Here is a 45,070-nt window from a genome sequence, read left to right as displayed (position 1 = left end):
CAGCGACTCGTTTCCGTGCACGGTCTGTGGATCGGAAGTGACGAAGGATCTCGGAGGGCGATGTCCGAACTGCGGCGCAGCGTATCACTCGCAGTGTCTGAAAAACATCGGGAACGTAAAAAAGAAGAATCGGCTCATCAGGGGCGACAAGATCAAAATCAAATGTCCGAACTGCGGGAAGGTCGGGAAGTGGTGACCTGACTGCTCTCGACGCGATCCGAAGCGGGAGAGGACAGTCGATCGACACTCACAGAACGACAGGAGAGCCACCGGAGCGGTCGAACGCGGGACCCGATCACGCTTCGGGCGCCGTCAACCCCCGAGCAAGCGCGACGATCGCGAGTTCCCTGACTTCTTCGTAGTACCCCTCCCGGTAGGCGTCTAATTCATCTCTGTGTACCGCGAGATAGCCGATCGTCCCCATCACACCGAGAACGGTCTCCGGCTCGTACTCCGAAAACCGCCCGTCGCTTCGCTCCTGGAGTGATTCGACGATCGGCACGTAGTCGGCCAGTTGTTCGGTTCCCAGTTCCTCGAGGAGCTCGGGGGAGATGCTGTTGAGAAGTTCCTCGCGGTACTGGATCAACGGATTCGTTTCGGCGAATTCAGCGTACAGCCGAAATAACTGTTCGAGCCCACCCCGTGGATCAGTGAGCCCTTCCAGTTCGCGTTCGACCTCTTCGAGGAACTCGTCGCTTTCCCGCTGGACGACCTCTACGTACAGTTCGGCTTTCGAGTCGAAAAAGAGGTAAAACGAACTCTTCGCGATCCCGACCGGCTCCGTGACGTCTTTCACGTTGGTCTTGTGGGGGCCATACACCCGGAGCAGTTCCCGACCGGTCTCGACGAGGCGGTCCTCGATCCGTGTCCGCTCCTCGTCGCTGAACCCGTGCATGCGGTTTCCTCGGTCCGTGACTTCAAAAACGAACCGGTTATGAGTCAAATCTCCGTGGGATTTCGAGTCAAATGTCCCGACGGACGAAGATGCCGACCGCGAGAAGTACCAGAAGAAGAAACGCGGAGAGCAGGATTGCGGCGTCGAGGAACGCGTACTCCTCGCGGACGAGGATCGCTGTCTCGTCGTAATACCGGCTCGGGGTGAAGTAGCCGACCCACTCGTAATCCGAGGCCATGTTGGAGGTGCCCTCGATCAACCAGAGAACGAACACGAGCCCGAGCGCCGTGGATTGAGCGGTGCGTTTGCGGTCGATAACGACCGACAGCAGGATCCCGATCCCGGCACACACCAGCAGGTACGGGACGCTGAGCAGGTGAACCATCGCGATCGCAACGCCGTCGATCGGTTCCTCGATGAGACGCGACCCGACGTAGACGATGACCGGAACGACGGTGTTCAACACGACCAGCGGGACCCAGAAGGCGGCGATCTTCTGGACCAGCACCGATTCCCGGGAGACCGGGTTCGCAAGCGTGAGGTCCATCTTGCGGTCCTCGATGTCCCCCGCGATCATCCCGGCACCGACGTACGCGAAGTAGATCCCGAGCAGGATCACCCAAAAGAAGGAGTACACCTCCGCGGCGATGAACCCCTCGATCGTGTGGATCGCCTCGATCCCGAACAGGTCGAACATCGCCTCCGGGAACGCCTCGAAGAGCTCTTCCGCCTCCTCGCCACCCAGTTCGGGAAACATCGAGAAGTACAGAACCGAAAGCAGCGCGAACACGACGACCAGCACGACGGAACTCCGCTGGAGCCGCCTGGACTCGGAACGAAGGATGGCCGTCACGTCGAAATCCCCCCAGATACGTCAGAAAATCCCCCGGGCACGTCAGATGTCCCTCCGCGTGAAGATCACTGTGGCGACGCCGAGCAGGGCCAGAAACGCCACGAGGAGAACCGCGGCGTCGAAGAACGCGTACTCGGCGTGGAGAAGAATCGCCGACGGGTCGTAGTATCGGCTCGGCGTGAAGTCGCCCACCCACTCGTAGTCCGGTTGCATGAGCGAGATCCCGTCCACCAGCCAGAGCATGAAAACCAACCCCAGCGCGGTGACCTGTGCCCGCCCGACCCGATCGAAGACGACCGAGAAGACCACCCCGATCCCGGCACACACCAGCAGATACGGGACGCTGAGCAGATGGACGAGTCCGACGTCGGAAAGCGCAAGCGGCTCTCCGATCAGCCGCGATCCGACGAACATCACGGCCAGCAGGCCGGCGTTCAGCGCGACCAGTGGAACCCACAGCGCGGCGACCTTCTGGACCAGTACAGACTCCCGAGACACCGGGTTCGCGAGTGTGAGGTCCATCTTCCGGGACCGAATGTCCCCGGCGACCAGACCGCCGCCGACGTACGCGAAGTAGACCCCGCCGAACAGGATCCAGACGAACGGATAGACGTAGCCTCCGGCGAACCCCTCGATTGTGTGCATCTCCTCGAACCCGAGCATGACGAGTATGTACTCCGGATACACCTCCTCGATCAGCTCCGCCTCCTCTTTCATCGCCGGAAAGATCGCGAGCATGAACGCGGTTAGCATCGCGAACACGCCGGTCAGGATGAGCGATCCCCGACGAAGCTTTCGGGACTCGTCGAGAACGATGGCCGTCATAGCAGTTCCGAGGTCGAGTCGTCCCCGTTTGAGCCCTCACCGATCGAGTCGTCCCCGTTTGAGCCCTCACCGATCGAGTCGTCCCCGTTTGGAGCCCCCTCGGCCGAATCGCCGGGGGACGCCTCGTCCGTGTAATAGTGTTTGAAAATCGTATCCAGCTGCGGATCCCCGATGTTGGCGTCCTCGATCTCGAACCCCACGAGATGTTCCAGAAGCGCTTGCGGCTCACCCGTGTAGGTGAAATGCACCGATCGGTCGACCACGTCGACATCGATCATCCGGTCGGTGACGAACGCGTCCTCGTCGACGGGTTCGGCGAAGTGTACTCGGACCTCCTTGCCGCTCCGTTGGAGCAGGGCGTCGATGTCCTCGAGCGCGACGATCTCCCCGTTCCGAATGATGCCGACGCGATCACAGACGCGCTGGACCTCGCTGAGAATGTGCGAGGAGACGAACAGCGTCTTTCCGGCCTGACGCTCCTCCTCCATGAAGAGATGCAGCCGATCCTGCTTGAGCGGATCCAGCCCGGAGGTCGGCTCGTCCATGATCACCAGTTCCGGATCGTGCATGAACGCCTGAACGATGCCCAGCATCCGGCGGTTCCCCGCCGAATAGGTCTCGACCGGCTGGTCCAGCGGCGGGTGAAAAAGCTCCAGCAGCTCACCCCGACGTTCGTCCCCGCGCATCCGGGCGAAGTAATCGAGCACCTGTCGACCGGTGAGTTGCTCGTCGAACCCGAGCGTGTCGGGAAGATAGCCCAGTTCCGATTTCACCTCGGTCAGCGCGTTCCGGTTCCGAATGTCCGCGCCGAGAATCTCCGCGGTCCCGGATGTCGGAGAAATGAGTCCGAGCAGCATCCGGATCGTCGTCGTCTTGCCCGCGCCGTTGGGGCCGAGATAGCCGAAGATCTCCCCGGGTTCGATGTCGAAGGAGACGCCGTCGTTCGCGAGGACGTCCCCGTAACGTTTGGTGAGGTCGGTCACGCGGATGGCAGGCTGACTCACGGGGGTCACCTCCGGTAAAGCCACACGAACGCCGCGACGACGAGGATCATCACGGCGATGAATGCGATGATCTCTATCGCGAGCACCGGCTCGTCCGGGTCCTCGGTCACCGAGACGGAGACGGTGAGTGGTCTCACAGTCTGCGTTTCGTCGTCGGGGTCGAGATATTCGACGTCGATGACGGCAGGGTACTGGCTGGGAGGCGCATCGCCGTCGACTTCGAGATCGAACGCGACCCGGTCGGTCTCCCCGGGCGCAAGGGAGGGGACGATCGTGGTCGTAAAGTCGCTCTCGAGGGGGTCCTCGACGGCGAGGCGAAGCCGGACGTCGCGTATCTCGACGTCCCGCTGGTTTGTCACCTCGAGAGCGAGCGCTCCTTCCCCGCCGGCGACGAACGTCGGGTCGAGGGCCGTCACCGAAACCGCGTCCCGGCGCTCGGCGACGGGGACGCGCACTGGGTCAATCACCGACCGGTCGTGACCCGCTGCGGTGCGGTAGGTGGTCGTCACGTCGATCCGCTGTGGCGTGGCGTCGGTCCCCGCCGGCACCACCGCCCGGAACCGGAATTCGGCCGCCTCGTCGACCTCGAGATCGCCGACTGCGTAGCTCCGACTCCGCGGCTCGACGGTACCCTCACCGAGCGTCACCGTCACGCCCTCGACTGCGACGGGGCCGTCGTTCCGGACAGTGCCGACGATTTCGCCGGTTTCACCGATCCGTAGCGTCGACTCCTCGAGACGCACGTCGAACTCCTGCTCGTCGATCGGGACGCTCACCGGCTCGGTCGCCACCCGGTCACGGTCCCCGTCGGTCCGGTAGGTCGTCGACAGATCGATCCGCTGTGGGGCGGTGTCGGCGGCCTCCGGAACCGCGACCCGCAGACGGAAGGTGGCCGATTCGTCGACGGCCAGATCGCCGACTGCGTACGGACCCCCCTGTACCTCCAGCGACCCTTCCGCGGGCGCGATCGAGACGCCCTCGACCGGCAGCGGGCCGTCGTTTCGCACCGTTCCCGTGATCGTCCCCACCTCGCCGACCCGCAGGGTCGACTCCTCGATCTCGAACGCGAAGCCCTGTGGATCAAGCGGGGTGAAGCCGACCGAGAGACCGTCCTCGACCCCACGGATCCCGTCGGGATCAGTGAACTGAACCGACCCGTCGAGCGAGTAGTTCCGGACCGTGGTTCCCTCGCGAACGACGACGTCGTATTCGAGGACCGTCGATTCTCCCGCTTCGAGTCGGTCGACACGCGCGGTGTCGCGTTGCGCCTCGCCGAATCCAACGTTCGGACTGGTCGACTCGAGGGCGACTGCGAGTTCGCTTGCGGGCTCCTCGCCCGTGTTTTCGACCTCGACTGCGACTGTTCCGGTTCCCCCGATCTGGACGTTGCTTTCGATCCCGTGAAGCTGGAACCGGGGTCGATCCTCGACCCTGACGTCGATCGTCCGGGTCACCCGCCGCGTTCGCTCCTGAATGACGCCGCTTCCGGGATCCGACTGGGCCACGTACGAGTAGCGCAGCCGGACGTCGAGCGAGTACGTGCCCGGTTCGACGCCCTCCGGGACGCGCACCGCAATGGGGACCGAGCGTACGTCGCCGTCCCGGAGCGATCCGATCGACTGCCGTTCGGTTTCGACCGCAAACGGCGTCCCGCCGTCCCGGACTTCGATCTGGACGCTACGGGCCGTGGTCACTTCGTCCCGCTGTGCGCCGGGACCCCACCGCTGGGTCCCGTCGTTGGCGACCTGGACGTCGAGTTGGGTGGTCTCGCCCGGCTCGAGGGTCGGGTTCGGGGCAAACACGGAAAGCGCCGGTTCGCCGCTCACGTACTGTCCCTGTGCCTGGACCGCGCTTATCCCCGCCAGCGATCCGACCACGACGACCGCCACGAGCGCCAAAACCGTCCGACTGCGCATCTACGGCCACCTCGAAACGGCAGACGTCGCCCAGCCACAGGCAGAACACTGGCCGCGTTGCCGCCGAGCGTGGAGCACCATATCCGACTCTTGAATTGATAACTAGATATCTTTTCTGGTCATGCAGGCGGCTCCGTCGCGAGTATCAAAACAGGTCACGAGTTCGTCCCGCCGAAGGATTATTGCCCGTCGTTTCCGAACCCGAACCATGTCCCGTCGTAACAACCGGATCCCGGTCGAATGTGGCTGCACCCGTTGTATGTACAACCAGAGCAGAACGTGCAACTTCCAGGGCCGACTCCAGATTAACGGCAACGGCGAGTGTGCGAGCAAAGACGAGCGACCAGGGGGCGGCGGTCCCGGACCGTTCGGTGACGACTGACTCCCGACGCCAACGTTGATTAGTCGGGGTTCCCACCGTCAGGTATGCCGCCGACCGAGGAGATCAAGTGCACAAATGTGGACTGCTTTCTGGACATGTGGGAGAACCACTACACCTACGACGTTCCCGAGGACCACTCGGTTGCCGACATGTCGTGTCCGGTGTGTGGCGGGACCGACTGCCTCGAACGGATCGAACTGTAGGGGCAGTCGGAGAGTGTTGATCCCGCTCGAGACACCCCTGTTCCCGGGGTAGCTCAGTTCCCGAGGCACCTCCGTTTCACCCGGGGCGCTACGGGCCAATCCTGTCGAGGATTATAAATGCGCTGCGACCCTTGTTTCGGACGTATGCAGCCTCCCGAAACCGGAGTCGGTTCCGTCCACGACACGATCGGTTCGCGTCGGCCGTTCTCGCCGTCCAACCACAATGGCTCCCCGAGGTGGATGCCGTGAATCGGCTCACCGAACTGGGTAGCTCGGCGGTCCGCACCGTGCTGGAACGGGTCGGCCGCGGTATCGGCCGATATCAGGAACGGCGTCCGCTCGAACACGACCTGCTGGAATCGGAAGAAGAGTACCTGATCGTCTTCGACGCCCCGGGCGTCGCAAAGGAGGACGTCCAGGTCCAGTTCATCGACGACACGGTCGAGGTCCGCCTCGAACGGTTTCGCCCGTTCCACGAGGGGTTCGAAATGCGGTTCCCGGGCCGCGGGCTGACCCTCACCGGCAGCGCGACGCTTCCCGAGGACGCCGACATCACCCCCGCCGGCGCGACGGCGACGCTCACTGACGCGGGCACGCTGAAGGTTCGGATCCGCAAGGATCCACGAATGACCGCTGTCGACGTCGAAGACGAAGTGGAATCGACCGACCAGTGATGATGATTATTCTCGGCCGTACTCGGTCGATCGGCCCACTCGGCCCGCGGATCGACCGGTAAATCGCTACAATAATCATTATGGGGCCGGGACTCCGTCGCGGCTCCGGGTGGAGCCGACACCGAGCCGAGTGTCGGATTCGACGACAGCCGGGACTTATATTCTCCCCGCGTTAGCAGGCGAGTATGCAGCATCGATTGAGTCACGGAGACAGCTCCAATCGTACCGAGAGTGGAACTCGAGGTGGGGACCGATCCTGGAGGGGTCGACGGTGACACAGCTCGTGACGTTCGGTGAGACCATGCTCCGGCTCTCGCCGCCGAAAGGCGAGCGCCTCGAAACCGCAGACCAGTTCGACGCCGGGATCGGCGGTGCCGAGAGCAACGTCGCCGTCGCGGCGGCCCAGCTTGGCGTCGACGCGGTGTGGCTCTCGAAGCTTCCCGACTCCCCGCTCGGTCGGCGGGTCGCCCGCGAACTCCGTGGTCACGGGGTACGGACAGGCGTCACCTGGGACGATACCGAGGGAAGTCGGCTGGGGACGTACTACCTCGAGTACGGCGGGGCTCCCCGCGGGACGAACGTCGTCTACGACCGGGCGGACGCGGCGATCACTACAGTATCGCCCGGTGAGCTGCCCGTTGAGGCGATTCAGGGGGCGTCGGTGTTTCACACCACCGGGATCACGCCCGCGCTCTCGGCGTCGACCGCCGAGACCACACGCGCGCTGCTGGAGACGGCCGTCGAGGCCGGTACGACCTGCAGTTTCGACGTGAACTATCGGTCGAAGCTGTGGTCCCCGGAGGAGGCGCGGGAGACCTACGAATCCCTGTTCGAGCACGTCGACGTGCTGTTCGCCCCCGAACGGGACGCCACGCGGGTGTTCGGATACGAGGGGAACGCCGTCGAGATCGCCCACGGGATCGGCACCGACTACGACTTCGAGACGGTCGTGCTCACCCGCGGGGAAGCCGGATCGCTCGCCCTCCACGGCGGCGAACTCCACCAGCAGGGGACGCTGCCGGCCGACACTGTCGACGCGATCGGTACCGGCGACGCGTTCGTCGGGGGATTTCTCTCCAGGCGGATTCACGGCGGCGACGTCGACGAGTGTCTCGCGTACGGCGCTGGGGCGGCAGCGTTAAAGCGGACGGTCTCGGGCGACGTCGCGGTGCTCACCCATCGCGAACTCGTCGACGTTCTCGGCGACGAACGGGGCGACATCTCCCGGTGAAAGGACCGCTTCGAACTCGACACGGCACAGGTGTGCGCGACCGACGTCCACCCTCCACGTCGCTTTTTAAATAGCGGTCGTAAGATCGCCACATGAGTGAACGTTCCAGGAACGCGGACGAACGCGAAAACCGTCCCCACGTCGTCGTGATCGGGGCGTACGGGAGCGCCGGGGTCGCCGTGGCCGAGGGGTTGGCTCCCCACGTCGGCCGGGAGATCGGTCGGCTCACGCTCGTCGACGACGGCGAGCCCGGTGGTGGGCTGTGTATTCTCCGGGGGTGTATGCCGTCGAAGGAGGTGCTTTCGGCGGCCCAGCACCGGTATCAGGCGCGGTCAGACGAACGCCTCGACGAGGAGCCGCCGGGGATGGATCTCGCGTCGGTCGTCGACCGGAAGGACGGCCACGTCGCCGCGTTCGCACGCCACCGCCGGAAGGCAGTCCGGGACCTCGCCGACAACGACGGGGTCGAGTTCCGTCGGGGAACCGCTGCCTTCCTCGACGATCGGACGATCCTGATCGACGACACGGACGGAGAATCTGGACACGCCGGCGGAGACGAGGGACACGGCGGAGACGAGTCGGTGATCGACGCCGACTACGTCGTGATCGCCACCGGCTCCGTGCTGAACCGACCGGATCTTGCAGGCCTCGAGGCGGTCGATCCGGCCCGGTTGTACACCAGTGGTGACGTGCTCGACGCGACTGACCTCCCCGAGTCGGGAGTCGTGATGGGGTTCGGCTACGTCGGGCTGGAGCTGGTCCCGTATCTCGCGGAGGCGGGCGTCGACCTCACCGTCGTCGAGCACGACGCCCGACCCCTGGACGAGGCTGATCCGGCGTTCGGGGACGCCTTGCTCTCACTGTATCGCGAGGAGTTCGGCGTCCGAATCGTCACCGACGCCGCAGAGGACCGGATCGACCAGGTCGAGGGGGGTGTCCGGCTCGGGCTGGACACCGGCGAGACGGTCGAGGCGGAGGCGGCGTTCCTGTTTACCGGTCGGCGGCCGAACCTGGACGCTCTGGGGCTTGGTAACACGACATTGACCCCCGAGAACGGCTGGATCGACGCCACGATGCGGCCACCCGGCACCGAGCACACCTTCGTCGTCGGCGACGCAAACGCACGGGAGCCGATCCTCCACGTCGCCAAAGAGCAGGGGTACCACACCGCAGAGAACATCCTCGCACACGTCCGCGAGGAGCCGCTCGCACCGTATCGCAACGTCCACCATCACGTTGTGTTCTCGGGTGCAGGCGTCTACCCGTTCGCCCGCGTGGGACACACCGAGGAAAGCGCACGAGACGCTGGCTACGAGATCGCAGTCGCGACCCGACGGGCCGCTGACGACGGCGTGTTCGAAACGAAAGACGTTCCAGGCGGCCTGGCGCGGCTCGTTGTCGACGCCGACGACGGGACAGTGCTTGGCTACCAGGGGCTCCACTACCACGCGGACGTGATGGCGAAGACGATGCAGGTCGTCGTCGAACTCGGGCTGGACGTCCGCGAACTCCCCGACCGGGCGTACCATCCGACGACGCCGGAGATTCTCGACGGGTTGTTCCGGGAGACAGCAGCCGAGTTGCGGTCCTGAGGAGTGCTTTAAAACTGAAGTCGAACTGGAAACCGCGTATCCGAACCGGGAGCCGCTTCGCCGAACCGGAAACCGCTTATCCGAATCGGGAGCGCAACTCCGCGCGGAGGTCGTCGACGTCCAGCCCCTTCATCGCGAACAGCACGAGCAGGTGATAGACGAAGTCGGCGCTCTCGTGGGCCAGTTCGTCGACGTCGTCGTCTTTGGCCGCGAGCAGGATCTCGGTCGCCTCTTCGCCGAGTTTCTCCAGGACGGCGTTTTCCCCCTTCTCGTGGGTGAAAAGCGACGCCGTGTACGACCCCTCCGGCAGCTCACGCTGTCTGTCCTCGATCGTTTCAAAGAGGTCGTCGAGGACAGCCTCGAGCTCCACGTCCGGTTCGGGTTCCGTCCCGGCCGGTTCGGATTCCGCCTCGTCCGTTTCGCCTCCGTCACTGTCCGGGGCTGTCATTCGGCAGCCACCCCCTCGCGATCGTCTTCGGGATTGTCGCCGTCGACGGCGAGGTGGGCGTCGAAGAACGCGAGCCGGTGGATCCGGACGTCCTCGGTGAGCTCCGGGTGGAAAGCAGTCGCCAGGATCGGTCCCTCTCGAACGGCGACTGCGTGGTTCCCCCAGGTCGAAAGCGTTTCGACGCCGTCGCCGACCTCGTCGACGACCGGTGCCCGGATGAACACGCCGGGGAACGGATCCTCGAGTCCGGTGACGTCGATCGGCGCCCGGAAGCTGTCCGCCTGTCTGCCGAAGGCGTTCCGGTCGACGGTGGCGTCGAGGAGATCGAGTGTGGACACGCGGTCGTCCTTCGCGTCCCGGGAGAGCACGATCAGCCCGGCGCAGGTCGCGAGCACCGGCTTGTCCGCCGTGACGTGTGCCCGGATCTCCGGGGCGATCCCCTCGTCGTGGACCAGCCGCGAGATCGTCGTCGATTCGCCGCCCGGTATCGCCAGCAGATCACAGTCGGGAACGATCCCGGACTGACGGATCGACACAGTCTCGACGTCGACGCCGTGGGCCTGTCCGGCCCGGCGGATCGCCGCCGCGTGCTCGCTTACGTCGCCCTGGACCGCGATGACGCCCGCTTTCATGGCTATCCGTGGGCGAGGCGGGCACAAAAGCGACGCGTTCGCGGGGCGTTCTGAAACGGACTGGTGTGGATCGGGGGGTCAGTCGTTGGTCCGCTCCTCGTTGGTGTGTCCGGTTTATAAGCGCCCGAGGCGGGATTGTGAACCTCGCCGAGACGGTCCTGCTCGCTTCGCTGCGCGGGCTGCGACTCGTCTGGTTCAAATCCCTTTGAGACGGGTATTTCGGCGGACGGCTCACTCGTCGCTTCGCTCCTCGTTCGCTGTGTCCGCCGAAAAGTACGCCCGAGGCGGGATTTGAACCCGCGTCACGACCGTGACAGGGTCGTATGATGGGCCACTACACCACCCGGGCTTGCCGCATTACTCCGTATCCGGTGGGAATAAATAAGGCTTGTTATCTCGGTTGTCCACAGCCGAGAATCGACGGACGTACCGCCGACGAACAGATCCCACAGCCGACACGTTCGCTGCCCTTCTCAATCCAAGTCGCCCCACGACTCGTAGAGGTCGTGATCGAACCCGAACCGATCGAGTACGCGACCTGCGACGTGGTCGACGACGTCGTCGATCCCGTCAGGCTCGTAATAAAAGCCCAGCACCGGCGGCACGACGTCGACACCCATGCCCGCGAGGTCGGTCAGGTTCCGCAGGTGAATCTCGCTCAGCGGGGTCTCCCGGGGGACGACCACGAGCGTCCGTCGCTCCTTGAGACAGACGCCGGCAGTCCGGGTGATGAGCGAATCGGCCCGCCCCGAGGCGATCGCGGCGACGGTGTTCATCGACGCCGGCACGATCGCCATCCCCCGGAACGCCACCGATCCCGAGGCCACTGCGGCGGCGATCTCGTCTTCGTCGTACGTCGCCGTCGACAGCTCCGCGAACCGCTCGAGGGCGGCGTCGGGATCGGCGACCTCGTGGCGGGCGGTCTTTCGGGCCGCCTCGGAGACGACCGTGACCAGCTCCGTCCGGGCCGCGAGCGCCTCCGCGGTCCGGAGCGCGATCGGGATCCCCGACGCGCCGGTCACCCCGAGCACGACCCTGGGCTGGCCGTCGTCCCCCGTGTTCCCATTCTGTCTGTCGGGCACTCGGTCGGTCACGGTTCCTCCCCGACGTCGCCGTCGACGAGCACCCGTTCTGCGTCGGCGTCGACGACGACGCGCTCGCCGTCGGGAAGCGACGACAGCGGCGCCGAAAGCGAGTCCATACACGGGATCTCACCGAGGATCGCGCCCGTCGCCACGATCGTCTCGGTCTCCTCGTTGAGGATCGCCGCCGGGGCGACGCCGTTCTTCGCGAGCCCGTAGAGCACGTACGACCCGACGGTCGATCCCTTTCCGCGGGGGAAGACGAGCACTTTGCCGGCCACGTTGTGCCCCTCGAGTTCGTGTCCCTCCTCGATGAACTCCCCGGTGTCCAGGTCGACCGCGCCGTAGAAGCTCACCGGCTCCGACGACCGGATCACCTCGCCCTCGCCGCGGCCGTCGGTGATCGCGCGACCCTCGATCGGCGCTTGCGTCATTCGACCACCTCCTCGAGCAGCGCGCGCTTGTCCTCGAAGACCACCTGCTGGTTGCAGAAGCCGGGAAGGTAGTTCGCGGCCTTCGCCGAGTCGGTGGCGCTGGTCTCGTAGCCGAGTTCCTCGATCGGGGAGACGACGTTGCAGGTGTCGGCAAGCACCATCCCGCCGGCGGCCTCGATCGTCTCGGTGTGACCGTTGCGGTCGGCCCACGTCTTGACGGCACCGCTCGTGCACACCCACAGGTCGCTGGTGAGTGTCTTCCCCTCGACGGTGGCGGCGATCTCCTCGATCTCCTCCATCGAGGCGTGCGGACAGCCGAAGACGACCAGTTCGGGGTTCTCGCCGGTCGTGAGTTCATCGTACTCCGCCTGGAGGTCCGACGGCTCGAACGTGAGGGTCTCGACCGCTTCGGACGCGGGGGGTGTCTCGTCTGTCGTCACCCCCTCGACGTAGTACAGCGCGACGGCCCCGGAGGCGGCCATCGCGGCGCCCAGGGATTTCAACTCGTCCGTCCTGCCGTGGTCGATTCCCGTGAAGTACGGGATGTCGTCCTCGACGATCCGGCCGGCCCACGAGCCGAGCGCGGCGAAGTCCGACTGGGAGTCGATCTCGGCGTCGACTTCGATCAGGTAGTCGGGCCGGCGGTTCTCCTCGAGGTGGAGGCCGTGTTTCGGCGTCCGGCCGGTGATCGCTGCCGCCAGCGCCGACGGCCCCCCCTCGCGGTTCGTCCGCGCGCCGACTACGGAGTTGACGAACGACACCGCCGACGACTCCGCCCACGCGACGTGCTCGCCGCGACGGGGCAGGTTCCCCGCCAGGTACGGCGTGCAGGTGAACGACAGCGTGATCCCCATCTCGCGCAGCGCGTCCTGGATGCGCTCCTGTTTCTCGGCGAACTCCTCGCTGACGCCCATCTCGCGCCACTGCTGCATGTCCATGCCGGCGGGGTTGGCGAACGTCGGCACCGACACCTCGGCACCCTCCGCGGCGAACCCTTCCAGGAACTCCACCCCCGGGTCGCCGATCGACTTATAAGAGATGCCGGACGCCTGTGCCGAACCGATCTCGACCATCTCCTCGGCGCCGTACACGTCTCCCAGCGTCACCAGCAGCTCCATCGCCTTTCGCTCGCCGGGAGTGTCCGATTCGAGCAGTTCCTCTTCCTCGCGTGTGAGATGCATGTTATGTCTCCTCCTGTGGGTTCGGTTGCGTTCGGCCTCGATTCGACGACAGTCGACTACCGATACTCCTCGAGGGTGACGTCATCGGCGCCGGGGACGGTCGCCTCCAGGAACGCCTCCCGGTCCCGATCGCGGGGCATCGTCGCGTCGACGATCCACTTGCTCGTCACGCCGCGGTCGTAGTCCTGCGAGGGATCGAGCGAAGACCCCTTCGCCCCCTCGATGGTGACGATGTCCTCGTCGGGTTGCATCCGGGTCGCGGTGGCCCACTCGACGGCGTCCGGATCGGCGGGGTCGACGTCCGGATCCACGAGTGTCACCTTCTTCATCGACGGGTGGGCCGCAAGCGCCGCCATCCCGGCGTTCTTCGGATCCCCCGCGGCCCGCGGCTCCAGCTGGACGACGCCGTGGAGCCACGAACAGCCGCCGGGGGTGAGCACCACGTTCTGTACCGTGGGGACGGTGTTCTCGACGATCCGGTAGATCCGGGGCTCCTGGGGGATCCCCATCAGGTGCGCGTGCTCCCGCTTGCCGGGGACGATCACCCGCGCCAGCGGATCCGGCCGCGTCCACAGTTCGTTGACTTCGACGACCGGCTGCTGTCGGACCTTGTCCCAGGTGCGCGAGAGGTCGACGAACGGCCCTTCCTCGGCCAGCTCGTCCGTGATCGTCGCGAACATGACGACCTCGGCTTCGCTGGGGATCTGCAACCCCTTCACTTCCGTCGTCGCCAGCTCCCCGCCGTGGAGCCGGTTGGCGAGCTTCAGTTCGCTCATGTCCGGCGAAAACGACGTCGCGGCGGCGATCTCGACGGCCGGATGGACGCCCACGACGATCGCGACATCGAGTTCTTCCCCCGATCGGGTGTAGATGTCGTGGAGGTGGCGCTCGACCATCCGCATCACGAGCCGGTTGCCCTCCTCGACCATCATCCGATGGAACGAGAGGTTGTGGACGCCGGTGTCGGGGTCCTTCGCGATCACGATCGTCGAGGCGAAGTACTGCCGCTCGTGTTCGTCGTAGTAGATCGGCACCGGCAACTCCTCGGCGATCGCGGGCTCGTCGGCGACGTGCTCGAACGCCGGCGGTTCCGTCCGGGATAGCGGCGTCGGATCGTCCATCGCCGAACTCACCTCGTCGATGATCGCCGACGGCTCGACGCCCAGCGCCGATCCGATCAGCGACCGGGTGGACACCAGGTTGGCGACCGCGCGCACGTTCGGATGACCGGCCACGTCCTCGAAGACGATCGGACGCGTCTCCTCGCGCGTCGAAAGCGCCGGGAGTTCGAACCGGGGATCGACCGGCTCGGTGAGCACGGTTGGCTCCGTCCCCTCCAGAAAGCTCCTGAGACCCATACCCCGGGTCGAACGCGCGGCCTTATTATACCGGCTGGTTCGTCCGCGACCCCCGGCGTGCCCTCGCAGGCGAGGAGTTACATGAAGTCGGCAATTCCCGACTGTTTGTTGGTGTCGTCCTCGAATATCGACTCCAGCGACTGGTCGAGGATCTCCAGCCGCTGTTTGGTGTACTCCCGGCAGTCGAACCGGTCGGCCACCTCGATGGCGGTGTCCATGTACTTGTTCACCGACCCCTCGTGAACCGTGAGGTTGACGGTGCCGCCGCAGTTGCGACACTCGCCGGACAAGGGCATCCTGCGGTACTTCGTCTCGCAGTCGAGACACCGGGTCTCCTGGCGGGCGAACGCCCGGAGGTTGCCGATCAAGTCCGGCAGGAAGTGATACTCGATCACTCGTTCGGCGACGTCGGTCTCGTCGACCGCCCGGAGCTTCCGGGCCAGCTCCAACTGGGCGTCCATCTTGTCCATCATCGACCCCAGCGTCTTGTACGCCGAAAGATCCGGTCCCATCGCGATGTCGGTGGTGTCGTGGGTGTGGTCGAACCCGCGATACTCGTCGTCCGTGCCGAGGGTGTCCTCCCCGAGCTGGATCAGTTCCTCCACCTCCCCGGGATCGGCCATCCGACGGGTCGCCTCGTAAAACTCCAGGGGGTACTCCCGAACGATGTCCATGTTGTGCGCCTCGTCGTCGATCTCGGAGGGGTCGATCCGGGAGGACATCACCAGGGGTGCGTCCATAGAATTGTGTGCGTACAGCCAGTTCGCAGTAAAGATCGGTTCTCCACCGACCTGGAGGTCATAGAGGTATCCTTCGTAATCGACGCGATCGATGTCTGTAATCCGAAGATACGACAGATCGCCGTCGATCAACGGGCGGATCTCAGTCAATTTATCGGCGGCGGCCGAGGGAAGTTCCCGACCGTCGAGTTCAGTTACGATCTCCTCGAGCTTCTCTAACGATATGTTCTCGCGGCGTTTCAGGTACTTCGGAATCAGCTGTTTGACCCCCGTGAGATCCATCTCGCGGATCTCCATCAACGCATCGGGAACCGTCACGACGAGACTTTTCGGCTGATACATCTCCTCATCGTCGAGAATCTTCCTCAGTGGGTTGTCGGCGGCCCCACCCGAGACAGAGACGGTGTAAATCGGCTGGCGCGATTCGTCTCGTTCCTTTCGAGAAATGTTGGCGACGATCCCGAGTCGATGCAGGAGGAAAACGATTCCGTCCTTGAGATCCTCACTGGTCGTATGGAAGCCGATTGTCGTGTGGTTATCGTTGCTCGTCTCGCTTCCGTCACCGGCAATGAATCCACGGAGGAACGCTTTGACGACCGACTTCTCGCTTCGAAGGATCGGGTCGGGAACGACCTTCTCGCTCGAATTGTATGAGTCTTTGTCCGCGAATCCGAGATCGAAGAGCACCTCTCTGAATACCGCAGGGAATGCGACTTCGTAGGCCTTGTTCGACCATCGAACAGTCGGACCAGTTCCGAGGCTGTCCTCGGTCGTCCGCTCAACGCGGCGCACGAGTTCTTCCTCGCCGTTGTGGATCGTCGGACGAGTACTGGAGAGGGATCCCTCCGCGGCGAACATCCCGAGTAGCCAGGCGAAGTCTTCGTCGAGAGTAATGTACCGCTGAATCCCCTCCGAAGATCCCTTCAGTCCGATTTTCGGGTTCCAGTCGTCCCGCCACTTCCCCGACGTCGTTTCGATTTCCGCTAGCGTTTCGAGGGACACCTTCTTTTTTGATAGCCGGTAGGAAAGTCCGCCGTCAAATGCGGCTCTCGTTTCGCTGCCGTGATCGGCGTTCTCCCACACCCGGCGGAGATACTCTTCGACCCGATCGTCGATAAATACGTACGGATCTGGAACACACTCTGCAACATCGATGACAGAACCTGTCGGATCGATATCGAGAGACTGCGGGGCGACAATCAGGTCACCCGCTCCGAGGTTCTCGCCGGCAACCTCCTCGATACCGTCGTCGTAACGAAAGAGACTGTGATTTGGAGTAATTTCGAGAGACCGTCCGAACTGCGTTTCGACCCGTAGCAGTTCGTCGTCTTCGTCCGCACGATACCGGATTGCCTTCTCGATCGGCTTGAGGCTGGCTTCGTGATTCGCATCGAACGCGTACGTCTGCCATCCTTCTTCCACACAGGTTCGTTTCCTGAACTTCCCGTCAACCTCGACGGGAGCGTCGAGTGCGTGCCAGAGTTCGTCGAAAGTGAGGTACTGAACTCGATCGTCGGGATCGACTGCAACGAGTCGAGCATCTTCCGCGACGCTCCCGCCCCGTTTATCCGGCAAATACTGTCTGCTGAAGTTCAACAGCCCGTCCATGAGCAGCATTACGCAATCCTCGTCGCCATCGCACTGCTTGGCCGCGATTCCGTCGGCGACGACGGTGTGAGTCTCCTCGACCGTGAGGTTGTACGTGTATTCGACGTCGCTTTCGACGACGTCGATGGCCACGATTTGATCGGCGTCGACAGCCAGGACTTCGTCGTGTTCGACGTCGCCGGACTCGGAGACGAGGGCATCGACACCCCCACTCGCCGTCGCTCCGCCGACGGGTGCCGTTCCCTCGTCCATCGTCGCTGCAGGCACCTCGTCGCCGACCGCGAGTTCGCTCGCGCTAACGTGACTCGGAGTGCCGTCCTCGAGCCGGAGCATCGTGTGATCGGGGGTAACCCGGATCTCGTTCCCGCCGGAGGTTCGAATCCACAGGAGGTGGTCCTGGCTCGGATGTTTCGAAACCGCCGAGACGGGCTTGGGCGTCGGGGTCCCGACTGCGTCGACGGATCGCACCCGAAGCTCGCCGTCGGTTCCGTCCAGCTCTCGCGTCAGCGTCCCGAAGTTGTCCTCATCGAGGTCTTCCTCACCGGAATCCCGAAGCCGTTCTTCCACCAAGTCCCGAATCGATGTGGTTCGCCAGCCGTCGCCGTCGTCGAACGTGATCTGAGTCTCCGGATGGAAGCAGTTCCGTCGCTTCGCCGCGTGAAAGTACGGGTGCGCGTAGCCGACCGCCGCCGACGTGAAGCCGACGACGCGCCCCACCGTCGCCGCACTCGTGTGGGGGGCCATGCCGAACACCAGCTCGCCGACCAGGTCCTCCCGATCCTCGAGCTCGTAGAAGGGCGGCAGGTCGTAGAAGTCCTCCAGCAGTTCGTCGACGAAGTCGGCGGTGTTCATCATGTGCTCGGCGGCGCCGTCCGAGAGGACGATGTCCTGCACCTTCAGCTCGACCAGCTGGTCGTCGTGGCGCAGCGGCTCCCCGTCGATGTCGGCGTGATACCCCAGTTCGCGGAACTGGTCGGCGGTGACGTCCAGTTCGGCCGGCCGAACGGCCGTCACCGGGAGGTCGGTCATGTCGTATCGGACCGTGCCGTCCTTGAACGACGAGACGCCGTGTTTCGCCCGGAGGATCCCCTTCTCGATCGGTTCGGGGACCTTGTGCTCCGAGGAGAGCCCCTTGACGCCTTTCAGGACGTCGAAGGCCGCCTCGCGCTCTGCGACCGACTCCATCGCCGCGTGGAACCGCTCGTTGAGGTCGATCTCCCGGCGCGTCGCCGCCGTCACGTCCCACTCGCACCGGGGACAGACCACCCGCCCCGACTCGTCGGGTTCACACTCGGTTCCACACTCGCCGCACTCGTAGTACAGTTCGGTGTGGACCTCGCAGTCGGGACATCGGTTGTGGTAGGTGTGGTCGCCGCAGCCGGGACAGACGCGGTCGTTGATGTCGACGTCGAGCATTCCTCGCCGTCCCCGGTCGTCCAGCGTCTTGGCGGCCTTGGCGATGTCGCGCTGGCTCCCACCGGCCTCCGTGATCGGGAACAGCGCGTGGACCGCCGGCGAGAGCTCCCGCGACTCGGATTTTTCCGGACGGCCCATCCGGTTTCCGATCCGGGTTGGGGCGCGCTCCCGGATCTCGAAGGGGGCGACCGCGTTGACGGCCTCGACGGCGTTGTCGCCGCCGGCGTACTCGCGAGCCGACGACAGTGCCGCCGACTCCCAGGTCCGCTGCAGGTCGTCGTCGATCCCCAGCGAGCGAGCGAGGGGTCGCCAGGTGGGAATCTCGAGCGTCTCGTCCGTCTGTGTGTGTTCGACGAGCAACAGTTCGAGCGCCCGTCGCGTCGTCTCCGTGCGTTCGATGACGAGTGAAGCCACCTCGGCAGCCGGACCGATTTCCGAGGGTTTTCGATCGATCACACCGCCGTCCGCGACGCCCGCGTCGGAGGAGTGATCAGCTGTCGAGTCGACGACTTCCCCGTCGGCCACGGCCTCCGCGAGCGCCTCGAACGTCTCGACGTCGACGTCGTGCCACAGGTAGGTGTACGTCGGGTGGAGCGGACAGTCGTACTCGCGGGCCCACGAGAGCGCCTCCTCGACGGTCGGATCCGCGAGATCGACGTGGGGATCGTCCCGGAGCGCCTGGACGTCCGCGCCGGCGGCGTCGAACTCCTGAACCCACCACTCGACCGTGTACGACGCGGGCGCCAGCGGGTGGTTGTTCTCGACGAACTCACCGTAATTGACGAGATACTCCCCTGCGTCGATGATCTCCTCGACGCCGTTGTGCACTTCCAGTGCTTCCTCGGGGTCGTCGATCCGCCGGACGTCGCCGTTTGCCAGCCGGACGGTCGGCCCTTCGATGCTGTCGACCGGCACGATGCCGTGTGCCTTGCCGGGGCGTTCGGTCTTGATCTGGGTGCCGGCCGCGAGGAAGTCATCGACGATGTGCATCGTCGCCGGATGGATCCCACCGGTCGCGAAGCCGTGGTTACGGGCGCGACCGTAGCGGAGTCGGAAGCCGCCCGGCTCCGACGGATGGGAAAACACCGGCCGCCCGGCGATCAGGTCACGGAGGAACTTCTCGGAAGGCTCGGGTCGCGGCGGGCCGGGAGTGCCGTCGCCGCCCGAAGAACGTTCGTCGGCGGCGTCCCCCGTTTCATCCGAATCCTCGTCGTTCGACCCTTCGCCTTCGACGTCAGCCTCGCCCGGTCCAGTATCTTCGCTGGATCCGTCACCGGCAGCGTTTTCCTCGCCGATCGTGCCGTCGATGAGGTCCTGGAGCCACGGCCAGTCGACCTCCTCGAGCTCGCGGGTGTATCGCTGGATCTTCGGCGCCTTGAGGGCGATCCCCTCCGCGAGCACGAGACACATCCCGCCGCGGGCCGAGTTGGTGTCGACGCGGTCGAGATCCCGGAAGCCGGAGACCTCCTCGTCGCCGGTGGCTTCCCCGTCGAGCATGATCGGCAGGTGCTCGGCGATGAACTTCGTCTCCTTGTCTTTCGGGGAGTACTGGAGACCGGTCTCCTTGTCGTAGAGGGAGACCTCCTCCGCGTAGCGCTCGATCTCGTCGCTTCGGGCGTGATACTCCTCGATGTCCAGAAGCGACCGGGCGTAGTCGGCCACAAGCACCGACAGCGCCTGGGCGGTCCCCCCCGCCGATCGTATTGGACCGGCGTAGTAGACGTTGATGAACTCGGTCCCGTCGTCGTTTTGCAACAGTTCGACCCGATCGATCCCCTCGATGGGCGCGGCGACGACTCCTTCGGTGAGCAGCGCTACCGCGGTCCGAACCGCCCCCTCGACCTTCCCTGCGCGGGAGTCGAACTCCCCCACGGAGCCCTCGACGAAGTCGGTCACCAGCTCGAGGGCAGCCTCCTCGCGTGACATCTCGCCCTCGAGTTCGCGGACGCGTTCGGCGACGCCGTCGATCCCGAGGATGTTCTCGACCCGGTCGGCCATGTCGCGTGCGACCGGGATCTCGATCTCCGGTTCGGGGTCGCGTCCCTGCGCTTTCGCGGCCTCTGCGCGGTCGAACGCCTCCTCGAGTCGCGATTCGATCCGCTCGAAGTAGCGTTCGTCGTCCGGTCTCACGGTTGCAGAGCTCCCCGGACCCGCGTTACAGCCACAGATCGAGGTCGGTCACGTCGTCGTGGGAGCGCTCGAGCGGCTCCTCGAACGCCCGCATGTGGACCTCGCCGGCGAAGACGGTCGCGGAGTTGAGATGCCCCGCGAGGGTCTGTCCGCTCGGGCGAGACAACACAGCGTGGGTGTGTGCGAACACCTCGTCCTCGAGCAGCGCGATGTTTCCCACGCAGGCGGCGACCTCCAGCGGCTCCTCGAACGTCACCGGCTGGTACTCCTTGGTCTCCTGGTCGTAAAACCAGATCTCGGCGTCCTGGACCGCCCCCATCGCGTTGAACCAGGCCGACTCGATCCCCTCCTCGCGCGCCAGCGATTCGATCTCCTCGCGCCAGTCTGCCCCGGTGTCGAGCCGTGCGAGGAACTCCCGCGTCGGCGTGACTTCCCGATAGTTCATGTCCGATGAGACGACCCTCGCCGACAAAAAGGTTGAGTCCCCGGTCCCGTCCCCGCCGGAACGGCCGCCAGCGGTGACCGAACAGCTCGCACAGCGGGCGTATCGTGGTGTGTCGGTAGCGTTTTCACCGGCGTTCCCGAACCTGATGTGTATGAGTCAAACCGGATACTCGCCGGTGACCGAACAGCTCGCGGAGCCGGAGTCGGCACGCGAGGAGGGTCGCCGAAAGATGGAGTGGGCGCTACAGCACATGCCGATCCTGGAAGCGCTCCGCGAGGAGTTTCGGGCGGAGAAACCGCTCGAAGGAGAGCGAGTGGCGATGGCGATGCACGTCGAGGCGAAGACGGCCAACCTCGTCGAGCTGCTTGCCGACGGCGGCGCCGAGGTGGCGATCACCGGCTGTAACCCGCTTTCGACCCACGACGACGTGAGCGCGGCGCTCGACGCCCACGAGAAGATCACCTCCTATGCGGTTCGGGGCGTCGGCGACGAGGAGTATTACGAGGCGATCGAGGCCACCATCGGCCACGATCCGACGATCACCGTCGACGACGGCGGCGACCTCGTGTTCGCGATCCACGAGGACTACCCCGAACTCATCGACACCATCGTCGGCGGCTGCGAGGAGACGACTACCGGCGTCCACCGGCTGCGGTCGATGGCCGAGGACGGCGCGCTGGAGTATCCCGTCTTCGCGGTGAACGACACGCCGATGAAGCGGCTGTTCGACAACGTCCACGGGACCGGAGAGTCCTCCCTCGCGACGATCGCGATGACGACAAACCTCTCGTTTGCGGGCAAAGACGTCGTCGTCGCCGGCTTCGGCTACTGCGGGAAGGGCGTCGCCAAGAAGGCAGCCGGACAGAACGCGGACGTCATCGTCGCAGAAGTCGACTCCCGGAAGGCACTGGAGGCGCACATGGAGGGGTACGACGTGATGCCGATGGCCGAGGCCGCCGAGGTGGGCGACGTCTTCATCACGACGACGGGCAACCGCGACGTGATCGTCGAGGAGCACTTCCGGAAGATGCAAGACGGCGTCCTGCTGGCGAACGCGGGTCACTTCGACGTCGAAATCGACCTGGAGGCGCTCGACGACCTCGCGGTCGACCGCTACGAGGCCCGAGAGGGCGTCGAAGCGTACGAACTCGAGGACGGTCGGCGGCTGAACGTGCTGGCGGAAGGGCGACTCGTCAACCTCGCGGCACCGATCGCGCTGGGCCACCCCGTCGAGGTGATGGATCAGTCGTTCGGCGTCCAGGCCGTCTGCGTGCGCGAACTCGCCGGCCACGGCGACGACTACGAGCCGCGCGTCCACGATGTCCCCGACGAACTCGACCGCGAGATCGCCGAGATCAAGCTCGAGGCGGAGGGCGTCGAATTCGACTCCCTGTCGGCCGAACAGGAGGAGTACCTCTCCTCGTGGCAGCACGGAACGTAAGATAATAAGGATTAACAGGAATAGGCGCCTCTGTTAATACATGACGGTAGTGAGCGTCTCGATGCCCGAAGAGTTGCTCGAGCGGATCGACGAGTTCGCCGAGGATCACGGCTACACGGGGCGAAGCGAGGTCGTCCGGGAGGCCTCCCGGAACCTGCTCGACGAGTTCGAGGACAGCCGGCTGGAGGGCCGCGAGTTGATGGCAGTCGTGACGGTGCTTTTCAACTACGAGACGACGGCCGTCGAAGAGCGGATGATGCACCTCCGCCACGAACACGAGGAACTGGTCGCCTCGAACTTCCACAGCCACGTCGGGAACCACTACTGCATGGAACTGTTCGTGCTCGAGGGCGACCTCGAGGAGATTTCCACGTTCGTGGGCAAGATCCGGGCGACACAGGACACACTCACGATCGATTACAGCGTGATGCCGGTCGACGACTTCGAAACCATCCACGCGTAGCAGCAGTTCACCGAGTTGAAAACGTCCTACGACAGCGGAGAGGCGCCGCTCGTCTGTCAGTTCCGGCCCGCAGAAACCACGGACCGCTTCTTTCGATCGCCGATACCGGGCTAGAACGTCGGGAAAACCGAGTTACAGCCGCTGCAGGTTTTTCGCGCGCGGGCCTTTGTCGGCCTGCTCGATGTCGAATTCGACTTCCTGCCCCTCTTCGAGATCCGGGCCGCCAACGTCTTCCATGTGGAAGAACACGTCGTCGTCCGCGTCCTCAGTCGAGATGAAACCGTAGCCGCCTGTGTCGTTGAAGAAATCAACAGTACCAGTTGCCATTGCCTGTTGTGAAAGGGGCAGGGGAGGCATAAGGGTTGTGAGAGAACTGTTGACTTGACTCGCGGGAAACGGCGATGGGTTGAGGAAAACAATCCGTCATCGTTCGGCGCTGGGTCCGGAGTTCCGGGTGGTAGGCAACGCATACCTTTTCCCTTTGAGCGTCCACATATCCCCGGAGAGACACAACTATGTCGAGCAAACAGAACACGTCGAACGAACAGGGCGAGGGAACGCAGGACGAACACGACTCCGACATCGTCGAAGGGGCCGGCGAGACGGAAGCTGGCTCGGGGACCGGCCTCGAGCCGAACGTCGCCGGGGCGTTGAGCTATCTCCTCGGGCCGATCACGGGCATCCTCTTTTATCTCGTGGAGGACGACGACGAGTTCGTCCGATTCCACGGCGCCCAGAGCACGATCGTCTTCGGCGGACTGTTCGTCCTCAGCATCGGCATGACGGTGCTTTTGGGGGTGCTGGCTGCGATCCCGGTCGTCGGCTGGATCGCCGGCGCGGTGCTCGGTATCGCGAGCATACTTCTGGCGCCGGTCGCGTTCGTCGCCTGGCTGTTCCTGATGTACAAGGCATACCAGGGGTCGGAGTACGCGGTTCCGATCGCGGGAACGTACGCCCGGAAGTACGCGCCAGCGAAATAGTCCCAGGCGACGCCGAGCAACTAGCTGCAGGAGAAATAGCCGCATAGACGACCGTACCGTTTTTGTTCCGGCCGCTGAACGATCGAACGATGAGTGACGCGTCACTGTCGGTGGGCGCGGTTCGGGGTGACGCCGTGTGGGTCGCCGTCGCCTTCGCCGGCAGGGAGTTCGATCACGCCGCAGTCTTCCCCGAGATCGGCGACCTGTGGCTCCGTTATGAGGAGGCCGATCGGATCCTCCTCGACGTGCCGATCGGTCTGGTCGACGAGGGGGATCCCCGCCGCCGGTGTGACGTCCTCGCGGAACGCGTCCTGGAACGCGACGAAGACGGCGGCGAATCGAGAGGAAACTCCGACCGGTCGGTCGTTTCCCCGGTACGCGAGGCGACCCGAAAGCGTCGGTACTCGACCGCCGCGAAAGTTCACGAGCGAAAGACGGGCGAACAACTACCGGAGATGTCCTTCGAGCAGGTCCCCGCGATCGCTGCAGTCGACGAACTCGTCGGGGAGCTCCCGGAGGCGAGAGCGACGATACTCGAATCGCGGCCGGCGGTCTGTTTTCGTGCCATCGGCGGGGAGCCGCTGCAGTACGATCGGGAGACTGCAGGAGGGTACGCCGAACGGATGCGCAGACTGGCGGCGTTCGACCGGGACGGGGCGCCGACGGTGCAGGCGGCCGCGGAGGCGACCGCGGGCCAGGAGGTGCGGATCGAAGAGGTGCTCGACGCCGTGGTTCTGGGGTACACCGCCCGACCGTCCCCGGTCCCGCTCCGGTCGCTGCCGGAAGACCCGCCGACCGACGAGCGTGGGCTCCCGATGCGGATCGTCTACCGGGCCGAAGAACCGCTCGTCGCCGAGTGACCGTCGAGGACGTACTGCGGCGCACACAACAGCGTCACACCGACGGCGGCGTGTCGCTTTCGCCAAGCGGCGACGGCAGGCGGAGGTCCTCGAAATCCTCGAGTTTCTGGACGTTCGTCACGAGCTTCACCGTGTCCGTCACCGGAACCCCGACACAGGTGAGTCGGGCGTTCATCACGTTCACCTGGTCGTCTGTGAGCACGTGGTTTCCGGGCATTGCGACATCGCCCTCCTTTACGAGCACCGCACAGTTCGCACAGGCGCCGCCGCGACAGGCGTACGGCCACGACAGCCCGCGGTTCTCGGCGGCCTCGAGGATCGTCTCGCCGGGTTCGACCAGGATGCGGCCGTACTCCGCGGAGTTGAGCCGGTACTCCGCGGAGGCTTTCTCGAACAGGTCGTCGTCCTCGACCGACCAGCCGTTGGCCTCGATCGCCTCGTAGTCGAGGTAGGTCACCCGTGCTGGCGTCTGTCGAACGACCGGCGCGGATCCCCGCTGGCTGTATCGCGCGATGACCGCCGCCGCGTCCGGGATCGGCTCCCCTTCGAGGTTCCGGAACCAGTCGCGCACCGTCCGCGGCGACAGGCCGTACGTGTCGGCGAGTTCCTCGACGTCGACGCCCTCGGTCCGGGCGACTGCGGTGACGATCGACTCCTCGTTTGCGGTGTCGATCCAGTCGGCGAGCTCTCCGGAGTCGAGCCCGTACAGGTCGGCCAGTTCGCCGACGTCTCGTCCTTCCTCGGCGTTCGCCAGCGCCACCATCAGGAACTGTGCCGACTCCTTTTCGGAAACGTGTTCGAGCCACTCCCGGAGATCCTCGACGGGCACTCCATCCAGTTCGGTCATACTCCCTGTTGTGTGACCCGTCTCATAAAACGAGCGGCGTGATCCGGGGTCGTCTCAAGCGCAACGGGATCCCCACGACCGGGGCGAGGGGCGACCACCGGGAGCCTCTCGGAAAGCGAACGGTGAAGCCGTGAGCGAAGCGAGCGGGGGTAAGTCGTGCCCGTGACCGAACGAAGTGAGGGAACCTGTGTGACGGGAACACGCCGCTCCGGATAACAACTTTGAGGACAGGGTGGCCCGAATCACGGGTGATGGCTACGCAGGACGTCTCGCGTCGGAAGGCCTGGCTCATCGCCGCGCGGCCACAGACGCTACCGGCGGCGCTCGCGCCGGTCGTCGTCGGGGTGGGGGTCGCCCTTCACGACGGCGTATTCGCGGCGCTGCCGGCAGTTGCCGCGCTGGTCGGGGCTTCGCTCATCCAGATCGGCACCAACTTCGCCAACGACTACTACGACGCCGTCCAGGGGGCCGACACCGAGCAGCGCGAGGGGTTCACGCGGGTGACCGCCGGCGGGTTGATCGACCCCCCGTCCGTAAAACGGGCGATGTGGCTCACGTTCGCCGCCGCGGTGCTCGTGGGCACGTACCTGGTGTCCGTCGGTGGGGTGCCGATCCTCGTCGTCGGCCTGCTGTCGATCGCCACCGGAATCGCCTACACCGGCGGCCCGTATCCGCTCGGTTATCACGGGCTCGGCGACCTGTTCGTGTTCGTCTTCTTCGGGGTGGTCGCGGTGGTTGGAACCTACTACGTCCAGGCGGCGGCGCTGCTTTCGGGCACGTTTCCGCTCTGGCTCCCGCCGGGGACCGTCACCGTCCCGGCAGTGGTGGCCAGCCTTCCGATCGCGGCCCTCTCGACGAACATTCTCGTTGTGAACAACGTCCGCGACCGCGAGGAGGACGCCGAGACCGGAAAGCGGACGCTCGCGGTGCGGTTCGGCTACCGGTTTTCCCGCGTTCAGTTCCTCTCGATGCTCGCGCTGGCGTACGCGGTCCCGTTCTGGTTCCTGCTCCAGGGATGGTCTGTCGTGGTTCTGGCACCGCTCGTGACGCTGCCGTACGCCGGACGTATCGCACAGACCGTACGGGAGGAAACGTCTGGCGACGCGCTCAACCCCGCGCTCGAATCGGCAGGCAAGCTGCTGGCCGCGTTCGCGATCCTGTTTGCGGCCGGGCTCGCGGTCGGGTGATCCGGATGCGAATTCGTCCCTTTTCAGTGCCGCTCGACTCGCCGCTTTCGACCGCGCGTGGGGAGATCTCACGGCGGCGAGGGTTTCTCGTGGGGACCGACGCCGACGGCGACACGACGGACGGGGAGCCGGTGGTCCACGGAATAGGGGAGGCGACACCGCTCTCGGGATGGACCGAGCCGTACGACCGCTGTCGCGAGGAACTCGAGTCGGCCGTCGACACGTGCGGGAACGAGACGGGCAACGTCGAAACTCCCGGGACGCCGGCGGCCCGCCACGGCATCGCGCTGGCGCGGCTCGACCGGGACGCCCGGAGGGCAGACGTGTCCCTCGCCGAAGAGCTCTCGGGCCGCTACGGAACCGGCGCCGCTGCGGCCGACACGGTTCCAGTCAACGCTACCGTCGGCGACGGATCGCCGGCGGAGTCGGCCGAACGCTGCCGCGAGGCTGTCGAGGCCGGCTTCGGCTGCCTCAAGATAAAGGTCGGAAAACGGGCGCTCGCGGCGGATCTCGACCGGCTGCGTGCCGTCCGGGACGCTGTCGGGGAGGCAGTGACGCTCCGGGCAGACGCCAACGGCGCATGGGATCGGAAAACCGCCGATCGGGCGCTCGACGAACTCGGCGCGATCGGCGTCGACTACGTCGAACAGCCGCTTCCAGCCGACGATCTCGAGGGACACGCTCGACTCCGCGGTCGGGGGGTCGACGTCGCACTCGACGAGTCGCTTGCGACCGGGGGAAACGGCGATACGCGAGCCATCGACCGGGTCCGGACCGCAGTCGAGGTGGGGGCGGCCGACGTCGTCGTGTTGAAGCCGATGGCGCTCGGTGGGCCGGATCGGACACTCGAGGCAGCGTCGACGGCCAAAGAGGCCGGCGTCGAGCCCGTGATCACGACCACGATCGACGCCGTCGTCGCCCGGACTGCCGCCGTCCACGTCGCCGCGGCGATTCCCGAAATCCCCCCATGTGGGCTCGCGACCGGAGGGATGCTCGCGGACGATCTCGCGCCTGATCCCGCGCCCGTCGACGGCGGGCGGATCCGGGTGCCACACGGGCCGGGGATCGCAGGCGGGGCGTTCGACGGGCTCTGCGACGACACGAACGGCGGGTAGTTTTACCTGCGAGTCGGGTGTACCCGCGAGCATGGCGCGCAACTCGGAGATCGACGAGCTGGTACCGCCGGATCGGACGCTACTGGGCCCCGGGCCGAGCGACGCCCACCCACGGGTGTTGAAGGCGATGGCCACCCCGTTCGTCGGCTACCTCGACGACTACTACGTCGAGGTGATGAACGACGTCCAGGAACTGCTCCGGATGCTGTTTCGGACCGACAACGAGTGTACGTTCGCGGTCAGCGGCACCGGCTCGGCGGCCATGGAGACGGCGTTCGCGAACCTCGTCGAACCGGGTGAGACCGTTCTCGTGCCGTCGAACGGCTACTTCGGCGACCGCATGGGCCAGATCGCCGAGCGCGCGGGGGGCGAGGTGGTCACCGTCGACGCGCCCTGGGGCGAACCGCTCGATCCGGACGACGTGGCCGCGGCGTTCGACCGCCACGACCCGACGGTGTTCGGGTTCGTGCACGGCGAGACGAGCACCGGAGCGCGACAGACGGCGATCCCCGAACTCACGCAGATCGCCCACGACCACGACGCGTACGTGATCGCGGACACGGTCGCGTCGCTGGGCGGGGTCGAGTTCCGGACCGACGAGTGGGACGTCGACGTGGTGTATTCGGGGTCCCAGAAGTGTCTCTCGGCGCCGCCGGGATCGAGCCCGATCACGTTCAACGACCGTGCAGTCGAGAAGGTCGAGTCGCGGGAGGAGCCCGTGCGGTCGTGGTATCTCGACCTGGAAGGCGTCTGGGAGTACTGGGGCGAGGAACGGAACTACCACCACACCGGACCGACGGCGACGACGTACGCGCTCCGCGAGGCGCTCCGGATGGTCGACGAGGAGGGGCTCGATGACCGCTGGGCGCGTCACCGGCGTGTCGCCGGCGCGCTCAAGGCCGGCGTCGAGGCGATGGGACTGCCCCTGAACGTGGACGACGACCACTGGCTGCCGACGCTCAACCCCGTACAGGTGCCCGACGGCGTCGACGACGGCCGGGTGATCGATCGCCTGATGGACGAACACGGGATCGAAATCGTCGGGGGGCTCGGCGCGCTGTCGGGCGATATCTTCCGCGTGGGATGTATGGGCAACTCCGCACGACCGGAGAACGTCACCCACTTCGTTGCCGCGTTCGGGTCGATTCTCGAAGCCGAGGGGGCCGACGTCGATCCCGACGCCGGCGCCGTCGCGACGGCCCGCGCGCTCGAGGAGTGATCGCGGTTAGCGACCCTCCCGCTCGAGAACCCGTTCTTCGGCCCGGCGGAACTCCTCGCGGGTGTTGAGGTTCTCGAAGGCGGCCCTCGTCGTGTACTCCAGCGCGTGCTCCTCCTCGACGACGACGTAGTTCAGATCGAACAGGGGTTCGATGATCTTCCGGTCGCCCCGGTCGAGCGCGACCTGGCAGGCCTCGGCCATCGGTGCGGCGCGATAGACGGCGTGTGTCGTCTGGAACCACTGGTCGTCGAGTCGAGGGACGGCCGCGTCGTAGCCGTCGACGCGATCGAACAGGTACTCGACGAAGCCGGGATCGACGAACGGCATGTCGCAGGCGACGACGAACGCCGGTGCGTCCGGCCCCGCGATCGACTCGATCCCGCGGAGCCCGGTCATGATGCCGGCCATCGGCCCCCGGTCGGGTTCGGGATCGACGGCGAACGTGACGCGGCGGGGATACCCCGCCATCGCCTCGCGGATCGCCGGGACCTGCTCCGTTCGGCAGTTCACCACGACCGCCTCCACGACGTCGGCGATCCGGTCGGCGACGCGGCGGATCATCGGCGTCCCGGCAAGTTCGGCGACGGCCTTGTCCTGGCTGCCGAATCGGGTCGATCTCCCCCCGGCGACGATGACCGCCGACTTCATGCGACGCGGTTCGGGACGGAGCGACTTAGGCGCTTGTTCCCGAAGCTGGCAATCCGGCCCGGGAGCCTGACGCTTTTGCGGCTCCCCGCGCAAACGATCCCATGGCAGAACCCGATCTCGACCGGTTTACCTCGAGGCGTTCGACCGCCTACGGACGACGCGGCGCCGTCGCGACCAGCCAGCCGCTGGCTGCGGAGGCGGGCATTCGGACTCTCCGGGAGGGGGGCAACGCGTTCGACGCCGCCGTCGCGACCGCGGCGGCGCTCAACGTCGTCGAACCGACCTCGACCGGCCTCGGCGGCGACGTGTTCGCGCTGTACCGAACCGCCGACGGCGAGGTGGGCGCAATGCGCGCCTGTGGCGGTGCCCCAGCGGGCGCGACGATCGAGCGCGTCAAAGCGGCGCTGGCCGAGGCGGAGCCCGCGGCCGACACCGACTACCCGTGGGCGCCCGAAACCGACGATCCCGACGACGTCGAGATGCCGATGCACGGCCCCCACACGGTGACGGTCCCCGGGACCGCCAGAGGGTGGGAGGCGACGGCCCGGGAACTGGGGACGAAACCGCTCTCGGAGCTGCTCGAACCGGCGATCGAGTACGCGATCGAGGGGTATCCGGTCTCGGAGGTGATCGCCGACTCCTGGAGCCACGCCGACGCGCTCTTCCGGACGGACAACGCCAGGGAGGCGTACCTGGTCGACGACAGAGCACCCGAGACGGGCGAGGTAGTGACGCTCCCGAAACTCGGGCGATCGATGCAAAAAATCGCCGAGGAGGGCGCAGACGTCGTCTACGAGGGCGAAATCGGCGAGGCGATCGCACGGGAGGTGCAGTCGCGTGGGGGGTTCCTGACCGTCGAGGACCTCGCGGGCTTCGAAGTGGAGTGGCCCGAGCCGGTCTCGACGACGTACAACGGCGCCGAGGTGTACGAACTGCCGCCGAACAACCAGGGACTGATCGCGCTGGAGGCGCTCAACGTCGCCGCCGAGCTGGGTGCCGGCGACCACCCGCTCGACTCGCCGGAGCGGGTTCACTACTTCGCGGAGGCGATGAAGCGCGCGTTCCACGACGGCCACCGGTACATCACTGATCCCGACTACGAGGACCACCCGCCGCTGGGGTCGCAGTCGTGGGCGAAAAAGCGGGCCGACACGGTGGGCGAGGAGGCGAGCGACGACGTCACTTTCGGCGTGCCCGAAGCGAACGCCGAGGACGCCGACACCGTGCTGCTCACCGTCGCCGACGAGGCGGGCAACGTCGTCTCGTACATCAACTCCCGCTTTGCGGGGTTCGGCTCCGGGCTCGTGGCCGGCGACACCGGCATCGCCTTACAGAACCGCGGTGCGTCGTTCTCGCTCGATCCCGACCACCCGAACCGGCTGGAGCCGGGGAAACGCCCGTTCCACACCCTGATTCCGGCGGTCGCGCGGCTGGGGCCGGACGACTGGCTCGGCTTCGGCGTGATGGGCGGGTACATGCAGCCACAGGGGCACGTCCAGGTACTGTCGAACCTCGTCGACTACGACCTGCCGCTGCAGGCGGCGCTGGACCGACCGCGGTGGCGCTACCGGGAGTCGGGTGAGCTCGCGGTCGAACCGCACTTCGACTCGGACGTGGCGGCAAAGCTCGTCCGGCGGGGCCACGACGTCCGGCTCCTCCAGCCGCTGCTGTTCGGCGGGGCACAGGCGGTCCGAAACGACGACGGGGTGTTGTCTGCGGCGACCGAGCCGCGAAAGGACGGCAACGCGCAGGTGTTTTGATCCGACTCACAGGTCGTCGAGGGTCGTCCGCTTCGACTCGCCGACGAACTCCGCGAAGTCAGTTCCTTCCGCGAGTGCGGTTTCCTTTTTGACCCGATAGCTTCCGGCGTCGGTGGTGTAGAGATCCCCTGGATGGAAGAAGTACCAGTCTTCGCGGTCGAACCGGACGCCGATCCGGGGTTTGGCGCCGAAGTTCCGCGCGAAGTACACCAGCGCCTCGACCTCCTCCCCGGTGAGATAGATCGGATCGCCGGCGCTGGACTTCGCCTCGATGGCGTAGAATTCCTCGCCGTTGCCGGCGAGCACGTCCGGGAGTTCCCGGTCGGTCGCGCTGCCGCTCGCCGGCGCGCGCATTACGGCGAATCCCGCCTCGTCGAGCGCGTTGACGAGTTCGCGCTCCCGTCTATCTCCCTTCCGGTTTGCGGACATCGAAGGGAGATTGTTTCACGGAACTAAAAAGGTCGCCGAGTCGCCGCGTGAGGGGGTGGGTCGCGTTCGAGCGTGAGGGGGTAGGTCGCGTTCGAGCGTGAGGGGGTAGGTCGCGTTCGAGCGTGAGGGGGTAGGTCGCGTTCGATCGACTGTCGTCTACGCGCGATCGAGGGTGCGCGCGAACGGGAGAACATATATTAAAGTTGTGAATTTCTACAATAGAGGACAATCATTAATAGTAAGAAATCTTATAATAATTCCTAATTTATCAAGTAGTTCATGCGGCGGGCGAAATCGTCCGGTCGAATAATCTCGAATAGACCGATCATTAATGAGGGATAGCCCGGCGGTCCTAGTTTTTTTATTCTCATCCGAGTAAAATCTCCGCCACATATATGAACGCTGTCGAAAAACTATCAAATGAAACAGTAGTAACGGCCACTAGAGAACCAAAAATCATATAAAAAATGATACGACCTGCTGCGCAGAGTCGAAGAGGAACCGGGTGGAAAGTCGAAGGGGACCGTCGCTTCGAGAGGAGGATCCAGTCGTGACGGCCGTCGATGCGCTGGTAAGCAGCGGCGTATTCGTGATGTTCCTCGCGGTGCTGATCGGGATGGCGTTCGGGCGGGTGAACCTCGGACGCGGGATCAAGTTTGGAGTCGCGGGGCCGCTGTTCGCCGGGCTCGTTCTGGGACACTTCGGGTTTACCGTTCCAGGCTCCTTCAGCGGCCTAACGCTGGCGCTGTTCGTGGCGGCCGTCGGCCTGATCGCCGCCCACGAGATCGAGGGGACGATCAAGACCTACGGGTTGAACTTCGTGGTCATCGCGGTCGTGATGCCGACCATCGCTCTGGCGTTCACCTACGTGTGGACGCAGTTCGTGTTCGCCGACGCCTCGACGGCCCTGATCATGGGGTCGTTCTCGGGCGCGTTGACGAGTAGCCCGGGGCTGGGATCCGCGATGGAGGCACTTCCGGAAGCCGCCCGGGCGGACTACCAGATCGGCCACTCGATCGGCTACGTCGTCGGCGTGTTGATCATCGTGATGTTCCAGCAGCTGTACCCGGTGCTGGGGAAACTCGACATCGCTTCCGAGAAGGAGCGGTTCCTCGAGAAGGTGAGCGGGCAGACCGAGGAGGACGGTCCGTCCGTCGCCGAGGTGACGTTCAGCGTGCTGGGGTTCGCGCTCGTGATCGTCGTCGGCTCCGTGATCGGGGCGATAGAGATCCCGATGGGTCCGATCGGCGCGGCGTCCCTGGGCACCACCGGCGGTGTACTGATCGCCGCACTAACACTGGGGTACGTCGGCAGAGTCGGCCCCATCCCGACGCGGATGGACACGACCGTGCTCTCGGAGATCCGGGCGTTCACGCTGGCGATGTTCCTGGCAGTCGTGGGGATCGACGCCGGGGCGGGGTTCGTCGAGACGATAGCGGAGTACGGCGCCCAGGTTGTGGCGGCGTCGGCGCTCAACAGCGTCATCGCCATCGTCGGTGGCCTGCTGCTCACCCGGCTGATCTGGAAGATGGACTGGATCCACGCTGCCGGCGGGATCACCGGCGGTCATACCGACACCAAGGGGTTGGCGGCAGCGATCGACGCCACTGACTCCGACGAGGTCGCCGCAGGGTACGGGAACACCTACCCCTTCGCACTTCTGGCGATGGTTATCTACGCGAAGGTGCTCGTACTGGTCGTTCCCCTCTGATCGTCCTCCCCGCTGATCGACCCCCCGCTGATCGTCCTCCCCGCTGATCGACGCACAGTCGGGACGCGGCCCAGAAACGGTACCTGCACAGAACCCGAGTACGTCACTGGAGACCGAACACAGATGCCACACTTACAGTTCGACGTGGACTTCTCGATCGACGACCCGGCAGCCGAACAGTTCACCGCGGACGTCGCGGAGTTGTACGCCGATACGATGGACGCCTCGACCGAGTACACCGCGGTGAGTCTCCGGAGGATCGACACCATCTACCTCGGGCGGGCGACCGGCGAGCGTCGGGTGATTCTACAGGCCGACGTGCGGGCAGGCAGGGAGGTCGAGACGAAACGCGAGTTCGCCCTGGCGGTCATCGAGACGGTCGCCGAGCGGTTCGACGTCCCCCGGTCGAACCAGAAAGTCGTCTTCACCGAACACGACGGGTCACAGATGATGGGTCACGACCGGGTGGGGGACGACTGGTCGGAGTAGCGGGCTGGAGCCACAGCTTGCGGGAGTGGCGGCCAAAAAAATCACCGCGGGTTCTGGCGACACCGAGCGGTATCGCTTAAATGACGCGGTTCTGGAGGTAATCGAGGTGCTTTGCGTTGTAGACGATCTTGACTTCGTCTGTCGTCGGGCTACCGATGCAGGTGAGCCGGACGTTCTTCTCTTCGACTTCCTCGTCGGAGAGGATCTGCTGCATGTCCATCTCGAGGTCGCCTTCCACCGCGATCGCCGCGCAGTTCGCACACGCGCCGGCGCGGCAGGAGAACGGCCAGTCATACCCCTGCGCCTCGGCGGCCTCGAGGACGTACTCGCCCTGGTTGACTTCGAGGCTGCCGTAGTCCTCTTCGCCGAGCCCGGCGTCGGCGGCTTTCTCGAACAGATCGTCGTCGTCCATCGACCAGCCCTGGTCGTCCAGCACTTCGTAGTTCAGGTATTCAACGGTAGGCATCACTCGTCGATTCAGCATCCAGGCAATTAGACTTTGCTGTTTCCATGTTTAAATTCGATCGGCGTCACCAATACGAGGCGGAGGGCCCGCGCTCAAGGAGCGCAGTACTTGGGATGCTCAATCGGAAGCACAAGCGAGTAGCGCGGGGAGGATGTCAAAGGCCGCACAATGGGATTCGAACCGCCGAAACGACGTCATGCTCTCTCGAGCGCCCTATCGGAGAGTATCATCGGTGAAAATCGGACGGGAAGCTTTTTTCATCCAACACGATTCCCCACAGCCATGAGGGTGTCAAGCGGCATCGACGGCTTCGACCGGCTCGTCGATGGGGGGTTGCCTGCGGGGCGGCTGTGCGTCGTCACGGGACCGCCCGGCAGCGGCAAGACGACGTTCGGCGCGCAGTTCGTCACCGAGGGGGTCGCGAACGGCGAAACCTGTCTGTACATCAGTATGCACGAGACCCGCGAGGGGATCAAGGAAGACATGTCCGGGTTCTCCTTCGGGTTCGAGCGCGCGATCGAGACGGAGCGGCTCAAGTTCCTCGACGCCTTCTCCTCGAACGGGAGCCGGTTTTTCGGCAACCCCGGCGCGAACGGCCGGCAGAACGACGCCGTAAACCGACTCACCTCGTTTATCAACTCCCAGGGGATCGACCGGGTCGTCATCGATTCGGCGATGCTTTTGGGGTTCCTGTTCGACGACGACGAGGCGACGACCATTCAGGTGCTGTCGGCGCTCAAGCGGACCGACGCCACCTCGCTTCTGGTCGCGGAAAACACCGAACCGGACGCGTACGCGACCGAGCAGTTCCTTGCCCACGGCGTCGTCTTCCTGCACAACTACCTCGAGGACGGGGAGATGCAGCGGGGGATCCAGGTGCTGAAGATGCGGGGAACCGACATCGACACCGACATCCACGAGCTCTCGTTCGAAAGCGACGGCATCCGGATCGGCGAGCGGCGGAAGATACCACAGGGAAGCCAACAGTGACGGACTTACAGTAATGTACGGAAACGACGGCGGTACAGGCACGAACGGGGGAAATGGGACCGACGAAGAGCGGCTCCTGTCGGAGTTCTCCGATCTCGACGGGGAGAACGCGACCGAGCGGGCGTTCGAGCTGGGGGTGGCCGACGCGTGTGAGCAGGTCCACAGCACGTCCGGGAGTACGCGGGGCCGGATCGAAGCCCTGGCCGGGATCGACACCGACCGCGCGCTTCGGCGGCTCAAGGAGACCGGCGACTCGACCTACGACCGAAGCCTGATCGACCTCGCCTACGACGAGGGGCGGACGCGCGGAATGAAGCTCGCACGGCGCGAGGACGACGCCGAGGGGGTCTGGTCGGAGCTCGTCGGCGACGACACATCCGATGGCGACGTTCCGACGACCGGGACGTTCGAGGAAGCGCTTCCGGGAGCCCTCGGCCGAGTGAGAGCACTCGATATCGGCACTGAAACCGGACCCCCGGAGAGTCTCTCGCTGCCGGAGTTCCTCCGCAGCCGCGGCGGGCCGGGGCGTCGGGACGGAACGAAACGGCGCGAGTGATCGGAAAGCGGCGCGACGAGCACGCCAGGCGAGGTGGCGTTGCGTTCGGAGGTAACACCCTTATACCGTTCGCGGTCGGATCTTCAGGTATGAACGTTGTTCCGGACACGAGCGCGGTCGTCGACGGCCGCGTGTCCGAACGGATCGAGGACGGAAGCTACGCCGGATGGACGGTCGTCGTCCCGGAAGCGGTGGTGGGCGAACTCGAGGCGCAGGCCAACGAGGGGCTCGACACCGGCTGGGAGGGCCTCGCCGAACTCCAGCGGCTCGTCGACCTCGTCGAGGACGGAGAGATCGAAGTGGAGTACGTCGGTGAACGTCCCGGTCCCGACACCCACGGCGTCGCCGGCGAGGGGGAGATCGACGCCCTCATCAGGGACGTCGCCGCCGACCACGACGCGGTGTTGCTCACCAGTGACTACGTCCAGGCCGAGGTGGGCCGCGCGAAGGGCCTGCAGGTCGAGTACGTCGAACCGGTCGTCCGCCAGGTCGACGACCTCCCGATCCGGGAGTACTTCGACGAGGAGACGCTGTCGGTTCACCTGAAGACGGGAACCCGACCGAAGGCGAAACGTGGACGGATCGGCGAGCTGACCTACCAGCGGATCGCCGAGGAGGAAACCACCGAAGCGCAGATGCGCGAGTGGGCCGACACGATCGAGGCGCTCGCGCGCGCTAGCCCCGACGGGTTCATCGAGCTGGCCGAGCCGGGAATGACGATCGTCCAGTACCAGGACTTCCGGATCGCGGTCGCACGACCGCCGTTTTCCGACGGGATCGAGATCACCGCCGTGCGACCGATCGTCAAGACCGAGCTCGACGACTACAGCCACGCGGAGCCGCTGAAGCGCCGGCTGCTGGAACGCCAGCGGGGCGTGCTCATCTCGGGGTCGCCGGGCGCCGGGAAGTCGACGTTCGCCCAGGCGGTCGCGGAGTTCCTCGACGCGAACGACTACGCGGTCAAGACGATGGAAAAGCCCCGCGACCTCGACGTCGGCCCCGACATCACCCAGTACGGCGCGCTGGGGGGCGAGATGGCCAAGACCGCCGACTCGCTGCTTCTGGTCCGGCCGGACTACACGATCTACGACGAGGTCCGCAAGACCGACGACTTCGAGGTGTTCGCCGACATGCGCCTGGCGGGGGTCGGGATGGTCGGCGTCGTCCACGCCACCCGGGCGATCGACGCGCTCCAGCGGCTCGTCGGGCGGGTCGAGCTGGGCATGATCCCGCAGGTCGTCGACACGGTCGTGTTCATCGAGGACGGACAGGTGGACACCGTCTACGACGTCCAGACGACGGTGAAAGTGCCCGAGGGACTCACTGCCGAAGACCTCGCCCGGCCGGTGATCCAGGTGACCGACTTCGAGACCGGCCGCCCCGAGTACGAGATCTACACGTTCAACCGGCAGGTCGTGACGGTGCCGCTTTCCGACGACGACGGGGAGGACACCGGCGTGAGCCGGATCGCGAAACAGGAGATCGAACGGGAGATCCGGTCGGTCGCGCGCGGCCACGTCCAGGTCGAGCTGAAGGGGCAAAACGACGCCGTCGTCTACGTCGAGGAGGACGACATCTCCTACGTGATCGGGAAGGGCGGCGGCCGGATCAGCGACATCGAAGAACGGCTCGGGATCGACATCGACGTGCGGACCCACGACGAGCGACCGGGCGGCGCGAACGCCGCCGACCGTTCCGGCACGGAACTCACAGATCCCAACGCGACCGTCGTGCAGCCGGAGATCACCTCCCGACATGTGGTCATCAGGGTCGACGAGTTCGTCGGCGAGACGGTTGAGGTACGCGCCGGCGGCGACTACCTGTTCACGGCGACGGTGGGGCGGGGAGGCGATATCCAGGTCTCCCGTGGGTCCGCGATCGCAGAAGAGCTCGAGGACGCGATCGACAGGCGGCGGGAGATCACCGTCGTTCCGGTCTGATTTCGGTTCACATCGATTTCGGCGCTTCCACGCCGAGTATCGACAGCGCGTTCGCGATCGTGTGTCGGGCGGCGCGAACGAGCGCGAGACGTGCCCTGGCGGTCGCCTCGTCGTCTGCGGTCACCACGGGACATTCCCGGTAGAACGCGTTGAACGTCTCGGCGAACTCCCGGGTGTAGGTGGCGATCAGATGCGGCTCCAGTTCGTCTGCAGCCTCCTCGATGCAGGCGGGGAACCGGGCGATCACGGCGAGCAGGTCCCGCTCTTCGGGAGTGTCAAGCAGGTCCGGCGTCACCTCGGCGTCGGCGTCGGGGAGTTCGATTCCCGCTCCTGCTGCTTCCTCCTCGATCCCGCAACACCGGGCGTGGACGTACTGGACGTACGGCGCCGACTGCGCCTCGAAGTCCAGCGCGCGGTCCCATTCGAAGGTGATCGCCTTCGTCGGCTGCTTTGCGACGATGTCGTACCGGACCGCGCCGATCCCGACCTGCCGGGCGATCCGCTCTATGTCGTCGTCGGTCAGCTCGTCGTCCCGGATCCGGTCGTCCATCCGGCGCTGTACCTCCTCGCGTGCGCGATCGATCGACTCGTCGAGGAGGTCGTCCAGCATCACGCCGGTCCCCCGGCGGGTGGACATCTTCCCCTCCGGGAGGTTCACGTACGAGTAGATGACGTGATCGAGCTGATCGACGTCGTTGCCGAGTAGTTCCAGCGCCGCGTCAAGCTGGTCGGCCTGCAGTTTGTGGTCCTCTCCGAGGACGGTGACCGCGCGGTCGTAGTTGTCGAACTTCCACTCGTGGTGGGCCAGATCCCGGGTCGTGTACAGCGACGTACCGTCCGAACGGAGGAACACGAGGTTCTTGTCGATCCCCCACTCCTCGAGTTCGAGCTGCCAGGCCTCTTCCTCGTAGACGGCGTGGTCGGTGTCCTGGAGTCGTGCTGCCACGTCGTCGGTCGAGCCGTCGCGCATGAACCGCGTCTCCTTGACGAACTCGTCGAACTCCGCGGGAAGCCGGGCGAGACACTCCTTCATCCCACCGAGTACGCCATCGACGACTTCCTCGACCCGCTCGTAGACCGCCTCCTCGCCCTCCTCGAGCCCGCGAAGGATCGCGGCGATCTCTTCTTCTGCGGCCTCGACGTCGGCGGGATCTGCGTTCTCGAGGTAGTGGTTCCCCTTCCGGTAGTAGCGCACCAGATCGTATTCGATCCGATCGCGTGCCGGCGGTTTCTCGAGATCACTCTCGTCGAACGTCTCGTAGGCCCACGTGAACACGGCCATCTGTCGTCCGGCGTCGTTGACGTAGTAGTGGCGATCGACGTCGTAGCCGGCGGACGCGAGCACGTTGGCGACGGCGTCGCCGACGATCGGGTTCCGCGCCCGGCCGACGTGGACCGGCCCCGTCGGGTTGGCGCTGGTGTGCTCGACCACGACTGACGTGTCCCGATCCGGGAGCGCGCCGTAATCCACCCCCTGGGCGTCCGACAGCGTGTCCGTGAGGTACTCGTCGGTCGTCGTGAAGTTCACGTACGGCCCCTGGCTGGCGGCGGCCGCGACGTATCCCGTCGGCTCGGCCGCCGCTGCGACCTCCGCAGCCACCTGTGGCGGCGGCGCGCCGGCTTCCCCCGCCAGCCGGAAGGCGACGCTCGAGGCGAGCGTCGCGTCGACGTCCGCCGGCGGCTCCTCGATTCCGAGATCGTCGGTCGGATATCCCAGCTCCGAGAGTGCCCCTTCGAGGGTCGACTCCACGTCCGACCGGAACTGTCTGAACATGCAGGGGCGTTTGCCGTGGGCCGTAAAGGCCCTTCCGAAGCCGGCTGCAGCCGACCGGGCGGCCGTGCCAGCCGGACGGCCGTGGGAGCCGCAGCCGACGTGACGGGCTCCACCGTGAGCGGGGATCCGCCCGGAGAAACGGACCGTTTAAGCCACTCCGCAGCGGACATTCGAACGGTAACCGTCGCCCAATTCGACGCGATCCCGGGTCGGTCCCGGGTTTATCATATTTTTGGAACGCATCCCACATCCGATACGCTTTTCCGCGACCTCCGCCAACCTTGAGGTATGTCCGGGACAGTACCCGCCGTCGGGCAGGACGAACTGGCGACGCTGAAGCTCGTCGCCCTCGATGGCGGCCTCGTCGGATCGGTGAAAGTCTCGTGCTCGGAGCTCGCCGACCGACTCGACGCGTCGAACCAGACCGCCTCGCGCCGGCTCCAGGCGCTGGAGGCGGCCGACCACATCGAGCGCGACGTCGTGAGCGACGGACAGTGGATCACGGTGACCGACGACGGGGAGTCGGCACTCCGTCGCGAGTACGCCGACTACCGACGGATCTTCGAGGGACGCCGGTCGCTCACGCTTCGGGGCCGGGTCACCAGCGGGATGGGCGAGGGACGACACTACATCTCGCTGCCCGGCTACATGGAACAGTTCCGGGAACGGCTCGGATACGAACCGTTTCCGGGCACTCTAAACGTCGAACTCGACGAGGAGAGCGTCCGGTCGCGGGCGGGACTGCGATCGATCGACGGGGTAGCGATCGACGGCTGGGAGGACGAGGAGCGAACGTTCGGCCCGGCGACGTGTTATCCCGCGAGCGTGCGGCAAAGCAAGGAGGGGAGAACCGACGGCGACCGGAGCGTCGATCTCGCGCACGTGATCGTCCCCGAGCGGACACACCACAACGAGGAGAACCTCGAACTCATCGCTCCCGACAAACTCCGAACGGAGCTTGCGCTCGAAGACGGCAATCGGGTAACCGTCGAGATACACGGCGGCGGTTTCGCTGTCGACGGCCGTAGCGAGGAGGTGGCGTAGATGCGTCGTCGAGGGAACGGCCCGGGGGCGATCGAAGGGGAGGAGCCCCTCGAAAGCGGAACCGTCGAGGAGGCGATCGCGGCGTTTTCCGCAGGAAAGCCGGTACTGATCCACGATTTCGACGACCGGGAAGGAGAGACGGATCTCGTCTACCCTGCCGGAGCGGTCGGACCGGCCGACGTCGCACGCATGCGCAACGACGCCGGCGGGTTGGTCTGTGTCGCGCTGTCGGACTCGGTCGCGGAGACGTTCGGGCTGCCGTTCCTCGCCGGCGAGATCGACCATCCGGCCGCGGGCGATCACGATCTCGCATACGACGAGCGGTCGTCCTTCTCGCTTCCGGTGAACCACCGCGAGACGTTCACGGGGATCACCGACGAGGACCGGGCGCTGACGATTCGGGAGCTGTCCGGCGCCGCGAACGCTGCGGTCCGCGGGCCGGATGCCTACACGGCTGCAGATTTCGCAGAGGAGTTCCGGAGCCCGGGGCACGTCCACCTACTGCGCGGGGCCCCGAACCTGCTCGCGGATCGGGAGGGGCACACCGAACTCGGGCTCGCGCTGGCACAGCGGGCGGGGCTACCTCCGGCGGTCGTCGTCTGCGAGATGCTCGACGACGAGTCCGGTGCCGCACTGGCGCCGGCCGACGCTGCCGCCTACGCCCGCCGACACGGGCTCGTCTACCTCGAAGGTGCGCGATTGATCGACGCAGTCAGGTGATCCTGGTCCGGGCCGGGCCCCGGTATCCGGTTCTCGCCACCACAGCACTATTATACGTTCGACGACGACTTACGACTGATACTGAGCGGTCCGTACGGATCGCTATCCACCATCCAACGGATGTGCTCGAGTCTCAGCTCCACCACGCGGCGGACGTTTCTGGCGGCTGGAGCGGCGACGCTGTCGGGAACGGCTGGCTGTCTTCGCGACTTCAGGACTGTTGCCGGTCGCGACAGGACCGACCAGCTCGAACTGGAGATCCGGACGCTGCCCGCCGACAGCGATCCCAACGCAGTACGGATCGCCCGGATCCTCGAGGGGCGTCTCGACGCGGTTGGCGTCGAGGCCCGGATCAACACGCTGACCGAAGAAGAGCTGTATCGCCAAGTGCTCTTGAACCGGAACTTCGACGTGTACGTCGGTCAGCTCCCCGAAACGACGGCAGCCGATCCCGACGCCCTGTATCCGCTGTTGCATTCGAAATACGGGGCCGAGCCCGGGTGGCAGAACCCGTTCGGCTACGCGGACCCGGACACCGACAGACTATTGTCCAGACAACGAACGACGGAAGGCACCGACCGCCTGGACGCGGTGGCCGCTCTCCAGCGTCACCTCGCGGAATCACAGCCGTTCGTCTCGATCGCGTTTCCCGACGAGATCAGCGCCGTCAGGGGAACGCGCTTCTACGAGTGGCAGGACAACAGACCGACCGATCCGGTGAACCTCCTGTCGCTTTCACGCCGGGACGATGCCGAACCGACCCTGCGGCTCGTGACCACCGATCCGCGGTTGACCGAGAACCGCAATCCGATCGCCGCGGAGTTTCGGCGGCACGGGAGCCTGCTCGCACTGGTTTATGCACCGCTAGTCAGGCAGATCGACGACGAGTTCCAGCCGTGGCTCCTCGGAAGTTGGCAACCTCACCCTCACGGCGAACGAACCGAAGACGAGCAACAAAGCGACGACTCGCTGCTCTGGCGCGGAGAGCTCAGAGAGGGGCTCACCTGGCACGACGGGGAACCGCTCGATTCCGAGGACGTCGCGTTCACGTACGAATTTCTGGCCGATACGTCGATGGGTCGGGTAGAGTCAGCCATCCCCACCTCCAGGTTTCGAGGACGATCTTCGCTCGTGAAGTCGATCGAGTCGGTCGACGAGCAGACGTTCGACATCCGGTTCGAAACCGGAAGTCCAGAGGTGGCAATCCGAGCGTTTACCGTCCCCGTGTTGCCCGAACACGTCTGGCGCGACTACACCGGACCGGCGACGATCGCCGGGGTCGAAGTGAACGACGAGACCACGGAGGCACTCGTTCGGCCGAACGACGAGCCGATCGGCTCCGGGCAGCTCCGGTTCCATGAGGCGACACCGGGCGAGGAGATCGTCTTCGAGCGGGTCACCGACCATCCACTCGGATCCCTCGAGGATCTTCCGGACCGATTCCAGGGAGGGCCGGCGTTCGATCGGCTCCATCTGAGCGTTCTCCCCTCCGACGTGGTCGCCGTCGAAGCGGTGGCCGACGACGACGCCGACGCGACGGTTTCCAACCTCGGAACCGACGCCGTCCCCAGAGCAGCCCGGTCGTCGGCGACGTCCCTCGTGAGCTATCGGTCGCGGGCGCTGTATCACATCGGGTTCAACACGCGCCAGGCGCCGCTTTCGAACTTCAGGTTCCGCGTCGCGGTCGCACAGCTGTTCGACAAAGGAGAGATCGTCGAGGAGGTGTTCGACGGGTACGCGGTGCCCGCGACCGGACCGCTGGAGGAACGATGGGTTCCACCGGATCTCTTCTGGGACGGGGAGGACCCAGTCGTGCCGTTCTTCGCCGGAGCCGATGGCGAGTTCGACGAGGAGGCAGCCCGCGAAGCGTTCAACGAGGCGGGGTACCGCTACAACAACGACGGGGAACTGCTCGCGAAGGGCTCCTGATGCCCGCCACCATGCTTCCCGAACTCTCTCCACTCACGCGGGTGATCGTCGTTCTCCTGTCCGTCATCACAGCCGGAACCGTCGTCGCCGGGGTGACAATAGTCGGCCCCGGGCGGCTCCGGAGACTCGTCCGAACGGTGCCGCGACATCTCGGGGAGGTGGCCCCGTACGTTGCGGCGCTCGCGATTGTCCTCGTCGTCAGCGCGTTCGCTCGTGAGCCGCTCCAGTCGGTGTCAGAGCTGTACGGGCTGTATCTGACTGGCACACTCTTCGCCATCGAAGGAGAGTTCGTCGCGTGGCTCCAGTCGCACGCGACCGACGAAGCGACGCGTCTCCTCTCGTGGACGTACGTGTACGGCTACGCGTTCCTGCTCGTGTTTCCCCTCGTCGCGTACGCGGCGCTCGAGGAGTCCACACAGCTCAAACGGCTGCTTGCGGCGTACACGCTCAACTACGCGATCGGGCTCGTCGTGTACACCATCGTGTTCGCACACGGCCCGCGGAACGTGATGCCGGACCTGGTGACATCGCTTTTGTACACGACGACGCCCGACTTCCAGCATCTCACCACCCAGATCAACATCAACTCCAACGTCTTCCCGTCGCTGCACACCTCGCTTTCGGTGACCGTCGCCGCGCTCGCGTATCGGACCCGCGACGTCTACCCCTCCTGGGCGGTGGTGTCGGGGGTTCTCGCGACCGGCGTCGTGTTCTCGACGATGTATCTGGGAATCCACTGGGCACTGGACGTCGTCGCTGGAACTGTCCTCGCACTCGCGTGTGTCTGGATCGTCTGCGAGTACATCGAATGAAGATCGCCCCCGATCCGAATCGGCCGTCGCTACGATAGTTCGAACCGTGTCACCGTGTCGTGCTCCGGTCCCTCGGGTGTGAGGGTGCTCTCCGTTAGACGAACGTCCTCGACTCGAAATCGGCCGATCGTCGGATCCGTCTCCCGGACGACCTCCTGGACAATCTCCTTTCCCCGGGCGTCGTCCATCCTGGCAAGCGTGACGTGTGGGGTGAACTCGTGATCATCGGGTTCGAATCCGAGTGCGGTCGTTTCTACCTCCAGCGCCTCGTGGAGCGCTGTCAGTTCCGCCTCGCCCCGCCGGAACCCCGCCCACACGACGCTTATGTACTCGATCGAGGGAAACACCCCGAGGCCACCGACCTCGGCTTCGAACGGTTCGACCGGTTCGACGGTGCCGTCCTCGCGTTCGACCTCGGCGTTCGAAATCGCCTCGTTTGCGGCCGTTTCGAGCTCTTCGATCCGGTCGGAGTCGACGTCGCCGAGGAACTTCAGCGTGAGATGGGCCTGCTCCGGGTCGGTGAACCTGAGTCCCTCCGCATCGCGCAGTCGGTCCTGTACGGCGGCGACCTCGTCGGCCAGTCGATCCGGCAGGTCGACGGCGAAGAAGAGCCTCATACGTCACAGTACGGCGGCGGGGAT

Annotated in this window: 43 protein-coding genes and 1 tRNA gene; 23 read left to right on the top strand and 21 right to left on the bottom strand. The window is 65.5% G+C overall.

Features of this window, described 5'->3' with window-relative positions:
• Positions 1-201 (top strand): hypothetical protein (locus tag RH858_RS15730; protein ID WP_310562378.1); only part of this gene is annotated, 201 nt, incomplete at its 5' end.
• A 94-nt stretch (positions 202-295) separates the two neighbouring features.
• Here RH858_RS15730 and RH858_RS15725 read toward each other — a convergent pair.
• From RH858_RS15725 to RH858_RS15705, 5 genes are all read right to left on the bottom strand, one after another.
• The gene (locus RH858_RS15725; RefSeq protein ID WP_259534604.1) at positions 296-895 is read right to left on the bottom strand and encodes a TetR/AcrR family transcriptional regulator; all 600 of its coding nucleotides are present in this window, start codon (positions 893-895) and stop codon (positions 296-298) included.
• Between the two features lie 67 nt (positions 896-962).
• Positions 963-1,748, bottom strand: coding sequence for an ABC transporter permease (locus RH858_RS15720; RefSeq protein ID WP_259534603.1), 786 nt, complete (start codon positions 1,746-1,748; stop codon positions 963-965).
• 42 nt (positions 1,749-1,790) lie between these two features.
• Entirely contained in the window at positions 1,791-2,573 is a 783-nt protein-coding gene (locus tag RH858_RS15715) for an ABC transporter permease subunit (RefSeq protein ID WP_310562377.1), read from the bottom strand.
• The gene (locus RH858_RS15710) at positions 2,570-3,577 is read right to left on the bottom strand and encodes an ABC transporter ATP-binding protein (protein ID WP_310562376.1); all 1,008 of its coding nucleotides are present in this window, start codon (positions 3,575-3,577) and stop codon (positions 2,570-2,572) included. Before RH858_RS15710 ends, RH858_RS15715 begins: the two co-directional genes overlap by 4 nt.
• A 5-nt stretch (positions 3,578-3,582) precedes the next feature.
• The gene (locus RH858_RS15705; RefSeq protein WP_310562375.1) at positions 3,583-5,493 is read right to left on the bottom strand and encodes a hypothetical protein; all 1,911 of its coding nucleotides are present in this window, start codon (positions 5,491-5,493) and stop codon (positions 3,583-3,585) included.
• A gap of 208 nt (positions 5,494-5,701) precedes the next feature.
• Here RH858_RS15705 and RH858_RS15700 point away from each other — a divergent pair, with 208 nt between their 5' ends.
• The 5 genes from RH858_RS15700 (at position 5,702) to RH858_RS15680 (ending at position 9,575) form a co-directional block, all read left to right on the top strand.
• Positions 5,702-5,875, top strand: coding sequence for a hypothetical protein (locus RH858_RS15700; protein WP_259534599.1), 174 nt, complete (start codon positions 5,702-5,704; stop codon positions 5,873-5,875).
• Positions 5,876-5,919: 44 nt separating this feature from the next.
• On the top strand, positions 5,920-6,078 hold the full coding sequence (locus RH858_RS15695; protein ID WP_259534597.1) for a hypothetical protein: 159 nt from the start codon (positions 5,920-5,922) through the stop codon (positions 6,076-6,078).
• Between the two features lie 245 nt (positions 6,079-6,323).
• Positions 6,324-6,752: an Hsp20/alpha crystallin family protein gene (locus tag RH858_RS15690; RefSeq protein ID WP_310562374.1), complete on the top strand. Its 429-nt coding sequence runs from the start codon at positions 6,324-6,326 to the stop codon at positions 6,750-6,752.
• Positions 6,753-7,053: 301 nt separating this feature from the next.
• On the top strand, positions 7,054-7,983 hold the full coding sequence (kdgK1, locus tag RH858_RS15685; protein ID WP_310562379.1) for a bifunctional 2-dehydro-3-deoxygluconokinase/2-dehydro-3-deoxygalactonokinase: 930 nt from the start codon (positions 7,054-7,056) through the stop codon (positions 7,981-7,983).
• A gap of 92 nt (positions 7,984-8,075) precedes the next feature.
• A complete protein-coding gene (locus RH858_RS15680) occupies positions 8,076-9,575 on the top strand; it encodes an NAD(P)/FAD-dependent oxidoreductase (protein ID WP_259534594.1) in 1,500 nt (499 codons plus the stop codon).
• 76 nt (positions 9,576-9,651) lie between these two features.
• Here RH858_RS15680 and hisE read toward each other — a convergent pair whose 3' ends face one another.
• The 9 genes from hisE to RH858_RS15635 form a co-directional block, all read right to left on the bottom strand.
• Entirely contained in the window at positions 9,652-10,023 is a 372-nt protein-coding gene (gene hisE / locus RH858_RS15675) for a phosphoribosyl-ATP diphosphatase (RefSeq protein ID WP_259534593.1), read from the bottom strand.
• Positions 10,020-10,655 carry a pyridoxal 5'-phosphate synthase glutaminase subunit PdxT gene (gene pdxT / locus RH858_RS15670; protein ID WP_259534592.1) on the bottom strand — a complete coding sequence of 212 codons (636 nt, stop codon included), beginning with the start codon at positions 10,653-10,655 and terminating at the stop codon, positions 10,020-10,022. The genes hisE and pdxT overlap by 4 nt, the downstream gene beginning before the upstream one ends.
• A 276-nt stretch (positions 10,656-10,931) precedes the next feature.
• A tRNA-Asp gene (locus RH858_RS15665) sits at positions 10,932-11,004 on the bottom strand.
• Between the two features lie 124 nt (positions 11,005-11,128).
• Positions 11,129-11,749: a UbiX family flavin prenyltransferase gene (locus RH858_RS15660; protein ID WP_259534590.1), complete on the bottom strand. Its 621-nt coding sequence runs from the start codon at positions 11,747-11,749 to the stop codon at positions 11,129-11,131.
• On the bottom strand, positions 11,746-12,171 hold the full coding sequence (locus RH858_RS15655; protein ID WP_310562373.1) for a DUF126 domain-containing protein: 426 nt from the start codon (positions 12,169-12,171) through the stop codon (positions 11,746-11,748). The genes RH858_RS15660 and RH858_RS15655 overlap by 4 nt, the downstream gene beginning before the upstream one ends.
• The gene (locus RH858_RS15650) at positions 12,168-13,352 is read right to left on the bottom strand and encodes an aconitase X catalytic domain-containing protein (protein ID WP_259534588.1); all 1,185 of its coding nucleotides are present in this window, start codon (positions 13,350-13,352) and stop codon (positions 12,168-12,170) included. Before RH858_RS15650 ends, RH858_RS15655 begins: the two co-directional genes overlap by 4 nt.
• 56 nt (positions 13,353-13,408) lie before the next feature.
• Entirely contained in the window at positions 13,409-14,710 is a 1,302-nt protein-coding gene (locus tag RH858_RS15645) for a UbiD family decarboxylase (protein WP_259534587.1), read from the bottom strand.
• Between the two features lie 77 nt (positions 14,711-14,787).
• The gene (gene polC, locus RH858_RS15640) at positions 14,788-20,604 is read right to left on the bottom strand and encodes a DNA polymerase II large subunit (RefSeq protein WP_310562372.1); all 5,817 of its coding nucleotides are present in this window, start codon (positions 20,602-20,604) and stop codon (positions 14,788-14,790) included.
• Between the two features lie 25 nt (positions 20,605-20,629).
• On the bottom strand, positions 20,630-21,049 hold the full coding sequence (locus tag RH858_RS15635; protein ID WP_259534585.1) for a PPC domain-containing DNA-binding protein: 420 nt from the start codon (positions 21,047-21,049) through the stop codon (positions 20,630-20,632).
• A gap of 151 nt (positions 21,050-21,200) precedes the next feature.
• Between RH858_RS15635 and RH858_RS15630 the strand changes: the two genes are divergently transcribed.
• Both RH858_RS15630 and nikR read left to right on the top strand, forming a co-directional pair.
• Positions 21,201-22,490: an adenosylhomocysteinase gene (locus tag RH858_RS15630; RefSeq protein ID WP_310562371.1), complete on the top strand. Its 1,290-nt coding sequence runs from the start codon at positions 21,201-21,203 to the stop codon at positions 22,488-22,490.
• A gap of 40 nt (positions 22,491-22,530) precedes the next feature.
• Positions 22,531-22,953 carry a nickel-responsive transcriptional regulator NikR gene (gene nikR, locus RH858_RS15625; RefSeq protein WP_259534583.1) on the top strand — a complete coding sequence of 141 codons (423 nt, stop codon included), beginning with the start codon at positions 22,531-22,533 and terminating at the stop codon, positions 22,951-22,953.
• Between the two features lie 132 nt (positions 22,954-23,085).
• Here nikR and RH858_RS15620 read toward each other — a convergent pair whose 3' ends face one another.
• A complete protein-coding gene (locus tag RH858_RS15620) occupies positions 23,086-23,280 on the bottom strand; it encodes a cold-shock protein (RefSeq protein ID WP_259534582.1) in 195 nt (64 codons plus the stop codon).
• 188 nt (positions 23,281-23,468) lie between these two features.
• On the opposite strand from RH858_RS15620, the gene RH858_RS15615 reads away from it, so the two are divergent.
• Entirely contained in the window at positions 23,469-23,933 is a 465-nt protein-coding gene (locus tag RH858_RS15615) for a hypothetical protein (RefSeq protein WP_259534581.1), read from the top strand.
• Between the two features lie 89 nt (positions 23,934-24,022).
• Positions 24,023-24,793 carry a DUF429 domain-containing protein gene (locus RH858_RS15610; RefSeq protein WP_310562370.1) on the top strand — a complete coding sequence of 257 codons (771 nt, stop codon included), beginning with the start codon at positions 24,023-24,025 and terminating at the stop codon, positions 24,791-24,793.
• Positions 24,794-24,827: 34 nt separating this feature from the next.
• Here RH858_RS15610 and fer (RH858_RS15605) read toward each other — a convergent pair whose 3' ends face one another.
• The gene (fer, locus tag RH858_RS15605) at positions 24,828-25,640 is read right to left on the bottom strand and encodes a ferredoxin Fer (protein WP_259534579.1); all 813 of its coding nucleotides are present in this window, start codon (positions 25,638-25,640) and stop codon (positions 24,828-24,830) included.
• A 251-nt stretch (positions 25,641-25,891) separates the two neighbouring features.
• Here fer (RH858_RS15605) and RH858_RS15600 point away from each other — a divergent pair, with 251 nt between their 5' ends.
• The 3 genes from RH858_RS15600 to RH858_RS15590 are packed head-to-tail and all read left to right on the top strand — an operon-like array spanning position 25,892 to position 29,161.
• Positions 25,892-26,827: a 1,4-dihydroxy-2-naphthoate polyprenyltransferase gene (locus RH858_RS15600; RefSeq protein WP_259534578.1), complete on the top strand. Its 936-nt coding sequence runs from the start codon at positions 25,892-25,894 to the stop codon at positions 26,825-26,827.
• A 5-nt stretch (positions 26,828-26,832) separates the two neighbouring features.
• Positions 26,833-27,942 carry an o-succinylbenzoate synthase gene (locus RH858_RS15595; RefSeq protein WP_310562369.1) on the top strand — a complete coding sequence of 370 codons (1,110 nt, stop codon included), beginning with the start codon at positions 26,833-26,835 and terminating at the stop codon, positions 27,940-27,942.
• A 31-nt stretch (positions 27,943-27,973) separates the two neighbouring features.
• Entirely contained in the window at positions 27,974-29,161 is a 1,188-nt protein-coding gene (locus tag RH858_RS15590) for an alanine--glyoxylate aminotransferase family protein (RefSeq protein WP_259534576.1), read from the top strand.
• Positions 29,162-29,167: 6 nt separating this feature from the next.
• On the opposite strand, the gene RH858_RS15585 is transcribed toward RH858_RS15590, so the two are convergent.
• Positions 29,168-29,809, bottom strand: coding sequence for a molybdenum cofactor guanylyltransferase (locus RH858_RS15585; RefSeq protein ID WP_259534575.1), 642 nt, complete (start codon positions 29,807-29,809; stop codon positions 29,168-29,170).
• A gap of 101 nt (positions 29,810-29,910) precedes the next feature.
• Here RH858_RS15585 and RH858_RS15580 point away from each other — a divergent pair, with 101 nt between their 5' ends.
• Positions 29,911-31,569 (top strand): gamma-glutamyltransferase family protein, encoded by a 1,659-nt coding sequence (locus RH858_RS15580; protein ID WP_259534574.1) that lies wholly within the window; start codon positions 29,911-29,913, stop codon positions 31,567-31,569.
• A gap of 6 nt (positions 31,570-31,575) precedes the next feature.
• Here RH858_RS15580 and hjc read toward each other — a convergent pair whose 3' ends face one another.
• Positions 31,576-31,998: a Holliday junction resolvase Hjc gene (gene hjc / locus RH858_RS15575; RefSeq protein ID WP_259534573.1), complete on the bottom strand. Its 423-nt coding sequence runs from the start codon at positions 31,996-31,998 to the stop codon at positions 31,576-31,578.
• Between the two features lie 505 nt (positions 31,999-32,503).
• Here hjc and RH858_RS15570 point away from each other — a divergent pair.
• Both RH858_RS15570 and RH858_RS15565 read left to right on the top strand, forming a co-directional pair.
• Complete coding sequence (locus tag RH858_RS15570; RefSeq protein WP_310562368.1) at positions 32,504-33,709, top strand: hypothetical protein; 1,206 nt, start codon at positions 32,504-32,506, stop codon at positions 33,707-33,709.
• A gap of 123 nt (positions 33,710-33,832) precedes the next feature.
• Positions 33,833-34,198 (top strand): tautomerase family protein, encoded by a 366-nt coding sequence (locus tag RH858_RS15565; protein ID WP_259534571.1) that lies wholly within the window; start codon positions 33,833-33,835, stop codon positions 34,196-34,198.
• A gap of 76 nt (positions 34,199-34,274) precedes the next feature.
• On the opposite strand, the gene fer (RH858_RS15560) is transcribed toward RH858_RS15565, so the two are convergent.
• Positions 34,275-34,664, bottom strand: coding sequence for a ferredoxin Fer (gene fer, locus RH858_RS15560; RefSeq protein WP_259534570.1), 390 nt, complete (start codon positions 34,662-34,664; stop codon positions 34,275-34,277).
• Between the two features lie 282 nt (positions 34,665-34,946).
• Between fer (RH858_RS15560) and RH858_RS15555 the strand changes: the two genes are divergently transcribed.
• From RH858_RS15555 to RH858_RS15545, 3 genes are all read left to right on the top strand, one after another.
• Entirely contained in the window at positions 34,947-35,654 is a 708-nt protein-coding gene (locus RH858_RS15555; protein ID WP_259534569.1) for an ATPase domain-containing protein, read from the top strand.
• A 13-nt stretch (positions 35,655-35,667) separates the two neighbouring features.
• Positions 35,668-36,210, top strand: a complete 543-nt coding sequence (locus RH858_RS15550; RefSeq protein WP_259534568.1) for a hypothetical protein — start codon at positions 35,668-35,670, stop codon at positions 36,208-36,210.
• An 89-nt stretch (positions 36,211-36,299) separates the two neighbouring features.
• Positions 36,300-38,150 carry a PINc/VapC family ATPase gene (locus RH858_RS15545; protein WP_259534567.1) on the top strand — a complete coding sequence of 617 codons (1,851 nt, stop codon included), beginning with the start codon at positions 36,300-36,302 and terminating at the stop codon, positions 38,148-38,150.
• A gap of 7 nt (positions 38,151-38,157) precedes the next feature.
• Here the strand turns inward: RH858_RS15545 and argS are convergent, their stop codons facing one another.
• Positions 38,158-39,924, bottom strand: coding sequence for an arginine--tRNA ligase (gene argS, locus RH858_RS15540; RefSeq protein WP_310562367.1), 1,767 nt, complete (start codon positions 39,922-39,924; stop codon positions 38,158-38,160).
• A 288-nt stretch (positions 39,925-40,212) separates the two neighbouring features.
• Between argS and RH858_RS15535 the strand changes: the two genes are divergently transcribed.
• From RH858_RS15535 to RH858_RS15520, 4 genes are all read left to right on the top strand, one after another.
• On the top strand, positions 40,213-40,968 hold the full coding sequence (locus RH858_RS15535; protein WP_310562366.1) for a DUF120 domain-containing protein: 756 nt from the start codon (positions 40,213-40,215) through the stop codon (positions 40,966-40,968).
• The gene (gene ribB, locus RH858_RS15530) at positions 40,969-41,688 is read left to right on the top strand and encodes a 3,4-dihydroxy-2-butanone-4-phosphate synthase (protein WP_310562365.1); all 720 of its coding nucleotides are present in this window, start codon (positions 40,969-40,971) and stop codon (positions 41,686-41,688) included.
• A gap of 120 nt (positions 41,689-41,808) precedes the next feature.
• Positions 41,809-43,617, top strand: a complete 1,809-nt coding sequence (locus tag RH858_RS15525; protein ID WP_310562364.1) for an ABC transporter substrate-binding protein — start codon at positions 41,809-41,811, stop codon at positions 43,615-43,617.
• Positions 43,617-44,429: a phosphatase PAP2 family protein gene (locus RH858_RS15520; RefSeq protein ID WP_259534562.1), complete on the top strand. Its 813-nt coding sequence runs from the start codon at positions 43,617-43,619 to the stop codon at positions 44,427-44,429. The genes RH858_RS15525 and RH858_RS15520 overlap by 1 nt, the downstream gene beginning before the upstream one ends.
• 29 nt (positions 44,430-44,458) lie before the next feature.
• Here the strand turns inward: RH858_RS15520 and thpR are convergent, their stop codons facing one another.
• The gene (gene thpR, locus RH858_RS15515) at positions 44,459-45,046 is read right to left on the bottom strand and encodes an RNA 2',3'-cyclic phosphodiesterase (protein ID WP_310562363.1); all 588 of its coding nucleotides are present in this window, start codon (positions 45,044-45,046) and stop codon (positions 44,459-44,461) included.
• Between the last annotated feature and the right edge of the window lie 24 nt (positions 45,047-45,070).

Origin of the sequence: Halalkaliarchaeum sp. AArc-GB (assembly GCF_031432225.1) — an archaeon.
Lineage (GTDB): Archaea > Halobacteriota > Halobacteria > Halobacteriales > Haloferacaceae > Halalkaliarchaeum.
The sequence above is the reverse complement of the archived record's forward strand: the minus strand, read 5'-3'. Positions and strand labels throughout refer to the sequence as shown.

Coding starts and splice junctions, on each gene's coding strand:
- RH858_RS15725 (WP_259534604.1), bottom strand. CDS start 895: ATGCACGGGTTCAGCGACGAGGAGCGGACACGGATCGAGGACCGCCTC.
- RH858_RS15715 (WP_310562377.1), bottom strand. CDS start 2,573: ATGACGGCCATCGTTCTCGACGAGTCCCGAAAGCTTCGTCGGGGATCG.
- RH858_RS15705 (WP_310562375.1), bottom strand. CDS start 5,493: ATGCGCAGTCGGACGGTTTTGGCGCTCGTGGCGGTCGTCGTGGTCGGA.
- RH858_RS15700 (WP_259534599.1), top strand. CDS start 5,702: ATGTCCCGTCGTAACAACCGGATCCCGGTCGAATGTGGCTGCACCCGT.
- RH858_RS15695 (WP_259534597.1), top strand. CDS start 5,920: ATGCCGCCGACCGAGGAGATCAAGTGCACAAATGTGGACTGCTTTCTG.
- kdgK1 (WP_310562379.1), top strand. CDS start 7,054: ATGCTCCGGCTCTCGCCGCCGAAAGGCGAGCGCCTCGAAACCGCAGAC.
- RH858_RS15680 (WP_259534594.1), top strand. CDS start 8,076: ATGAGTGAACGTTCCAGGAACGCGGACGAACGCGAAAACCGTCCCCAC.
- hisE (WP_259534593.1), bottom strand. CDS start 10,023: ATGACAGCCCCGGACAGTGACGGAGGCGAAACGGACGAGGCGGAATCC.
- pdxT (WP_259534592.1), bottom strand. CDS start 10,655: ATGAAAGCGGGCGTCATCGCGGTCCAGGGCGACGTAAGCGAGCACGCG.
- RH858_RS15655 (WP_310562373.1), bottom strand. CDS start 12,171: ATGACGCAAGCGCCGATCGAGGGTCGCGCGATCACCGACGGCCGCGGC.
- RH858_RS15650 (WP_259534588.1), bottom strand. CDS start 13,352: ATGCATCTCACACGCGAGGAAGAGGAACTGCTCGAATCGGACACTCCC.
- RH858_RS15645 (WP_259534587.1), bottom strand. CDS start 14,710: ATGGGTCTCAGGAGCTTTCTGGAGGGGACGGAGCCAACCGTGCTCACC.
- RH858_RS15635 (WP_259534585.1), bottom strand. CDS start 21,049: ATGAACTATCGGGAAGTCACGCCGACGCGGGAGTTCCTCGCACGGCTC.
- RH858_RS15630 (WP_310562371.1), top strand. CDS start 21,201: ATGAGTCAAACCGGATACTCGCCGGTGACCGAACAGCTCGCGGAGCCG.
- nikR (WP_259534583.1), top strand. CDS start 22,531: ATGACGGTAGTGAGCGTCTCGATGCCCGAAGAGTTGCTCGAGCGGATC.
- RH858_RS15620 (WP_259534582.1), bottom strand. CDS start 23,280: ATGGCAACTGGTACTGTTGATTTCTTCAACGACACAGGCGGCTACGGT.
- RH858_RS15615 (WP_259534581.1), top strand. CDS start 23,469: ATGTCGAGCAAACAGAACACGTCGAACGAACAGGGCGAGGGAACGCAG.
- RH858_RS15610 (WP_310562370.1), top strand. CDS start 24,023: ATGAGTGACGCGTCACTGTCGGTGGGCGCGGTTCGGGGTGACGCCGTG.
- fer (WP_259534579.1), bottom strand. CDS start 25,640: ATGACCGAACTGGATGGAGTGCCCGTCGAGGATCTCCGGGAGTGGCTC.
- RH858_RS15600 (WP_259534578.1), top strand. CDS start 25,892: ATGGCTACGCAGGACGTCTCGCGTCGGAAGGCCTGGCTCATCGCCGCG.
- RH858_RS15595 (WP_310562369.1), top strand. CDS start 26,833: ATGCGAATTCGTCCCTTTTCAGTGCCGCTCGACTCGCCGCTTTCGACC.
- RH858_RS15590 (WP_259534576.1), top strand. CDS start 27,974: ATGGCGCGCAACTCGGAGATCGACGAGCTGGTACCGCCGGATCGGACG.
- RH858_RS15585 (WP_259534575.1), bottom strand. CDS start 29,809: ATGAAGTCGGCGGTCATCGTCGCCGGGGGGAGATCGACCCGATTCGGC.
- RH858_RS15580 (WP_259534574.1), top strand. CDS start 29,911: ATGGCAGAACCCGATCTCGACCGGTTTACCTCGAGGCGTTCGACCGCC.
- hjc (WP_259534573.1), bottom strand. CDS start 31,998: ATGTCCGCAAACCGGAAGGGAGATAGACGGGAGCGCGAACTCGTCAAC.
- RH858_RS15565 (WP_259534571.1), top strand. CDS start 33,833: ATGCCACACTTACAGTTCGACGTGGACTTCTCGATCGACGACCCGGCA.
- fer (WP_259534570.1), bottom strand. CDS start 34,664: ATGCCTACCGTTGAATACCTGAACTACGAAGTGCTGGACGACCAGGGC.
- RH858_RS15555 (WP_259534569.1), top strand. CDS start 34,947: ATGAGGGTGTCAAGCGGCATCGACGGCTTCGACCGGCTCGTCGATGGG.
- RH858_RS15550 (WP_259534568.1), top strand. CDS start 35,668: ATGTACGGAAACGACGGCGGTACAGGCACGAACGGGGGAAATGGGACC.
- RH858_RS15545 (WP_259534567.1), top strand. CDS start 36,300: ATGAACGTTGTTCCGGACACGAGCGCGGTCGTCGACGGCCGCGTGTCC.
- argS (WP_310562367.1), bottom strand. CDS start 39,924: ATGTTCAGACAGTTCCGGTCGGACGTGGAGTCGACCCTCGAAGGGGCA.
- RH858_RS15535 (WP_310562366.1), top strand. CDS start 40,213: ATGTCCGGGACAGTACCCGCCGTCGGGCAGGACGAACTGGCGACGCTG.
- ribB (WP_310562365.1), top strand. CDS start 40,969: ATGCGTCGTCGAGGGAACGGCCCGGGGGCGATCGAAGGGGAGGAGCCC.
- RH858_RS15525 (WP_310562364.1), top strand. CDS start 41,809: ATGTGCTCGAGTCTCAGCTCCACCACGCGGCGGACGTTTCTGGCGGCT.
- RH858_RS15520 (WP_259534562.1), top strand. CDS start 43,617: ATGCCCGCCACCATGCTTCCCGAACTCTCTCCACTCACGCGGGTGATC.
- thpR (WP_310562363.1), bottom strand. CDS start 45,046: ATGAGGCTCTTCTTCGCCGTCGACCTGCCGGATCGACTGGCCGACGAG.